General features: G+C 62.2%; 52 protein-coding genes (1 of these 52 running past the window's edge). 31 read left to right on the top strand and 21 right to left on the bottom strand.

What is annotated here, in order from left to right; all coding sequences use genetic code 11:
- The 5 genes from AB4O05_RS21540 to AB4O05_RS21520 form a co-directional block, all read left to right on the top strand.
- Window positions 1-765, top strand: partial view of a translocation/assembly module TamB domain-containing protein gene (locus AB4O05_RS21540; RefSeq protein WP_460164798.1) — the final stretch only. The gene continues 2,907 nt to the left of window position 1, outside the view; 765 of the gene's 3,672 nt are visible here — the last part of the coding sequence; its start codon lies off the left edge, out of view; it ends in the stop codon at window positions 763-765.
- Between the two features lie 175 nt (window positions 766-940).
- Entirely contained in the window at window positions 941-1,414 is a 474-nt protein-coding gene (locus AB4O05_RS21535; protein ID WP_460135398.1) for a MarR family winged helix-turn-helix transcriptional regulator, read from the top strand.
- Window positions 1,411-2,862, top strand: a complete 1,452-nt coding sequence (locus AB4O05_RS21530; RefSeq protein ID WP_460135399.1) for an efflux transporter outer membrane subunit — start codon at window positions 1,411-1,413, stop codon at window positions 2,860-2,862. The genes AB4O05_RS21535 and AB4O05_RS21530 overlap by 4 nt, the downstream gene beginning before the upstream one ends.
- 15 nt (window positions 2,863-2,877) lie before the next feature.
- Window positions 2,878-4,074, top strand: coding sequence for an HlyD family secretion protein (locus tag AB4O05_RS21525; RefSeq protein WP_460135400.1), 1,197 nt, complete (start codon window positions 2,878-2,880; stop codon window positions 4,072-4,074).
- Window positions 4,074-5,603, top strand: a complete 1,530-nt coding sequence (locus AB4O05_RS21520; protein WP_460135401.1) for a DHA2 family efflux MFS transporter permease subunit — start codon at window positions 4,074-4,076, stop codon at window positions 5,601-5,603. Before AB4O05_RS21525 ends, AB4O05_RS21520 begins: the two co-directional genes overlap by 1 nt.
- 153 nt (window positions 5,604-5,756) lie before the next feature.
- On the opposite strand, the gene lpxH is transcribed toward AB4O05_RS21520, so the two are convergent.
- Window positions 5,757-6,506, bottom strand: a complete 750-nt coding sequence (gene lpxH, locus AB4O05_RS21515; RefSeq protein WP_460135402.1) for a UDP-2,3-diacylglucosamine diphosphatase — start codon at window positions 6,504-6,506, stop codon at window positions 5,757-5,759.
- Window positions 6,503-7,009, bottom strand: a complete 507-nt coding sequence (locus AB4O05_RS21510) for a peptidylprolyl isomerase (RefSeq protein WP_460135403.1) — start codon at window positions 7,007-7,009, stop codon at window positions 6,503-6,505. Before AB4O05_RS21510 ends, lpxH begins: the two co-directional genes overlap by 4 nt.
- Window positions 7,010-7,270: 261 nt before the next feature.
- Between AB4O05_RS21510 and AB4O05_RS21505 the strand changes: the two genes are divergently transcribed.
- From AB4O05_RS21505 to AB4O05_RS21490, 4 genes are all read left to right on the top strand, one after another.
- Complete coding sequence (locus tag AB4O05_RS21505) at window positions 7,271-8,971, top strand: glutamine--tRNA ligase/YqeY domain fusion protein (RefSeq protein ID WP_460135404.1); 1,701 nt, start codon at window positions 7,271-7,273, stop codon at window positions 8,969-8,971.
- 15 nt (window positions 8,972-8,986) lie between these two features.
- Window positions 8,987-10,369: a cysteine--tRNA ligase gene (gene cysS, locus AB4O05_RS21500; protein WP_460135405.1), complete on the top strand. Its 1,383-nt coding sequence runs from the start codon at window positions 8,987-8,989 to the stop codon at window positions 10,367-10,369.
- Between the two features lie 459 nt (window positions 10,370-10,828).
- A complete protein-coding gene (locus AB4O05_RS21495) occupies window positions 10,829-11,155 on the top strand; it encodes a nuclear transport factor 2 family protein (protein WP_460135407.1) in 327 nt (108 codons plus the stop codon).
- A complete protein-coding gene (locus AB4O05_RS21490; RefSeq protein ID WP_460135409.1) occupies window positions 11,152-11,940 on the top strand; it encodes an SDR family oxidoreductase in 789 nt (262 codons plus the stop codon). Before AB4O05_RS21495 ends, AB4O05_RS21490 begins: the two co-directional genes overlap by 4 nt.
- On the opposite strand, the gene AB4O05_RS21485 is transcribed toward AB4O05_RS21490, so the two are convergent.
- The 7 genes from AB4O05_RS21485 to AB4O05_RS21455 form a co-directional block, all read right to left on the bottom strand.
- On the bottom strand, window positions 11,937-12,266 hold the full coding sequence (locus AB4O05_RS21485) for a winged helix-turn-helix transcriptional regulator (protein ID WP_065940100.1): 330 nt from the start codon (window positions 12,264-12,266) through the stop codon (window positions 11,937-11,939). The genes AB4O05_RS21490 and AB4O05_RS21485 overlap by 4 nt on opposite strands.
- Before the next feature lie 76 nt (window positions 12,267-12,342).
- Window positions 12,343-12,681 (bottom strand): Na+/H+ antiporter subunit G, encoded by a 339-nt coding sequence (locus AB4O05_RS21480; RefSeq protein WP_460135411.1) that lies wholly within the window; start codon window positions 12,679-12,681, stop codon window positions 12,343-12,345.
- Window positions 12,678-12,956, bottom strand: coding sequence for a K+/H+ antiporter subunit F (locus AB4O05_RS21475; RefSeq protein WP_038846025.1), 279 nt, complete (start codon window positions 12,954-12,956; stop codon window positions 12,678-12,680). Before AB4O05_RS21475 ends, AB4O05_RS21480 begins: the two co-directional genes overlap by 4 nt.
- Window positions 12,953-13,441, bottom strand: a complete 489-nt coding sequence (locus AB4O05_RS21470) for a Na+/H+ antiporter subunit E (protein ID WP_460135413.1) — start codon at window positions 13,439-13,441, stop codon at window positions 12,953-12,955. Before AB4O05_RS21470 ends, AB4O05_RS21475 begins: the two co-directional genes overlap by 4 nt.
- Window positions 13,438-15,120: a monovalent cation/H+ antiporter subunit D gene (locus AB4O05_RS21465; protein WP_460135414.1), complete on the bottom strand. Its 1,683-nt coding sequence runs from the start codon at window positions 15,118-15,120 to the stop codon at window positions 13,438-13,440. Before AB4O05_RS21465 ends, AB4O05_RS21470 begins: the two co-directional genes overlap by 4 nt.
- Window positions 15,117-15,461, bottom strand: a complete 345-nt coding sequence (locus tag AB4O05_RS21460) for a Na+/H+ antiporter subunit C (RefSeq protein WP_003192163.1) — start codon at window positions 15,459-15,461, stop codon at window positions 15,117-15,119. Before AB4O05_RS21460 ends, AB4O05_RS21465 begins: the two co-directional genes overlap by 4 nt.
- Window positions 15,461-18,382, bottom strand: a complete 2,922-nt coding sequence (locus AB4O05_RS21455) for a monovalent cation/H+ antiporter subunit A (protein ID WP_460135415.1) — start codon at window positions 18,380-18,382, stop codon at window positions 15,461-15,463. Before AB4O05_RS21455 ends, AB4O05_RS21460 begins: the two co-directional genes overlap by 1 nt.
- A 236-nt stretch (window positions 18,383-18,618) precedes the next feature.
- Here AB4O05_RS21455 and AB4O05_RS21450 point away from each other — a divergent pair, with 236 nt between their 5' ends.
- Entirely contained in the window at window positions 18,619-20,196 is a 1,578-nt protein-coding gene (locus AB4O05_RS21450) for an ABC-F family ATP-binding cassette domain-containing protein (RefSeq protein ID WP_460135417.1), read from the top strand.
- A gap of 7 nt (window positions 20,197-20,203) precedes the next feature.
- Here AB4O05_RS21450 and AB4O05_RS21445 read toward each other — a convergent pair whose 3' ends face one another.
- The gene (locus tag AB4O05_RS21445) at window positions 20,204-21,133 is read right to left on the bottom strand and encodes a DMT family transporter (RefSeq protein ID WP_460135418.1); all 930 of its coding nucleotides are present in this window, start codon (window positions 21,131-21,133) and stop codon (window positions 20,204-20,206) included.
- Window positions 21,134-21,226: 93 nt separating this feature from the next.
- Between AB4O05_RS21445 and AB4O05_RS21440 the strand changes: the two genes are divergently transcribed.
- The 11 genes from AB4O05_RS21440 (at window position 21,227) to AB4O05_RS21390 (ending at window position 32,083) form a co-directional block, all read left to right on the top strand.
- Window positions 21,227-21,790 (top strand): helix-turn-helix domain-containing protein, encoded by a 564-nt coding sequence (locus AB4O05_RS21440; protein ID WP_460135419.1) that lies wholly within the window; start codon window positions 21,227-21,229, stop codon window positions 21,788-21,790.
- A gap of 154 nt (window positions 21,791-21,944) precedes the next feature.
- A complete protein-coding gene (locus AB4O05_RS21435; RefSeq protein ID WP_460135420.1) occupies window positions 21,945-23,141 on the top strand; it encodes an SfnB family sulfur acquisition oxidoreductase in 1,197 nt (398 codons plus the stop codon).
- Between the two features lie 12 nt (window positions 23,142-23,153).
- Entirely contained in the window at window positions 23,154-23,480 is a 327-nt protein-coding gene (locus AB4O05_RS21430; protein WP_460135421.1) for an acyl-CoA dehydrogenase, read from the top strand.
- Complete coding sequence (locus AB4O05_RS21425) at window positions 23,480-24,895, top strand: LLM class flavin-dependent oxidoreductase (RefSeq protein WP_460135422.1); 1,416 nt, start codon at window positions 23,480-23,482, stop codon at window positions 24,893-24,895. The genes AB4O05_RS21430 and AB4O05_RS21425 overlap by 1 nt, the downstream gene beginning before the upstream one ends.
- Before the next feature lie 95 nt (window positions 24,896-24,990).
- The gene (locus AB4O05_RS21420; protein WP_460135423.1) at window positions 24,991-25,839 is read left to right on the top strand and encodes an AMP-binding protein; all 849 of its coding nucleotides are present in this window, start codon (window positions 24,991-24,993) and stop codon (window positions 25,837-25,839) included.
- The gene (locus tag AB4O05_RS21415) at window positions 25,836-26,609 is read left to right on the top strand and encodes an ABC transporter ATP-binding protein (protein WP_460135425.1); all 774 of its coding nucleotides are present in this window, start codon (window positions 25,836-25,838) and stop codon (window positions 26,607-26,609) included. The genes AB4O05_RS21420 and AB4O05_RS21415 overlap by 4 nt, the downstream gene beginning before the upstream one ends.
- Window positions 26,606-27,487, top strand: coding sequence for a branched-chain amino acid ABC transporter permease (locus AB4O05_RS21410; RefSeq protein ID WP_460135427.1), 882 nt, complete (start codon window positions 26,606-26,608; stop codon window positions 27,485-27,487). Before AB4O05_RS21415 ends, AB4O05_RS21410 begins: the two co-directional genes overlap by 4 nt.
- 4 nt (window positions 27,488-27,491) lie before the next feature.
- A complete protein-coding gene (locus AB4O05_RS21405) occupies window positions 27,492-28,541 on the top strand; it encodes a branched-chain amino acid ABC transporter permease (protein ID WP_460135429.1) in 1,050 nt (349 codons plus the stop codon).
- A gap of 20 nt (window positions 28,542-28,561) precedes the next feature.
- The gene (locus tag AB4O05_RS21400; protein ID WP_460135431.1) at window positions 28,562-29,902 is read left to right on the top strand and encodes an ABC transporter substrate-binding protein; all 1,341 of its coding nucleotides are present in this window, start codon (window positions 28,562-28,564) and stop codon (window positions 29,900-29,902) included.
- Between the two features lie 3 nt (window positions 29,903-29,905).
- A complete protein-coding gene (locus AB4O05_RS21395; protein WP_460135433.1) occupies window positions 29,906-30,673 on the top strand; it encodes an ABC transporter ATP-binding protein in 768 nt (255 codons plus the stop codon).
- A 12-nt stretch (window positions 30,674-30,685) separates the two neighbouring features.
- Entirely contained in the window at window positions 30,686-32,083 is a 1,398-nt protein-coding gene (locus AB4O05_RS21390; RefSeq protein WP_460135434.1) for an FAD/NAD(P)-binding protein, read from the top strand.
- A 360-nt stretch (window positions 32,084-32,443) separates the two neighbouring features.
- On the opposite strand, the gene AB4O05_RS21385 is transcribed toward AB4O05_RS21390, so the two are convergent.
- Genes AB4O05_RS21385 through AB4O05_RS21370 form a run of 4 tightly spaced genes read right to left on the bottom strand, consistent with a single transcriptional unit; the run spans window position 32,444 to window position 37,052 of the window.
- Window positions 32,444-33,688, bottom strand: a complete 1,245-nt coding sequence (locus tag AB4O05_RS21385) for an efflux RND transporter periplasmic adaptor subunit (RefSeq protein WP_460135436.1) — start codon at window positions 33,686-33,688, stop codon at window positions 32,444-32,446.
- The gene (locus tag AB4O05_RS21380; RefSeq protein WP_460135438.1) at window positions 33,678-35,156 is read right to left on the bottom strand and encodes a TolC family protein; all 1,479 of its coding nucleotides are present in this window, start codon (window positions 35,154-35,156) and stop codon (window positions 33,678-33,680) included. The genes AB4O05_RS21385 and AB4O05_RS21380 overlap by 11 nt, the downstream gene beginning before the upstream one ends.
- The gene (locus AB4O05_RS21375) at window positions 35,149-36,348 is read right to left on the bottom strand and encodes an ABC transporter permease (protein ID WP_460164797.1); all 1,200 of its coding nucleotides are present in this window, start codon (window positions 36,346-36,348) and stop codon (window positions 35,149-35,151) included. Before AB4O05_RS21375 ends, AB4O05_RS21380 begins: the two co-directional genes overlap by 8 nt.
- On the bottom strand, window positions 36,345-37,052 hold the full coding sequence (locus tag AB4O05_RS21370; RefSeq protein WP_460135440.1) for an ABC transporter ATP-binding protein: 708 nt from the start codon (window positions 37,050-37,052) through the stop codon (window positions 36,345-36,347). Before AB4O05_RS21370 ends, AB4O05_RS21375 begins: the two co-directional genes overlap by 4 nt.
- A gap of 356 nt (window positions 37,053-37,408) precedes the next feature.
- Here AB4O05_RS21370 and AB4O05_RS21365 point away from each other — a divergent pair, with 356 nt between their 5' ends.
- The gene (locus AB4O05_RS21365) at window positions 37,409-38,161 is read left to right on the top strand and encodes a TetR/AcrR family transcriptional regulator (protein WP_460135442.1); all 753 of its coding nucleotides are present in this window, start codon (window positions 37,409-37,411) and stop codon (window positions 38,159-38,161) included.
- A 28-nt stretch (window positions 38,162-38,189) separates the two neighbouring features.
- Here AB4O05_RS21365 and AB4O05_RS21360 read toward each other — a convergent pair whose 3' ends face one another.
- Window positions 38,190-39,395 (bottom strand): ISL3 family transposase, encoded by a 1,206-nt coding sequence (locus tag AB4O05_RS21360; protein WP_460131522.1) that lies wholly within the window; start codon window positions 39,393-39,395, stop codon window positions 38,190-38,192.
- A 369-nt stretch (window positions 39,396-39,764) separates the two neighbouring features.
- Here AB4O05_RS21360 and AB4O05_RS21355 point away from each other — a divergent pair, with 369 nt between their 5' ends.
- Window positions 39,765-40,745, top strand: a complete 981-nt coding sequence (locus AB4O05_RS21355) for a hypothetical protein (protein WP_460164796.1) — start codon at window positions 39,765-39,767, stop codon at window positions 40,743-40,745.
- Window positions 40,746-40,873: 128 nt separating this feature from the next.
- On the top strand, window positions 40,874-43,603 hold the full coding sequence (locus tag AB4O05_RS21350; protein ID WP_460135447.1) for a hypothetical protein: 2,730 nt from the start codon (window positions 40,874-40,876) through the stop codon (window positions 43,601-43,603).
- Window positions 43,604-43,669: 66 nt separating this feature from the next.
- Here the strand turns inward: AB4O05_RS21350 and AB4O05_RS21345 are convergent, their stop codons facing one another.
- Together AB4O05_RS21345 and AB4O05_RS21340 are read right to left on the bottom strand one after the other, a co-directional pair.
- On the bottom strand, window positions 43,670-44,731 hold the full coding sequence (locus AB4O05_RS21345) for an FUSC family protein (protein ID WP_460135449.1): 1,062 nt from the start codon (window positions 44,729-44,731) through the stop codon (window positions 43,670-43,672).
- 156 nt (window positions 44,732-44,887) lie between these two features.
- Window positions 44,888-46,504 (bottom strand): NADP-dependent glyceraldehyde-3-phosphate dehydrogenase, encoded by a 1,617-nt coding sequence (locus tag AB4O05_RS21340; protein ID WP_460135451.1) that lies wholly within the window; start codon window positions 46,502-46,504, stop codon window positions 44,888-44,890.
- Between the two features lie 138 nt (window positions 46,505-46,642).
- On the opposite strand from AB4O05_RS21340, the gene AB4O05_RS21335 reads away from it, so the two are divergent.
- From AB4O05_RS21335 to AB4O05_RS21320, 4 genes are all read left to right on the top strand, one after another.
- The gene (locus AB4O05_RS21335; RefSeq protein WP_460135453.1) at window positions 46,643-47,506 is read left to right on the top strand and encodes a Dyp-type peroxidase; all 864 of its coding nucleotides are present in this window, start codon (window positions 46,643-46,645) and stop codon (window positions 47,504-47,506) included.
- Between the two features lie 120 nt (window positions 47,507-47,626).
- Entirely contained in the window at window positions 47,627-48,991 is a 1,365-nt protein-coding gene (locus tag AB4O05_RS21330; protein WP_460135455.1) for an MFS transporter, read from the top strand.
- A 70-nt stretch (window positions 48,992-49,061) separates the two neighbouring features.
- The gene (locus AB4O05_RS21325; RefSeq protein ID WP_460135456.1) at window positions 49,062-50,192 is read left to right on the top strand and encodes an MFS transporter; all 1,131 of its coding nucleotides are present in this window, start codon (window positions 49,062-49,064) and stop codon (window positions 50,190-50,192) included.
- A gap of 15 nt (window positions 50,193-50,207) precedes the next feature.
- Window positions 50,208-50,675 carry an MEKHLA domain-containing protein gene (locus tag AB4O05_RS21320; RefSeq protein WP_460135458.1) on the top strand — a complete coding sequence of 156 codons (468 nt, stop codon included), beginning with the start codon at window positions 50,208-50,210 and terminating at the stop codon, window positions 50,673-50,675.
- On the opposite strand, the gene AB4O05_RS21315 is transcribed toward AB4O05_RS21320, so the two are convergent.
- The gene (locus AB4O05_RS21315; RefSeq protein ID WP_460135460.1) at window positions 50,672-51,193 is read right to left on the bottom strand and encodes a DUF3087 domain-containing protein; all 522 of its coding nucleotides are present in this window, start codon (window positions 51,191-51,193) and stop codon (window positions 50,672-50,674) included. The genes AB4O05_RS21320 and AB4O05_RS21315 overlap by 4 nt on opposite strands.
- A gap of 151 nt (window positions 51,194-51,344) precedes the next feature.
- Here AB4O05_RS21315 and AB4O05_RS21310 point away from each other — a divergent pair, with 151 nt between their 5' ends.
- The gene (locus AB4O05_RS21310) at window positions 51,345-51,524 is read left to right on the top strand and encodes a hypothetical protein (RefSeq protein ID WP_460135461.1); all 180 of its coding nucleotides are present in this window, start codon (window positions 51,345-51,347) and stop codon (window positions 51,522-51,524) included.
- A gap of 12 nt (window positions 51,525-51,536) precedes the next feature.
- Entirely contained in the window at window positions 51,537-51,737 is a 201-nt protein-coding gene (locus AB4O05_RS21305) for a DUF6021 family protein (RefSeq protein WP_460135463.1), read from the top strand.
- Between the two features lie 30 nt (window positions 51,738-51,767).
- On the opposite strand, the gene AB4O05_RS21300 is transcribed toward AB4O05_RS21305, so the two are convergent.
- Window positions 51,768-52,004 carry a DUF6555 family protein gene (locus AB4O05_RS21300; protein WP_460135465.1) on the bottom strand — a complete coding sequence of 79 codons (237 nt, stop codon included), beginning with the start codon at window positions 52,002-52,004 and terminating at the stop codon, window positions 51,768-51,770.
- Window positions 52,005-52,124: 120 nt separating this feature from the next.
- Here AB4O05_RS21300 and AB4O05_RS21295 point away from each other — a divergent pair, with 120 nt between their 5' ends.
- Entirely contained in the window at window positions 52,125-52,955 is an 831-nt protein-coding gene (locus tag AB4O05_RS21295; protein ID WP_460135467.1) for an arylamine N-acetyltransferase family protein, read from the top strand.
- Window positions 52,956-53,062: 107 nt separating this feature from the next.
- Here AB4O05_RS21295 and nuoN read toward each other — a convergent pair whose 3' ends face one another.
- Together nuoN and nuoM are read right to left on the bottom strand one after the other, a co-directional pair.
- Entirely contained in the window at window positions 53,063-54,526 is a 1,464-nt protein-coding gene (gene nuoN, locus AB4O05_RS21290; RefSeq protein ID WP_460135469.1) for an NADH-quinone oxidoreductase subunit NuoN, read from the bottom strand.
- 7 nt (window positions 54,527-54,533) lie between these two features.
- Window positions 54,534-56,066 carry an NADH-quinone oxidoreductase subunit M gene (gene nuoM, locus AB4O05_RS21285; RefSeq protein WP_460135471.1) on the bottom strand — a complete coding sequence of 511 codons (1,533 nt, stop codon included), beginning with the start codon at window positions 56,064-56,066 and terminating at the stop codon, window positions 54,534-54,536.
- Window positions 56,067-56,092: the final 26 nt, after the last annotated feature.

The following is a 56,092-nucleotide window of genomic DNA, read 5'->3' as shown; positions in this document are numbered from 1 at the left end:
CCGCCGTCGACGGTCAAGGTCTCGGATGACACGGTGATCGTCGGCAGCCAGACCGAGGAGGGCAAGCCGCCGATGGCCATGGCCATGGATATCGACGTTGCGGTCGGCGAAGACCAGCTCAACTTCTCCGGCTTCGGCCTGACCGCCAAGGTGCAGGGCCATGTGCATATCGGCGACAACCTCGACACCCGTGGCGAGCTGTGGCTCAACGATGGCCGCTACCGCGCCTACGGCCAGAGACTCGAGGTGCGCCGCGCGCGCCTGCTGTTCGCCGGGCCGCTCGACCAGCCGTATCTGGACATCGAGGCGATCCGCAAGACCAACGATGTGGTGGCCGGCATCCGCCTCAGCGGCAGCGCCGAACAGCCAACCACGCAAATTTTCTCGGAACCGGCCATGAGCCAGGAACAGGCGCTGTCCTACCTGGTGCTGGGGCGTCCGCTGAGCACCACCGGCGAAGACAACAACATGCTCGCCCAGGCCGCCCTGGGCCTGGGCTTGATGGGCAGCGCCGGCGTCACGTCGGACATTGCCACCAAGCTGGGCATCCGTGATTTCGACCTCGACACCCAAGGCAGCGGCAATAACACCGCCGTGGTGGCCAGCGGCAAGATCACCGAAAAACTCAGCCTGCGTTACGGCGTAGGGGTGTTTGAACCGGCCAGCACCATCGCCTTGCGCTACCTGTTGAGCAAGAAGGTGTACCTGGAGGTGGCCAGTGGCGTGGCCAGTTCGTTGGATATTTTCTATAAGCGGGATTTCTGATCCTGACGCGGTAAAAAATGTGGGAGCAGGCAAGCCAGCTCCCACATTTGTATGCATTCCAGCCCATCTGTCGCGAAGTTACCAAGCAAGCTAATTATTCCATTTGACTTTCGCTGCCTAGGCAGTAATATCTCGTCATACTTTCGCTGCCTAGGCAGTAATAAGGTGACTCTCAATGCCGCACTTCACCCCTGAAAACTTCCACAAGTGCCACCTCGGCCTGTTGCTGGGGCGCGCCGCCATCCTCAAGGACCGCATCATCGACACCCATATGGAACCCCACGGCATCACCGCCGCGCAGTTCAAGGTGTTGATCATCATGGCCCAGTTCGGCGTCGACACCCCGGCGGAGCTGTGCCGCCACCTGTCCCTGGATAGCGGCTCGATGACTCGCATGCTCGATCGGCTGGAGCAAAAAGACTTGCTCGGGCGCAAGCGTTCCGAGCTGGACCGGCGCCAGGTGCAGTTGGTGCTGACCGCCGGTGGTCAGCGCCTGGCGGACATGCTGCCGCAGATCGGCGCCCAGGCGTTGAACCAGCTGGCCGGGGCCCTCGAGCCCGGCGAGCTGGAAACCCTGGAACGGATCCTCAAGAAAATTCTGATAGCTGCCGGTGATCCCATCACCCTCCAGCGGGTAGGTGATAAATGAACACACGTGCCCTTTGCCTGGTGCTCGTGGCCATGAGCATGGCCGGTTGCGCCAACTTCAGTGGCCTCGACACTCAGGGTAAGCGCCTCGACGCCAACACCCTGCAAACCGGTCGGTCCCTGAGTGGTGTGACCTTGTCCAGTGCAGCCTGGCCTAGCGCTGACTGGTGGAAAAGCCTCGGCGACCCACAGCTCGACGGCCTGATCCAGGAAGCCCTGCGCAACAGCCCCGATATGCAAGTGGCCAGCGCCCGTGCCCACCAGGCCGAGGCCGCCGCTTACGCCGCCGACGCATCGCGCATGCCGACCCTGGATGCCAGCGCCGGTATCAGCCGCTCGCGGCTGGCCAAGGACCAGGACCCGCGAGGCGAGGGCGATGCCTATTCGACCGTGCGCAAGATCGGCGCCAGTTTCAACTATAACTTCGACCTTTGGGGTGGCCAGCGCGCCGCCTGGGAAGCCGCATTGGGCCAGGCCCGCGCCGCCGAAGTCGACCAGCAGGCCGCGCGCCTGACGCTCGCCGCCGATGTGGCCAAGGCCTACAGCGACCTGGGTCAGGCCCATATCGTGCGTGACTTGGCCGCCGACGACCTCAAGCGCACCCGGCAAATGCTCGACTTGAGCAAGCGCCGCCTGAGTGCGGGTATCGACAGCCAGTACCAATACCAGCAGACCGAGAGCCTGGAAGCCAGCTCCCAGTCACAACTGATCGACGCGGATAAACAGCTGCAGAGTGCCAGGATCGCCCTGGCGGTGTTGCTCGGCAAAGGCCCGGATCGTGGCAATGAGCTGGCACGCCCCACGGTGCTCAAACCCGCTGCCGTCGCCGTACCGTCGGTGCTGCCCGCCGAACTGCTGGGCCGTCGCCCGGACCTGATCGCTGCGCGTTGGCGGGTCGAGGCCGCCAGTAAAGACATCGCGGCCAGCAAGACGCGCTTCTACCCCAACCTCAACCTGAGCGCGAGCGCAGGCGCGGAATCGTTGCTGGGAGACGCAATGTTCGGCTCGCCCAGCCGTTTCTTCAATATCGCGCCGACCATTTCCCTGCCGATCTTCGACGGCGGCCGCCTGCGCGCCGACCTCGATGCCCGCGACGCCGACTACGACCTGGCCGTGGCCCAGTACAACAAAACCCTGGTGCAAGCCTTGGGCGATATCGGCAACACGCTGTCGCAACTGCGCGAAACCGGCCGGCAAATCCAGGCTCAGCAACACGCCACGGACATTGCCCAGCAGTCCTACGACACTGTGGTTCAGCGTTACGGCTCCGGGATCGGTAACTACCTGGACGTGCTCAGCATCGAGCAGCAATTGCTGCAGGCCCAGCGTCAGCTGGCGACCTTGAATGCCGGGCAAATCGCTCTGTCGATTCAATTGATGCAGGCCCTGGGCGGCGGCTTCAACGCCGACAACGTGGCGTCGACCACCCCAGCCACACGCACGGAATAATTCGAGGTATTTGTTATGGCGACTGCCGACAGCAACAACGCAACACAAACAAACGACAGCAACCCGCGCAAACGCAAAGTCATGCTCATCGGCCTGACGCTGCTCGTCATCCTCTGCGTCGCAGGCGTATGGGGCTGGCATGAGCTCTACGGGCGCTTCAGCGAAAGCACCGACGACGCCTATGTAAACGGCAACGTGGTGGAAATCACCCCGCTGGTCACCGGCACCGTGGTCAGCATTGGCGCCGACGATGGCGACCTGGTCCACGAGGGCCAGGTGCTGATCAACTTCGACCCGAATGACGCTGCGGTCGGCCTGCAAAGTGCCCAGGCCAACCTGGCACGTACCGTGCGCCAAGTGCGCGGCTTGTACAGCAACGTCGACGGCATGAAAGCCCAGGTCAATGCGCAGAAAGCCGATGTGCAAACCGCCCAGGATAACTACAACCGTCGCAAGACCCTGGCCCAGGGCGGGGCGATTTCCCAGGAAGAACTGTCCCACGCCCGTGACAGCCTGACGGCGGCCAAGAACGCGCTGACCAATCTTGAGCAGCAACTGAAGACCAGCAACGCCCTGGTGGATGACACGGTGATTTCGTCCCACCCCGACGTGCAAGCCGCCGCCGCGCAATTGCGCCAGGCTTACCTGGCCAATGCACGCAGCACCCTGATCGCCCCGGTGACCGGCTATGTGGCCAAGCGCACCGTGCAACTGGGCCAACGTGTGCAGCCGGGCACGGCGCTGATGGCGGTGATCCCGCTGAACCAGCTGTGGATCGACGCCAACTTCAAGGAAACCCAACTGCGTGACATGCGCATCGGCCAGCCAGTGGACATCGAATCGGACATCTATGGCAGCGATGTGAAGTACAGCGGCACCGTCGACAGCCTCGGCGCCGGTACCGGCAGCGCGTTTGCCCTGCTGCCGGCGCAGAACGCTACCGGCAACTGGATCAAGATCGTGCAACGGGTACCGGTGCGTATCCATATCAATCCCGAAGAACTGGCCAAACACCCGTTGCGCGTGGGCTTGAGCACCGTGGTCAATGTCGACCTGCATGACCAGAGTGGCCCGGTACTGGCGCAACAGCCGCCGCAGAAGGCCTCGTTCACCACCAACGTGTATGACCGCCAACTGGCCGAAGCCGACGCTATGATCACTCAGTTGATCCATGACAACAGCCTCGCCGCGCCGAAGGCTGTGCAACGCTGATGAGCCAGAACGCCTCCTTCACGCCGCCCAGCCTGCTGATGGCCACCATTGGCCTGTCGCTGGCGACCTTTATGCAGGTGCTCGACACCACCATCGCCAACGTGGCGCTGCCGACCATCTCCGGCAACCTCGGCGTGAGTTCGGAGCAGGGCACCTGGGTGATCACCTCGTTTGCGGTGAGCAACGCCATTGCCTTGCCGCTCACCGGCTGGCTGAGCCGGCGCTTTGGCGAAGTGAAGCTGTTTTTATGGGCGACCCTGCTGTTTGTGCTGGCCTCGTTCCTGTGCGGTATTTCCACCTCGATGCCCGAGCTGATCGGCTTTCGGGTATTGCAAGGCCTGGTCGCGGGGCCGTTGTACCCGATGACCCAGACGCTGTTGATCGCGGTCTACCCGCCGGCGAGGCGCGGCATGGCCCTGGCGCTGCTGGCGATGGTCACGGTGGTGGCGCCGATTGCCGGGCCCATCCTGGGTGGCTGGATCACCGACAGCTACAGCTGGCCGTGGATCTTCTTTATCAACGTGCCCATCGGCATCTTTGCCGTGATGGTGGTGCGTTCGCAGCTGCGTAAACGCCCGGTAGAGACCAGCTATCAACCCATGGATTATGTGGGGCTGTTGAGCCTGATCGTCGGGGTCGGTGCATTGCAGATCATCCTCGACAAGGGCAATGACCTGGACTGGTTCGAATCCAACTTCATCATTATGGGGGCGGCGATTTCGCTGATTGCCCTGGCGGTGTTTGTGATCTGGGAAATGACCGACAAGCATCCGGTGGTCAACCTGCGCTTGTTTGCCTACCGTAACTTCCGTATTGGCACCATTGTGTTGATCGGCGGCTATGCGGGTTTCTTCGGCATCAACCTGATCCTGCCGCAGTGGCTGCAGACCCAGATGGGCTACACCGCTACCTGGGCGGGCCTGGCGGTGGCGCCGATCGGTATTCTGCCGGTGGTGATGTCGCCGTTCGTGGGCAAGTACGCGCATAAGTTTGACCTGCGCCTGCTGGCGGGGCTGTCGTTCCTGGCGATGGGCTTGAGCTGTTTCATGCGTGCGAGCTTCACCAACGAGGTGGATTTCCAGCACATCGCCCTGGTGCAGTTGTTCATGGGCATTGGCGTGGCGCTGTTCTTCATGCCGACCTTGAGCATCCTGATGTCCGACCTTCCACCGCACCAGATCGCCGACGGCGCCGGGCTCGCGACCTTCCTGCGCACGTTGGGCGGCAGCTTCGCGGCGTCGCTCACCACCTGGATCTGGATTCGCCGCGCCGACCAGCACCATGCCTACATGAGCGAGAACATGACCGTCTATGACTCGGCCACGCGCGATGCCCTGCAGGCGCTGGGTGGGGCAGGGCAGAAGGCATATACCCAACTGGACCAGATTCTCACCAGCCAGGCGTACATGATGTCCACCGTGGATTACTTCACGTTGATGGGGTGGATCTTCGCGGGGTTGATGCTGCTGGTGTGGTTGGCCAAGCCGCCGTTTGGTGCCAAGGCAGGGCCAGAAGCCTCAGGCCACTGATCAGAGGGTGTACGCGGTCAAAAAATGTGGGAGCGGGCTTGCTCGCGAAAGCGGTCGTTCAGTCGATACATAAGGTGACTGACACACCGTCTTCGCGAGCAAGCCCGCTCCCACATTGGTGTCTCCCTTACTGGGAATCGGTGGTGTGCTTGATCAGGCGCCGGGCAGCGCCAACTGCGGATTGACGAAGTCAAACGCCGCCAGTTGAAACCCTTGCTCATCCACCTGCAACGCCCAACCCTGCTTGTCCCAATCCCCCAGCACAATGCGCTTGGCCGCCTGCTCACCCATCTGCAACTTATGGATGGCCGGGCGGTGCGTGTGGCCGTGGACCAGGGTGCGCACGCCGAACTGCTGCATCACCCGCGGGACTTCCTCGGGGGTCACATCGACAATATCGTTGGCCTTCATGCGCGTCTGCGCACGGCTTTCGCTGCGCAGCTTGCGCGCCAGCTTGTGGCGGGTGCGCAAGGGCAGGTGGCGCAGGATGAACAGCACCAGCGGGTTACGCAGGATGCGCCGCAGCTTCATGTAGCCGAGGTCGCGGGTGCAGAGGCTGTCGCCGTGCATCAGCAGCACGGGCTCGCCATAGAGTTGCACGACACTCGGATCCTTGAGCAAGGTAGCGCCTGCGGCTTTGCAGAACGCCTTGCCGATCAGGAAATCGCGGTTGCCGTGCATGATGAAAATCGGGGTGCCACTGTCGCTCAGCTCGCGCAGAGCCTCGCAGATGGAACGCTGGAAGGGTGTCATCCCATCGTCGCCAATCCAGGCTTCAAAGAAGTCCCCCAGAATGTACAACGCCTGGGCGCCACGGGCGCGGCCGTGGAGCAGATCCAGAAACGCCCGGGTGATGTCCGGGCGTTCCTCTTCCAGATGCAAATCTGAAATCAGCAATATCACGCTTCGATGATCTCGGCTTTCTCGATGATCACGTCTTCTGCGGGTACGTCCTGGTGGCCGGCCTTGCTGGTGGTGGAGACACCTTTGATCTTGTCGACAATCTCAGTGCCTGCGGTGACTTTACCGAACACTGCGTAGCCCCAACCCTGCACGTTCTTGCCGCTGTGGTTCAGGAAGGTGTTGTCGGCCACGTTGATGAAGAACTGCGCGGAGGCCGAATGCGGTTCCATGGTGCGGGCCATGGCGACGGTGTACTTGTCGTTGGAAAGACCGTTGTCGGCTTCGTTCTGGATGCTTGGACGCTTGTCTTTCTTTTCTTTCATGCCAGGCTCGAAACCGCCGCCCTGGATCATGAAGTTGCCGATGACACGGTGGAAAACAGTGTTTTCGTAGTGGCCGGCTTTCACGTATTCGATGAAGTTGGCGACGGTGATCGGCGCTTTCTCGGCGTTCAGCTCGATGACGATCTCGCCGTGGTTGGTGGTCAGTTTGACTTGAGTCATGTTCATTACTCTTTTCAGGGAATTCGTGGGTGTGAGCGCCTGGGGCGCCTTACCGGTTTGGCTAAAGTGCGGCCAAGGCGCGCAGTTTAGCCTGCCTTGCAGGAATTTCGAGGTGGTTTTTTACCGCGCTTGTCATTAAAGCAGCAATTAAAGCAGCAGTTTTTGGCCGTGCTCTGTCAGGTGGTTGACAGCATCGGCTATGATAAGCCCTTTGTTTTATCTGGCCTGACCCGGCCACGTACTCGTCTGTTCAAGGATCCTATGAGCAAGCCCACTGTCGACCCTACCTCGAATTCCAAGGCCGGACCTGCCGTCCCGGTCAACTTCCTGCGCCCGATCATCCAGGCGGACCTGGAATCGGGCAAGCATACGCAGATCGTCACCCGCTTCCCGCCAGAGCCCAATGGCTACCTGCACATCGGTCACGCCAAGTCGATCTGTGTGAACTTCGGCCTGGCCCAGGAGTTCGGTGGCGTCACGCACCTGCGTTTCGACGACACCAACCCGGCCAAGGAAGACCAGGAATACATCGACGCCATCGAAAGCGACGTGAAGTGGCTGGGTTTCGAGTGGTCCGGTGAAGTGCGCTATGCCTCGCACTACTTCGACCAGTTGCACGACTGGGCCGTGGAGCTGATCAAGGCCGGCAAGGCCTACGTCGACGACCTGAGCCCGGAGCAGGCCAAGGAATACCGCGGCACGCTGACCGAGCCTGGCAAGAACAGCCCGTTCCGCGACCGTTCGGTAGAAGAGAACCTCGACTGGTTCGCGCGCATGCGCGCCGGCGAGTTCCCCGACGGCGCCCGCGTCCTGCGCGCCAAGATCGACATGGCCTCGCCGAACATGAACCTGCGCGACCCGATCATGTACCGCATCCGCCATGCCCACCACCACCAGACCGGCGACAAGTGGTGCATCTACCCCAACTACGACTTCACCCACGGGCAGTCGGACGCCATCGAAGGCATCACCCACTCCATCTGCACCCTGGAGTTCGAAAGCCATCGCCCGCTGTACGAATGGTTCCTGGACAACCTGCCGGTGCCTGCGCATCCGCGTCAGTACGAGTTCAGCCGCCTGAACCTGAACTACACCATCACCAGCAAGCGCAAGCTCAAGCAACTGGTGGATGAAAAGCACGTGCATGGCTGGGACGACCCACGCATGTCGACGCTGTCGGGCTTCCGCCGCCGTGGCTACACCCCGACGTCGATCCGCAACTTCTGCGAGATGGTCGGCACCAACCGCTCCGACGGCGTGGTCGACTACGGCATGCTCGAGTTCAGCATCCGCCAGGACCTCGACGCGAACGCCCCGCGCGCCATGTGCGTGCTGCGCCCGTTGAAAGTCGTGATCACCAACTACCCGGAAGGCCAGGTCGAAAACCTCGAACTGCCGCGTCATCCGCAGAAAGAAGAGCTCGGCGTGCGCAAGCTGCCATTCGCCCGTGAAATCTACATCGATCGCGATGACTTCATGGAAGAACCGCCAAAAGGTTACAAGCGCCTGGAGCCGAACGGCGAAGTGCGCCTGCGTGGCAGCTACGTGATCCGCGCCGATGAAGCGATCAAGGACGCCGATGGCAACATCGTCGAACTGCGCTGCTCCTACGACCCGGACACCCTGGGCAAGAACCCTGAAGGCCGCAAGGTCAAGGGCGTGGTCCACTGGGTGCCGGCCGCTGCCAGCATCGAGTGCGAAGTGCGCCTGTACGATCGTCTGTTCCGCTCGCCCAACCCCGAGAAGGCCGAAGACAGCGCGAGCTTCCTCGACAACATCAACCCTGACTCCCTGCAAGTTCTCACGGGTTGTCGTGCCGAGCCATCGCTTGGCGACGCACAGCCGGAAGACCGTTTCCAGTTCGAGCGCGAAGGTTACTTCTGCGCGGATATCAAGGACTCCAAACCTGGTGCTCCGGTATTCAACCGTACCGTGACCTTGCGTGATTCGTGGGGTCAGTGATTTAAGGGAGTTGTCGTGTTAACGATCTACAACACACTCAGCAAGACCAAAGAAGTCTTCAAGCCGCTCGATGGCAACAAAGTGCGCATGTACGTGTGCGGCATGACCGTGTACGACTACTGCCACATCGGCCACGGCCGCAGCATGGTCGCCTTCGACCTGGTGACCCGCTGGCTGCGTTTCAGCGGCTATGACTTGACCTATGTGCGCAACATCACCGACATCGACGACAAGATCATCAACCGCGCCAATGAAAACGGCGAGGCGTTCGACGCGCTGACCGAGCGCATGATCGCCGCGATGCATGAGGATGAGGCGCGCCTCAATATCCTCAAGCCGGACATGGAACCGCGTGCCACGGATCACATTCCCGGCATGCACACGATGATCCAGACCCTGATCGACAAGGGCTATGCCTACGCCCCGGGCAACGGTGACGTGTACTACCGCGTCGCCAAGTTCATGGGCTACGGCAAGCTGTCGCGCAAGAAGATCGAAGACCTGCGCATCGGTGCGCGCATTGAAGTCGACGAAGCCAAACAGGACCCGCTCGACTTCGTGCTGTGGAAAGGCACCAAGCCCGGCGAGCCGAGCTGGGAGTCGCCGTGGGGCCCAGGCCGTCCAGGCTGGCACATTGAGTGCTCGGTGATGTCCACCTGCTGCCTGGGCGAGACCTTCGACATACATGGCGGCGGCAGCGACCTGGAGTTCCCGCACCACGAAAACGAAATCGCCCAGAGCGAAGCCGCCACTGGCAAGACCTACGCCAACGCCTGGATGCATTGCGGCATGATCCGCATCAATGGCGAGAAGATGTCCAAGTCCTTGAACAACTTCTTCACCATCCGCGACGTGCTGGAAAAGTACCACCCGGAAGTGGTGCGTTACCTGCTGGTGTCGAGCCACTACCGCAGCGCCATCAACTACTCGGAAGACAACCTCAAGGACGCCAAGGGCGCCCTGGAGCGTTTCTACCACGCATTGAAAGGCCTGCCCGTGGTGGCGCCGGCCGGCGGCGAAGCCTTCGTTGCACGCTTTACCGAAGTCATGAACGACGACTTCGGCACCCCGGAAGCCTGCGCGGTGCTGTTCGAAATGGTGCGCGAGATCAACCGCCTGCGTGAGAGCGACCTCGACGCGGCGGCTGGTTTGGCGGCACGCCTGAAAGAACTGGCGAGCGTGCTGGGCGTGCTGCAGATGGAAGCCGACGACTTCCTGCAAGCCGGCGCCGAAGGCCGGGTGGACGCGGCTGAGGTGGATGCGCTGATCCAGGCGCGTCTGGCTGCTCGTACCAATAAAGACTGGGCGGAATCCGACCGTATCCGCGACCAACTGACCGCAATGGGTGTGGTGTTGGAAGACGGGAAGGGTGGGACGACGTGGCGGTTGGCTGACTGACGGTTGGTTGCTGCTCGCTGGAAAAAAAACGCCCCGACTGGTTTGGGGCGTTTTTTTGGGGCACGTTTTAGCCGCTCACTTGATCCAGTGTGGGAGCGGGCTCGCGAATGCGCTATGTCATTCAACATATTCATTGGCTGATACACCGCATTCGCGAGCAAGCCCGCTCCCACATTTTTACCGTGCCCACTCTGCGCACTCTTCTGTTTCAGATTTATCGCTGAGCTGCGTTGTCATTCAGGTTGAGTGTTTTCTCCACTGACAACTGAATCCCCTCCAGCATCCGGCAGATTCCCAGGGCCAAGCTCCTAGAGTATTGGAGCCACCACCCCACTTCCTTGCAGCCCCCTGAAACCCCACCCTTACTTTTCTGTTAGCCCATTACCTTTACGTGCGTTCTTGTGGCTTGTTTCGACTGTTTCTATCTTGAGGGTCTCTCGATTCTCAGGAGTACCTTCCATGACCCTTGCGCTTCCCACTGCCATCGCCCGTTACTTTGCCGCCGACGCCGCCAAGGCAGGCGATTTCAGCGAATGTTTCACCGCCGACGCCGTGGTGAAAGACGAAGGCCACACCTATGTCGGCTTGTCGGCTATCCAGGCCTGGAAGGCCGGTACTGTCAGCAAGTACACCTACACCAGCGAGCCTTTCGCCTGTGAAGAGCAGGGCGGTAAAACCGTCGTGACCAGCCATCTGGTGGGTAATTTCCCTGGAAGCCCACTGGATCTGCGGTATTGCTTCAGTCTGGAAGGTGCCAAGATTGCTGCACTGGAGATCGGGGTATGAGTTTCGATCTGGGCCTCAAAGGCCTCCGCGCGCTGGTCACCGGCGGCACCAAAGGGATCGGCGCCGCCGTGGTCGCCGTGCTGCATGAACAAGGCGCCCAAGTGGTGTCGGTCGCGCGTGCGGCGGGGGATTCGACACCTGAAGGCGTGCACTTCATCGCCGCCGACCTGGGCACTGCCGCCGGTTGTACGAGCGCTACCGAGGCAGTGAAAGAGCGGTTTGGCGGCGTCGATATCATCGTCAATGTACTCGGCGGCTCCAGCGCGCCAGGCGGTGGTTTTGCGGCGCTGGATGATGAGCAGTGGTCGAGCGCGCTGGGCCGGAACCTGATGGCGGCGGTGCGGGTGGATCGGGCGCTGTTGCCGGGGATGATCGAGCGTGGGGCAGGGGTGATTATTCATGTCACGTCGATCCAGCGTGAGTTGCCGTTGCCGGAGTCGACCACGGCGTATGCCGCTGCGAAGGCGGCGTTGGCGACGTACAGCAAGAGCCTGTCCAAGGAAGTCACCCCCAAGGGCGTGCGGGTGGTGCGGGTGTCGCCGGGCTGGGTGGAGACGGATGCGGCGGTGGCGCTGGCGCTGGCGGAGCGTTTGGCGGACGAGGCCGGGACCGATTATGAGGGCGGCAAGCAGATCATCATGCAAGCGCTGGGTGGCATTCCGCTTGGGCGGCCGGCCAAGCCCCAGGAAGTGGCCGACTTGATCGCCTTTCTAGTCTCGCCCCGCGCCGCTTCGATCAGCGGCACCGAGTATGTGATCGACGGTGGTACCGTCCCCACGGTTTAAGTCGTCGGCTTGGCGGCCTGCCACTTGAGCAGGCCGTCCAGCACCGGGCACAGGCTCTGGCCCCACTCGGTCATGCGGTATTCCACCTTGGGTGGCACCACCGGGTAGACCGTGCGCTGCACCAGGCCGTCGGCTTCGAGCTGGCGCAATTGCTGGGCGAGCATCTTCTGCGAGATATCCGGGATCAGCCGCTCAAGGTCTGAATAACGCTGCACCTGGCCGCCGAAGAGGTGGAACAGGATGATCAGCTTCCAGCGCCCGCCGAGCCAGGCGAGGGTGGTTTCGACGTCGGCTGCGGCGGTGGCGGGGGTGTAGGTTTTGCTCATTGTGCGGTTCCTGGGCGTTGGCTGTGCAAGCCCGATTTTTTGCCTGGCATCAATCTTACTGCGTTCGCCTGATGAATCAGCGGCGGCTGCTGACTTCGGCCGGTACGTCATCGCCGGCCATACGCTTGCGGAACAGCGCCGTTCGCGCCAGCAGCAGCGTTGTGACCGGCACGGTGATCGCCAACAAAATCGGAATCAACCAGCCGTGCAGCACCGGCCCGGACTTGAGCACCGAAAAATAGATGATCGAGGCCAGCGCCACGCACCACGCGCCCAACGTCGAGGCCAGTGCCGGTGGGTGCATGCGCTGGAAGAAGTCTTTCATACGCAGCAAGCCAATCGCGCCAATCAACGCAAACACGCTGCTCAGCACCAGCAGCACCGCGACGACGATTTCTATCCATAACGGCATCATTCAATCACCTCCCCACGCAGCAGGAATTTGGCCAGGGCAAACGAGCCGACGAAGCCGAACAGCGCGATCAGCAGCGCTGCTTCGAAGTAGGTATCACTGGCATACCGAATGCCGAGCACCAGCATCATCAGCATGGCCAGGATGTACAGGTAGTCCAGCGCCAGCACCCGGTCTTGCGCGGACGGGCCTTTGAACAGGCGCACCAGGGTCAGCACCATCGCCAGGGAGAACAGGAACAGGCTGAGCAGGATCGCATTGGAGAGCAGGGCGCTCATTCGAAGATCTCCATCAGGGGCCGTTCGTAGGTGGTTTTGAAGTGTTCGATAAATGCCGCTTCATCGTCCAGGTCGAACACGTGCAGCAGCAGGACGCTGCGGTCCAGCGCCAGTTCCGACCAGATGGTGCCGGGGATCACCGTGGTGATCATCGACAGCGCGGCGAGGCCGTTGGGGCTGCACAGGTCCATGGGGATCTTGACGAAGCGAGCACGCGGCGGGCGCGAGCCGCACATCAGCACGCCCCAGGCCACTTGCAGGTTGGAGACGATCACGTCGCGGCCCACCAGCAGGACCAGGCGCAGGATCACGCCGGGACGGCGCAGGCTAATGGGTTGCGGGCGCAGCGGCGCCATCAGCAGTGGGGCGAGAACGCCCAGCAAGGCGCCGAGCAGCAGGTTGCCGGGGCTCACGGACAGGTTCAGTACCAGCCACAGCATCCACAATGCCAGCGACAGCCACGGGGCAGGGAGCAGGCGCTTCATGGTTGCACCTCCAGTGCGGCGGTCTTGGCTTCAGGGCTTGGCACCGGGCGCGTGGCCATCACCGCCATTACATAGTGTTCCGGGTTGTTCAGGCTCTGGGCGGTGGCCTGGGTGTAGCGCATCAGCGGCTCGGCCTTGAAGGTCAGCAGGATACTCAGGCCCAGCAGGAAGAAGATGGGTATGCACTCATAGCGACGCAGCAGCGGCGATGGGCGCTCTTCCGGGGTCCAGAAGCGCTGGATGCCCAAGCGTGCGAAGGCGATCAGCGAGGCCAGGCCGGATAGGATCAGCAATGCCATCAGGCCCCATGCGGCAGGGCGGATCGGGCCTTCCAGGCCGCTGCCCAGGCCCAGGGGATTAACCAGCGCACTCAACAAACTCAGCTTGCCGATAAACCCGGACAGCGGCGGCATGCCGATGATCAGCAGGGCGCAGGCGACGAAGCTCAGGCCGAGGAAAGCCATGGTCCAGGGAATCACCTGGCCGACCACGGCTTTCTGCTCGTCGTCGAGGTTGACGCCAGGGCGCGGATGCAATGACTCCATGGCCTTGGGCAGTGCATCGATCTCTTCATCCAACGGCAGGTCGTTGGCCGAGCGCGAACGTTCGATTAACTCGGCCAGCAGGAACAGCGCACTCAGCGCCAATGTCGAGCTGACCAGGTAGAACAACGCCCCCGCCGTCAGGCTCGGCTGGGCAAAGCCCACCGCCGACAGCAGGATGCCGGCCGAGACCAGGATGCTCAGGCTCGCCATGCGCTCCAGGCGTTGCGCCGCGAGCATTGCCAGCGCCGCGCAGATGATGGTTGCCATGCCGCCGTACACCAGCCAGTCGCCACCAAACAACGCCGATGCGCCGGCCTGCCCGGAGAACAGCAGCGTCCACAAACGGAGCACGGTGTACACGCCGACCTTGGTCATGATGGCAAACATCGCCGCCACCGGCGCACTCGCCGAGGAGTAGGCCGGCGCCAGCCAGAAGTTCAATGGCCACATGCCGGCCTTGGCCAGGAACGCCGTAGCGAGGATCGCCGCGCCGGCATGCAACAGGCCGCGATCGGCCTCTGGCACCAGCGGGATTTTCAGTGCCAGGTCGGCGAAATTCAGCGTGCCGGTGACGCCGTAGATCATCGCCGCGCCAATCAGGAACAACGAGGACGCCAGCAGGTTGATCGAAATGTAATGCAGCCCCGACGACACCCGCGCCCGCCCGGAACCGTGCAGCATCAAACCATAGGAGGCCGCCAGCAGCACCTCGAAGAACACGAACAGGTTGAACAGGTCGGCCGTGAGAAAGGCGCCGTACAGGCCCATCATCTGGATCTGGAACAGCGCGTGGAAACTGGTGCCGGCACGGTCCCAGCGGGCCATGGCGAACAGCAAGGCGCTGACGCCGATGATCCCGGTGAGCACCAGCATCAGCGCCGACAGTTGGTCCACCACCAGCACGATGCCGAACGGCACCTGCCAGTTACCCGGCAGGTACACGCCGATGGAGCCGGGGCCGCCTTTTTGCGTCCAGTACAGCAGCAATACCGCGATGCCCAGGCCGATCACGCTGGAGAACAGGTTGATCTTGGCCTTGAGTGGGCGGCGCTTCTCGCCGAGCATCAGCATCAGCGCGGCGGTCAGCAACGGCAGCAGAATCGGCGCGACGATCAGTTGATTGACCCAGTTCATTCCTTGGGCTCCCGGCCGTCCACATGGTCGGTGCCGGTCAGGCCCCGTGACGCCAGCAGCACCACCAGAAACAACGCGGTCATCGCGAAGCTGATCACGATGGCCGTGAGCACCAGGGCCTGGGGCAGGGGGTCGGTGTAGTTGAGCAGGTCTTGCGGCACGCCGTCCTTGATGATCGGCTCCTTACCGATAAACAGGCTGCCCATACTGAAAATGAACAGGTTGACGCCATACGACAACAGGCACAGGCCCATCACCACCTGGAATGTCCGTGGGCGCAGGATCAACCACACGCCGGAGGCCGCCAGGACCCCAATGGCAATTGCGATGACTTCTTCCATCAGGCGGCTCCTTCTGTTGCGGCAACGGCTTTGGGCTGGTTGCTCGGTTTGTGCGCGCGCACCGACTGGTGGCCGAGGGCGGTGAGCATCAGCAGCGTCGAGCCGACCACCATGGCGTACACGCCAACGTCGAAGAACAGCGCACTGGCGACATGCAGATCGCCCAGCAGCGGCAGGCTGAAATGCCAGGTGTGGGTGGTGAGGAACGGGTAGCCGACAAACAGCGCGCCGAGCCCGGTGAGGGTCGCCGACAGCAGGCCGAAGCCCATCCAGCGCATCGGCCGCAGGCTCATCTGCGCCTCGACCCACTGGGTACCGGCCACCATGTATTGCAGGATAAACGCCACCGACATCACCAGCCCGGCGACAAACCCGCCGCCCGGCTGGTTATGGCCGCGCATGAACAGGTAGAACGACACCACCAGCGCAATCGGCAACAGCAGGCGCACCAGCACCGCCGGCACCATCATGAAGCCCAGGGCGGTGTCGCTGGCCTGGCGTGGGTTGACCAGGTCGGTGGCCACGTCTGGCGCCAGCTGGCGCTGTTGGGCGGGCAGTTGCATGCTTTCCTTGGAGGGGCGGAAGCGGCGCAGCAGGGCGTATACCGTGAGCGCGACGGCGCCGAGCACGGTGATTTCGCCGAGGGTATCGAAGCCACGGAAGTCCACCAGCATCACGTTCACCACATTGCTGCCGCCGCCTTCGGGCAGGGCGCGGCTCAAGTAGAACGAAGAGATGTCGTTGGGCGTCTGGCGCGTGAGCATCGCGTAGGACAGCAGCGCCATGCCGCCACCTACCACCGTGGACAACAGGAAGTCACGCACGCGTCGAATGCGCGCCTTGCGCAGCGAACCGGGCAGTGGCGAGACCTCTTCGATCCGCCGTGGCAGCCAGCGCAGGCCGAGCAGGATCAGCACGGTGGTGACCACTTCGACCACCAATTGCGTCAGCGCCAGGTCCGGCGCCGAGAACCACACGAAGGTGACACAGGTCATCAGCCCGCACACGCTGACCATGGTCAGGGCCGCCAGCCGGTGGTACTTGGCTTGCCAGGCGGCGCCCAGGGCACAGGCAATCGCCAGCAGCCACAGGGTGACGAACACGATGGAACCGGGGATCTTCGGCCGGTCGCCCCAGGTCAGGCCACTGTTGATCATCGGGATCATGGCGCCGATCACCGCGACGATCACCAGCAGGAACAGCTGGGTCTGCAGGCGCTTGGTGCTGATGCGTTTCTCGATCTTGCGCACCCCGCGCATCATCACCACCAGGCTGCGCTCGAACATGCGCTTGCCGTTGAAGTAACTGATCACTGGCGGGTACTTGAAGCGGCCACGTTTGAGCTGTTTGCGCAGCAGCAGGTACAGCACCACGCCACCGCTCATGGCCACCAGGCTCATGATCATCGGCGCGTTCCAGCCGTGCCAGATCGCGAGGCTGTACTGCGGCAGCACGCCGCCCACCACCGGCAACGCGGCGGCGGCGAGGATCGAGCCCACCACCTGGGCCGGGAAGATCCCCACCAGCAGGCAGGTAAACACCAGCAGTTCCACCGGCGCGCGCATCCAGCGCGGCGGTTCGTGGGGCGTGTGGGGCAGGTCGGTGGCGGGCGGGCCGAAGAACACATCCACGGTAAAGCGCAGGGCATAGGCCACGCTGAAGGTGCCGGCGATGGTCGCGATCACCGGCAGGGCGAATTCCACCCACTGTGTCGCCGAGATAAACACCGTTTCGGCGAAGAACATTTCTTTGGACAGGAAGCCATTGAGCAACGGCACGCCGGCCATGGAGGCACTGGCCACCATCGCCAGGGTCGCAGTGAACGGAATCAGCTTTACCAGGCCGCTGAGCTTGCGGATATCACGCGTGCCGCTTTCGTGATCGATGATCCCCGCCGCCATGAACAGCGAGGCCTTGAAGGTGGCGTGGTTGAGGATATGAAACACTGCCGCGACGGCGGCCAGCGGGCTGTTGAGGCCCAGCAGCAAGGTGATCAGCCCGAGGTGGCTGATGGTGGAGTAGGCCAGCAGGCCCTTGAGGTCATTCTGGAACATGGCGCAGTAGGCGCCGAGGAGGAGGGTAAGAGCGCCGGCACCGCCGACGATCCAGAACCATTCTTCGCTGCCCGACAGCGATGGCCACAGGCGGGCCAGCAGGAACACGCCGGCCTTCACCATCGTCGCCGAATGCAGATAGGCCGAAACCGGCGTCGGTGCCGCCATGGCGTGGGGCAGCCAGAAGTGGAACGGGAACTGCGCGCTTTTGCTCAGCGCGCCGATCAGCACCAGCGCCAGCATCACCGGGTACAGCGAGTGCGCACGAATCTGCTCGCCCGCCGCCAGCACCTGGTCCAGGTCATAGCTGCCGACGATATGCCCCAGCAACATCACCCCGGCCAGCAGGCACAAGCCGCCCGCGCCGGTGACCATCAACGCCATATAGGCACCGCGCCGCGCGTCGGCGCGGTGGTGCCAATAGCCGATCAACAGGAACGAGAACAGGCTGGTCAGTTCCCAGAAGAATACGATCTGCACCAGATTGCCGGAGATCACCAGCCCGAGCATGGCGCCCATGAACGCCAGGAAAAACGCAAAGAAACGCGGCACCGGATCATCCGGCGACATGTAGTAACGCGCATACAGCGACACCAGCGCGCCGATGCCCAGCACCAGCATCGAAAACAACCAGGCAAAGCCATCCATGCGCAACACGAAATTCAGGCCGAGGCTGGGCAACCACATGAATTCTTCGCGGATCACGCCACCGTAGGCGATTTGAGGGTAGAGCAGGGCGACTTGAACGGTGCCGACCAGGGCCACAAGGCCGGCCAGCAGGGATTCGGTGTTACGTGCATTATGCGGCAGCAAGGCCGCCAGACAGCTGCCGATGAACGGCAGAAGCAGTAGAACTATCAGGGACATAGGCTTCTAATCTGCGGGAGTTTGGGATGCATCATACGTGCCGCTTTCGTGATCACCAAACGGCAAGATGTGGCAGGATCCTACAAGGTAGGTCGAAAATTCCCATTTGGTAGCGCTGCCAACAATTTTACCCTGATCGTCGCGCTGTCTTTGTGACGAGCAGACCCCAGCTCGTCGTCGCCCGTCCGGCGCAGGCCTCCTCGAATCCTGTCCGGACCGTTTCATAAGGAAGTGTCATGACCCAACGACTGCTGCATCTCGATCATGTTTCATACAGCCTGCCGGATGGGCGCGTGCTGTTCGAACAGCTCAATCATGCGTTCAGCGCCCGGTCGACCGGTATCGTGGGCGCCAATGGCTGCGGCAAATCGATCTTGGGCCGCCTGCTGGCCGGTACATTGCAACCCACCCAGGGTCATGTGCGTCGCGAAGGCCGGGTGCGCGCGGTGGCGCAATTGCTGGAGCCGCAGCAGTTTCCCACGGTCGCCGCGCTGGCGGGTGTTGACCATGTGCTCGCGGCGCTGGAGCGCATCACGCAGGGCAGCCTCGACGGCAACGACCACGCCCTGGCGGTGGATCAATGGGACTGTGCTCCAAGGCTTGCGGCAGCTCTGGAGCAGATCGGCCTGGGGCATTTGAATGCAGATTCACCCACCGCCGCCTTGAGCGGCGGCGAACGGCAGCGGGTCGCGCTGCTGGGCGCCTGGTTGTCCCGTGCCGACTGGCTGATCCTCGATGAGCCGAGCAATCACCTGGATATCGATCAGCAGCAAGCGCTCGCCGAGCAGATTGAACGATGGAACGGCGGGCTGGTGCTGATCAGTCATGACCGTGGTCTGCTTGAGCACATGGATGAAATCGTCGAGTTGTCGCCCTTGGGGCTGGCCGTCTACGGCGGTAATTACACTCACTATGCCGCCACCCGTGAGCACGAGCAGCAGACGTTTCAGGCGACGTTGCAGGGACATCGCGCCCAGGCCAGGCGCGAGCAACGTGAAGCGGTGGCGCAGATGGAACGTCAGCAGCGCCGTAATGCGCGCGGCGACCGTCAGGCGCGGGAAGGCAACCAGACCCGACTGATCACCAATGCCCAGAAAGAGCGCAGCGAAAACAGCCAGGGGCGCCTGCGCCTCAATCAGCAACAGGCTCGTGAGCAGCAACAGCAGCGCATTGCGGATGCGCGTGCGCGTTGCGCGCCGGAGCTGGTGCGCATGATGCTCTCGCCGGAGAGCACCGTACCCCAGGGCAAGTTGATCCTGCAGTTGACGGACGTCCGGTTGCCCTTTGGCAGCCCGTTGCCCATCAACCTCACAGTGTCCGGCCCCCTGCGCCTGGCCATCCTGGGTGCCAATGGCAGCGGTAAGTCAACCTTGCTACGGGTTATCAGTGGCCAGTTGTCGGCGGCGGCCGGTGAAGTGGTGCGCAGTGCTAACATCGGCTGGCTGGATCAACACGCGGGCCTGGAGCACCCTGAGCGCACGGCGGTGCAATGGCTGCATGAAAGCAACCCCTTGTTGCCTGAAAGCGAGGCGCGCACGCGGCTTGCGCAGATGGGCATCGATGCCGACCGGGCCATGCTGGAGACGGGACAACTGAGTGGTGGCGAACGCCTGAAAATTGCCTTGGCCGCGCAGTTGTACGCTCAGAGCCCACCGCAATTGCTGGTCCTTGACGAGCCGGACAATCACCTGGACCTGCCCAGCCGCATCGCCCTGGAACAAATGCTCAATCAATATCAGGGCGCGTTGATTGTGGTGTCCCATGACACGGCATTCCTGGAGGCTATTCATCTGGACAGCGAGCTGCGCCTCTGAGCGCCGTTCAGGCCTGATGCTCCTGCTCCAGCGTGGCCTGACGTTCGGTACGCCGTTGCTGGCGGGTTTTGAGTTCGCTCACAATCACCGCCACCACAATCAGCACCGCCCCCAGCATTGCTATCGGCGGGAAGCGCTCGCCGGCAATCCGCCCGATTACCCCGGCCCATACCGGCTCGCCGGCGTAAATCAACGTCGCCCGTGTCGGCGAAACGCTCTGCTGCGCCCAGTTCATCGCCACCTGGATCACCGCACTGGTCAAGCCCAGGCCCACGGCGCTGAACAGCAGCAACCACGAGAATCCCGGCAACGCCTCGCCCATCGGCACTACCATCAGAAACGATAACAGCGACGCCGTGGCCAGTTGCACCACGGTGACGCGGCGCACATCCACCTGCCCGGCATAGGCGCTGATCAGGATGATTTCGGCCGCTACCGCCATTGCGCAGATCAGCGTGGCGATTTCACCGGGGCTGAAATTGAAAGAAGCGCCGGCCGGCCCGGTTAACAGCATCAACCCGGTAAACGCCAGCATGATGCCAATACTCGGCAGCAGCGCCGGGCGCCGCCCCAGCACCAGCCACTGCAACAGCGGCACGAACGGCACATACAAAGCCGTGATAAACGCCGACTGGCTGCTAGGAATGCTCTGCAGGCCGATGGTCTGCAAGCCGTAGCCAAACATGATCGCCACGCCAATAAACACCCCGGCCCTCAACTCGAACAGGGTCAGGTCGCGCAGCGTACGCAATGAGAAGAAGCCCACTACAACCGCGGCTGCTGCAAAGCGCAGGCCGACGAAAAACATCGGCCCGCTGACAGTCATGGCATGCTGCACCAGCAAAAACGTACCGCCCCAGATCATGGTGATGAACACCAGGATGCATTCGGCTTTGCTGAAGCGGTTGAAACGCGAAGGGGAGGTTGGGGCTGTCATGGCGGCTCTGGTCTTGCATGGGAAAGGCACGGACCGCACAATGCGCCGCACGCTGGGCAGTATACTGCGCACACCCACCCATTGAGCAATATAGTGCACAAAGAAAATCCACACCGGGCCTCGGTCCTGCAGCACGTCAGCCAGAACGTCCGTCGCCTGCGCCACGCCGCCGACCTCAGCCAGGCCGCGCTTTCGGAAAAGTCCGGGGTGAGCCGGCGCATGCTGGTGGCCATCGAGGCCGGCGAGAAGAACGTCAGCCTGTCCACCCTCGACCGCGTGGCCGAAGCGCTGGATGTGGCCTTCAGCGATCTGATCCAGGCGCCGGATGCGCCCGATCACAGCCGTATCAACGAGCTGGCCTGGGCCGGGGATATCCCCGGCAGTAAAGCCGTGTTGCTGGCCCGCGCCAACGCCCGGCGCGAAGTCGAATTGTGGGAAATGCGCCTGGAACCGGGAGATCGCTACAGCCCAGAGCCGGACCCGGAAGGCTGGAGCGTGCAGTTGTTTGTGTTCGAAGGTTGCCTGACCCTGCTGGTGGGCGATGAACAGAAGCAGGTGGCTGCCGGTGAGTTCTTCATGTTCGCCAGCCGCCACGCCCACAGCTATCGCAACGACGGTGAGGTGGCCGTGCGCTTTGTGCGCAACGTGGTGATCTGACTGTTGGCCAGGCAACAGTGGATGCACACTTTGCTGGTTTGAGCCATGCGCTGTGGCGCTGATTTTCCAGCAAGCTGCTGATTTTATTGAAGATTGAATTCAGGCACGACTCCTGCAATCCCTCCGGTATTCCCTCGGAGCCTGGAGTCGGCCCATGTCAGCCCACCCTCAACACCCTGCCCATATCATCCGCTCGGACGCGGAGGCCATCGAAGTCGCCACGCGCCTGGCCGAACGCTTTGCCGTCGAAGCCAGCGCGCGCGACCGTGAGCGGCGCCTGCCGGTGGCCGAACTCGACGAATTTTCCGCCAGCGGCCTGTGGGGGATTACCGTGCCCAAGGCGTACGGCGGTGCCGGGGTGTCCTATGTGACCGTGGCCGAGGTGATCAAGTTGATCTCCGCTGCCGACCCGTCTTTGGGACAAATCCCGCAGAATCACTTGGGTGTGGTGGACCTCCTGCTGCAAACCGCCACCGAAGATCAAAAGCGCTATTACTTCGCCAAGGTGCTGGCGGGTTATCGCTTCGGCAATGCGTTCTCCGAGGCCAAGAGCAAAAACGCCGGAACCTTCGACACGCAGATCCGTTTCAACGGTGACACCGCGCACATCGACGGTGAAAAGTTCTACTGCACCGGCGCGCTGTTCGCCCATATCGTGCCCACCGTGGGCAATAACGAACAGGGCCAGGCGTTCATCGGCTTCGTCGAGCGCGACGCGCCCGGCCTGAGCGTGATCGACAACTGGGATGGCTTTGGCCAGCGCACCACCGCCAGCGGCGGTGTGACCCTGGACGGCGTGACCGTACCGTTGAGCGCGGTGATTCCTGCCCACCTGGCATTTGATCAACCCACGGCGGACGGGCCGATTTCGCAGATCATCCAGGCCGCCGTCGACACCGGCATCGCCGTTGGAGCGCTGGAGCACGCCAAGGTCCATGCCCGCCAGGCACGGCCATGGATCGACAGCCAGCAGGATCATGGCTGGCAAGACCCATTCACCATCGCCGCCATCGGTGACCTCCAATGGCGCGTGCACGGCACCGAGGCCATCCTCGCCAAGGCCGGCATCGCGGTCGATCAGGCCCTGGCCGAGCCGAATGAAGACACCGTGGCCAACGCTTCGCTGGTCGTGGCCCAGGCCAAAGTACTGTCGGCCGAAACCGCCTTGCTCGCCAGCAGCAAGCTCTTCGAACTGGCCGGTACCCGCTCGGTCAGCGCCAGGCACAACCTCGACCGTTTCTGGCGCAACGCGCGCACCCACACCCTGCACGACCCGGCCCGCTGGAAATACCACCTGATCGGCAACTTCGTGCTCAACGGCGTGAAACCTGCGCGCCACGCCTGGAACTGAGGAGCCTGACCCATGACCGCACTGACGCTCGCCCGCCAACTGCTGGACAGCACCCGCCACCATGTCGAACACAGTGACGACCCCTACGTGATCAGCCGTTTCGGCGACTTGCAGATCCGCGTGGATGTCGCCGCCGCCTTGCTTGAGCGCGCAGACACCCACCCCAGCCCTGTGGCTGCCACCGAAGCGCAGATCGCCGCCGCCGAGGCCCTCATCGCCGCCAGTAACGCTGAATTCGAACTGACCGGCCAACGCACCGCGCTGCCGCCGACCCTGGATGACCCGTTGCGCTGGAAATACCCGGTTGTCGGCAACTACCACCTCAACGGAGTGCTTTGATGGCCCGTGAAATTCGTTTGAATGCCTTCGACATGAACTGCGTCGGCCACCAATCCCCCGGCCTGTGGGCGCATCCGCGTGACCGTTCATGGCAGTACAAGGACCTGGACTACTGGACCGACCTGGCGAAAATCCTCGAGCGCGGCAAGTTCGACGGCCTGTTTATCGCTGACGTGCTCGGCATCTACGACGTGTACCACGGCAACGGCGACGCGGCGATTCGTCAGGCCACCCAGGTGCCGGTCAATGACCCGCTGTCGTTGATCGCGCCAATGGCGCTGGTCACTGAACACCTGGGCTTTGGCCTCACCGCGTCGCTGTCGTTCGAGCACCCGTATCCGTTCGCCCGCCGTCTATCGACCCTGGATCACCTGACCAAGGGCCGTATCGGCTGGAACATCGTCACCTCCTACCTGGAAAGCGGCGCCAAGAACCTCGGCCAGAAGGCCCAGACCGAACACGATGCGCGCTACGACTATGCCGAGGAATACCTGCAGGTTTGCTACAAACTCTGGGAAGGCAGTTGGGAAGAGGGCGCGGTGCTGCGCGATCGCGAGCGGCGGGTTTTCAGCGACCCGAGCAAAATCCATGAGATCCGCCATGTCGGCAAACACTTCCAGGTGCCCGGCATTCACCTGTGCGAACCGTCGCCCCAGCGCACGCCGGTGCTGTACCAGGCTGGCGCTTCCAGCCGTGGCAAACAGTTCGCCGCCGAGCAGGCCGAGTGCGTGTTCGTTGCGGCGCCATCCAAGGTGCTGCTGAAAAACACCGTGGCCGATATTCGCCGCCGTGCCGCTGAAGCGGGGCGCGATCCGAAGAAAATCCTGATCTTCAACTTGCAGACCGTGATCGTCGACGAGACCGACGCCAAGGCCAAAGCCAAGTTCGACGAATACAAGTCCTACGTCAGCTACGAAGGTGCGATGGCGCTGATTTCTGGCTGGACCGGCATCGACTTCAGCCAGTTCAAGCCGGATGAGCCGCTCAAGCATGTGCACACCAATGCGATTCAATCGGCGGTGGAAGCCTTCTCCACGGCCGACCCGAACAAGATCTGGACGCCGAATGAGCTGGCCGATTGGGTCGGCATCGGCGGCTTCGGCCCCCTGTTCGTCGGCGGCCCGGACACCGTCGCCGACCTGCTGCAGGAATGGGTGGAAGACACCGATGTGGACGGCTTCAACCTGGCCTATGCGCTGACTCACGAGACCTTTACCGACGCCGTGGAATGGCTGGTGCCGGAGTTGCAAAAGCGCGGTGTGTACAAGACCGAATACGCCCAGGGCACCTTGCGCGAGAAGCTGTTGGGTGATGGTGCGCGGTTGGGGGCGAGCCATCCCGGCGCCAGCTACCGCGACCTGTCAGGTTCACACAAAACCCATGTGGGAGCGGGCTTGCTCGCGAATGCGGACTGACATTCACCATCAATGCTGGCTGATCCAACGCTTTCGCGAGCAAGCCCGCTCTCACACTTGACCTGTGTCGTTTTTAACATTCAGGAGCACCCCCTATGAGCGTGCACGAACCAAAGGCTCTGCTGGAACACCTGCACCATTGGGCACAACTCACGCCATTGCACATCGCCCTGCGGCACAAGCGCCAGGGCCAGTGGTACATCTGGCGCTGGGTTGATGCGTTGCGCGATGTCGAACGCCTGGCCGATGGTTTGCGCCAGCAAGGTTTCAGCGAACAGTCACGGTTGGTGCTCAGCGGCGCTTTTGAGCCGAACCTGTTGTTGCTGGCGTTGGCGGCCGAGGCCGTCGGCGCACAGGTGCTGACGTTGCCCGACGACCTGGAGCCGCAGGCCTTGCAGCAACAGCTGTGGCGTATTCGTCCCAGCCACGCCTACGTTCAAGGTCGCCAGCCCGATTGGGCGTTCACCCAGCGCTTGGATTTTGCTCAATTACTCGGTCCGGTAGACCCGGCCCTGTACCTGCACCGCTGGTGGCAACCGTCGGGCGAAACCGCGCTGTGGAGCGAGGAGGGCACTCACTGGCAAGACGGCCTGACGGTATTGCTGGCGCAATGGCTGAACAGCGGCCACGGCCTGGCCTTCCCGGAAACCTTGGCCTCAGCGCGGCGTGATCGCACTGAAGTGGCCCCCACCGGCCTGCTGCTGTCGCCCGCACGGTTGCAGCACCTGGCCGAGGACATCGAAAGCCGCCTGGCGCCGCAAGGCACCTGGCGTCGCCGCCTGTGTGACTGGGCCATCGTCCACCCGCAAAGCGGCCTGCGTCGGCTGCTGAAACACCGCGTGCGCAGACTCTTGGGTTTCCAGCGCCTGGCCTTTATCTGGCAGCCCCTCAAAACCACCGCCGAGCCGACGTGGCTGGCCGAATTCAAACGGGACATCGCATGAGCCAGGCCATTCTTCAGGTGCGCGATATTTCGCTGTCGTTCAAAGGTGTCAAGGCGATCAATGCGCTGTCGTTCGAGGTGCAGCGCGGTGAGATCTGCGCGCTGATCGGCCCTAACGGTGCCGGCAAAAGCTCGCTGCTCAATGTGCTCAACGGTGTGTATCGCTTCGATGCCGGCGAGATCGTCTTCGATCAACAGCACTTGCAGCGCATCGACCCACTGGGCGCGGCGCATCGCGGCATTGGGCGTACCTTCCAGAACAACGCGCTGTTCAAGAAGATGAGCGTGCTCGACAACCTTCTCACCGGCCTGTCGCGGCATATGCGCAGCACCGTTATCGAACAGGCCCTGGGGTTGCCCCGCGCACGTCGCGAAGCCGCGGCGTTTCGCCTGCGCGCCCAGGGCATCCTCGAGTTTCTGGAACTGCAGGCCCACCGCGATGTGCCGGTGGGCAACCTGTCCTATGGCCTGCAAAAGCGCGTGGAACTGGGCCGGGCACTGATAGCCGGGCCCAGCCTGTTATTGCTCGATGAGCCCATGGCCGGCATGAACGCCGAAGAAAAACAGGACATGGCGCGCTTTGTCGCCGATGTGAACCACGACCTCGGCACCACCGTAGTGTTGATCGAACACGATATGGGCGTGGTGATGGAGCTGTCCGACCATGTGGTGGTGCTCGATTACGGGCGCAAGGTCGGCGATGGTTCGCCGGCTGAGGTACAGGCCAACCCCGATGTGATTGCGGCTTACCTGGGAGTGGCACACGCATGACATTCTTCTTTGAAACCCTGCTCGGCGGCCTGCTCGCCGGCACCCTGTACTCGCTGGTCGCCATCGGTTTCGTGCTGATCTATAAGGCCAGCGGCGTGTTCAATTTCGCCCAGGGTTCGATGCTGCTGTTTGCCGCGCTGACCTTCGTCAGCCTGCATGAACAGGGTGTGCCATTTGCCTTGGCGCTGGTGTTGACCGTGATCGTGATGATCGTCGGTGCGTTGCTGATTGAACGCCTGGTGTTGCGACCCTTGGTGAACCGTTCGCCAATCACCTTGTTCATGGCCACTCTCGGCCTGTCGTTCATCATCGAGGGCCTGGCCCAGGGCCTGATGGGCTCGCAGGTGCGCGCGCTGGACCTGGGCATCGACGACGTGCCGTTGTTTGTCGGGCCGCTGATGCTCAGCCAGTTCGACTTGATCGCCGCCGTGGCGGCCGTGGTGCTGGTGACGGTGCTGGCGCTGCTGTTCAACAAGACCCGCATCGGCGTGTCGCTGCGCGCCGTGGCGGATGACACCACGGCGGCACTGTCCATCGGCATCCACCTCAACCGTATCTGGCAGATCGTCTGGGCGGTGGCCGGCATTGTCGGGCTGGTGGCCGGGCTGCTGTGGGGCGCGCGCCAGGGCGTGCAGTTCTCGCTGTCGCTGGTGGTGCTCAAAGCCTTGCCGGTGTTGATCATCGGCGGCTTTACCTCGATTGGCGGGGCGATAGTCGGCGGGCTGATCGTCGGCGCTGCGGAGAACCTCGCCGAGGTGTATATCGGCCCGCTGATCGGCGGCGGCATCACGCCGTGGTTCGCCTATGTCTTGGCGTTGGCCTTCCTGTATATCCGGCCCGCCGGCCTGTTCGGCGAGCGCGCCATCGAGCGAGTGTGAACCCATGTCGATCCCTGTTGCTCAAGACACTGCACCGTTCGTGTTGATTCAGCGGCGCGCTCCCTGGGGCCTGCTCGGCCTGCTGGCACTGGCTTTTGTCGTCGTGCCGCTGTGGGGCAATGACTATTGGCTCAATGCGATCCTGATTCCTTTCCTGGTGTTGTCCCTGGCCGGGCTGGGCCTGAATTTACTGACCGGCTACACCGGGCAAACCTCGGTGGGCGCGGCAGGCTTCATGGCGGTGGGGGCGTTCGCCACCTACGGTTTCCTGCTGCGCTTGCCCGAGTTGGGCTTACCGGTGGCGCTGCTGGGCGGCGGGATGATCAGTGCGCTGGTGGGGCTGCTGTTCGGCCTGCCCAGTTCGCGGATCAAGGGCTTCTACCTGATGGTCACCACCCTGGCCGCGCAGTTCTTCCTGGAGTGGCTGTTCGTCAAATTCCCCTGGTTCTACAACTACGGTTCGTCCGGCACCATTTCGGCGCCCAGGCTTGCGCTGTTCGGTCATGACCTCAATACGCCGTTGGGCCGTTACTGGCTGACCCTGGTCACGGTGCTGCTGTTGACCTGGACCGCCGTGAACCTGGTGCGCAGCCAGGTGGGGCGCAACTGGATGGCGATCCGCGACATGGACACCGCCGCCGCCGTGGTGGGCATCCCGGTGGCGCGCTACAAGCGCCTGGCGTTTGCGGTCAGCTCGTTCTATCTCGGCATCGCCGGCGCGTTGTGGGCCTTCGCTTACCTGGGTACGGCCAGCGCCAGCAGTTTCGATATCAATCGTTCGTTCCAGATCCTGTTCATCATCATTATCGGCGGCATGGGCAGTATTGCCGGCAACTTTGTCGGCGCGGCCTTCATCAGCTTGCTGCCGATCTTGCTCAGCCACGCCGGGCAAGCGCTGTTTGGCGGTTCGGTGGATGCGGGGCAGTTGCAGAACCTGCAGAAAATCATCTTTGGCGTATTGATCATCGTGTTCCTGATCAAGGAACCCGAGGGCTTGATTCGCCTGTTGCACAACCTGCGTGATCGGCTGCGGCACTGGCCGCTGCGTTTCTAACCTGACTAAAGAGACTGTCTATGCGTGCATCCTTCAAACGTTCCCTGGTTGGCGCCGCTTTTGCCTTGGCTGCATCGGCCGCTGCCGTGCCCCAGGCCCTGGCGTCGCCCGACCAGCAATTCTTTCCCCTGGCCACCTACCGCGTGGGCGCCTACGCCTCCAGCGGCGTGCAGGTGTGGGCCGGGATGATCGACTACCTGCGCTATATCAATGAGGTCGAAGGCGGCATCAACGGCGTGAAGCTGGTGTGGCAGGAGTGCGAGACCGAATGGACGGCCGAGAAGGGCATCGAGTGCTACGAGCGCTTCAAGCATGGCCTGGATGGCGCGCCGGTCGCGGTGTACCAACCCAACGGTGCGCCGGCGGCGTATGCCCTGAGCGAGCGTGCGGAAGTGGACAAGATCCCGCTGATCACCCTCGGTTATGGCCGCACCGAAGCCACCGACGGCACGGTGTTCCCCTACAACTTCCCGGTGATGCTGACCTTCTACAGCGAGGCCTCGAGCCTGGTGAACTACATCGCCCAGCGCGAAGGCGGGTTCGACAAGCTTAAGGGTAAGAAGATCGCCACGGTCTACCACGACTCTGCCTACGGCCGCGAAACCCTGGGCCCGCTGAAATTGCTCGCCGACAAGTACGGCTTTGAGAATATCCAGATTCCGGTGGCCGATCCGGGCAATGAGCAATCGGCGCAATGGCGCCAGGTACGCCAGGCCAACCCGGACTGGGTGTTCCTGCGCACCTGGGGTGTGTCCACGCCGGTGGCGGTCAAGACCGCCGCGCGCTTCGGCTTCCCGGTGGACCACATCATCGGCGATATCTGGGCCAGTTCCAGCGAAGACGTGTTGCCCGCGGGCGCTGCCGCCAAGGGTTACCTGGCACTCACCCCATACCCGGCCGGGGCCGATTTCGAGATCCACCGACGCCTTAAGCAGTACGTCCTCGATAAGGGCCACAGCGACCTCAAGGACCTGAAAAACTTCGGCAGCGTCTACTACAACTCTGGCCTGGTGAATGCCGCCGTGGCCGTAGAGGCGATTCGCACCGCCCAGGCCAGGTTCGGCAAGCGTCCGCTCAATGGCGAAGAAGGCCGCTGGGGCCTGGAACACCTGAATATCGACGACGCGCGCCTTAACGACATGGGCTACCTGGGCCTGATGCAGAACCTCAAACTGTCGTGCCGCGATCATGAAGGCGGCGGCTCGGTGCGGGTGCAGCAGTGGGACGGTGCCCAATGGACGCTGGTCAGCGACTGGATCGCCGCCGACCGTGCGCTGTTGCGCCCGTTGATCGATGAAAAGTCCGCCGCGTTCGCCAAGGAAAAAGGCCTGACGCCACGCACCTGCACCGGGGATGAATAAACCATGAGCCAGCCTGCCACCGAGTCCACCCGCTCGGCGCTGTTGACGGTCGACGATATTGAAGTGATTTACGACGGTGCGATCCTGGCGGTGGCCGGGGTATCGCTGAGCGTGCCCAAGGGCGCCATCGTCGCCTTGCTCGGGGCCAATGGCGCCGGCAAGAGCACCACCCTCAAGGCGATCTCCGGGCTGGTGCGTGCCGAGCGGGCCGAGGTCAGCCGTGGCGTGATCGCATACGGCGGCCGCAACCTGGCCGGTATCGACCCCAACCAGCGTGTGCGCGAGGGCATGGTGCACGTGCTCGAAGGGCGCCATGTGTTCGGCCAACTCAGTGTGGAAGACAACCTGCGCAGCGGCGGCTTTGTCCGGCGCTTGAGCCGCAAGGCGATGGCACACGACCTGGAGCGTCTCTACACCTGGTTCCCGAGGCTCAAGACCAAACGCCATACCCGCGCCGGGCTCACCTCCGGCGGCGAGCAACAGATGGTCGCCATCGGCCGGGCGTTGATGACCCGTCCTACTTTGGTACTGCTCGACGAGCCGTCCATGGGTTTGGCGCCTATGATCGTGCAGGAGATCTTCGAGATCATCGCGCAGCTCAATCGCGAGCAGCAGGTGAGTTTCCTGATCGCCGAGCAGAATATCAACGTCGCGCTCACCTATGCGTCCCAGGGCTACGTGCTGGATACTGGGCGCGTGGCCTTGAGTGGCAGCGCTGCCGAGCTGCGGGCGCGGGGTGACTTGCAGGATATTTATCTGGGCAAACAGTAAGGGCGAACGTGCATGAGTGAATCCATCCGCAACGCTGATGTACTGATCGTCGGCGGCGGCCTGAGCGGCACGATGCTGGCCGTGCAGCTGCTGCGTCTAACGGGTGTCCGGCGCCGCATCCTGGTGATCGAGCCGCGCGCCGAACTCGGCCGGGGTGAGGCCTACAGCGCGGTTGAACTGGGGCATACCCTCAACGGCAACGCCGCGCGCATGAGCGTCGACCCGGACAATGCCGACGACTTGACCCAATGGCTCACCGCCTATATAGGCGCCGGCGGTTGGCCGGAGTCGGACCAGCAGCACGTGCCCATCAGCGAGCTGTTTCCGCCACGCGGGCTGTTTGGGTTGTATGCGCAGCAGCGGCTGGCCGAGGCCAGGGCGCTGTCGGCGGCCACGGTGGAGCATGTAAGGGCCGAAGTGGTCGACTTGCAGGTGGATGCGGATTCAACTCTGCTGACCCTCGATAACGGCGAGCAATTGCGCGGTGCCTTTGCGGTGTTGGCTACCGGCATGTTTCCGGCGGCGCGCACGCCGCAGACCGAATCCAGCGGCTTGAATGCCGCAGCGCTCGACCCTTGGGACGTGCAGGCCATGACCCGGCTTGAGCCGCACTCGACGGTGCTGATCATTGGCTCCGGGCTGACCATGGTCGATGCCGTGGTGTCCCTGGAACAGGCCGGTCACCGTGGGCCCATCGAGGTTTTTTCACGCCATGGTCTGCTGCCCCATGTGCGCCGCCAACCGCCGAGCTGGGTGGATTTTCTCGGCGAAGACCCGAGCCTGCGCAGCCCTCGGCAGTTGCTGCGTGAAGTGCGTCGCCAATGCCGGATGGCGCTGGAACAGGGCATTGATTGGCAGGCGCCGTTGGACACGGTACGCGCGCATATCGGCCGCTTGTGGAGCCAGGCCAGCGAGCGTGAAAAGCGCCAGTTCGTGCGGCATGTACGGCCATGGTGGGAAAGCCATCACCACCGTTCGCCGCCGTTGAGCGCGCAATTGGTGGCGCGCCTGCATGAGCAGGGGCGGTTGCGGATTCGCGCGGCGTCGTTCAAAGGGCTGCTGCCTGCGGATGATGGCGTGAGGATTCGCCTGCGTTATCGAGGGGAGCCCACCGTCAGCGAAATCTCCGGTGCAGCGTTGATCAACTCCAGCGGTATCGAATACGACTGGCGCCGCGTGGCCCGGCCATTGCCCCAGCAATTGCTCAAGCGTGGTCTGATCCAGCCTGGGCCGCTGGCGTTGGGGATCGCGGCGGATGTGTGCGGTGCGGTGCTGGATGCCCAGGGGCACGTCAGCCAACGACTGTTTGCCATGGGCCCGCCGTTGCGGGGCATGTGGTGGGAGAGCACGGCGGTGACGGATGTGGCACTTCAGGCCAAGGCGCTGGCTGCCAGGCTCAGCGAAATCTAAGGTGGGGCTGTGCGCCCATGTACCCCTGTAGGAGCGAGCTTGCTCGCGAAGACCGTCAACGATAACGCGAAAAACCTGACCCCCCGCGGCGTGCTCAGGTTTTTCGCGAGCAAGAACCAGGCGTCCCCCTCGCTCCTACAAAAGTGACCGGCCAGGGCCCATGCCGAGCGGGGCACCCAGGCTCCACTGTAGGAGCGAGCTTGCTCGCGAAGAACGTCAACGATAACGCGGTAAACCTGATTCCCCGCGGCGTTCTCAGGCTTTTCGCGAGCAAGCTCGCGCCTACAAATAGTGACCGGCCAGGGCCCATGCCGAGCGGGGGACCGTGGGTAAGCCAGCTGCCACATGTTGATCAGTGTTTCAACGCCCCATCTTCACGAAGCCCGGCTTTAAACCGAACACCTCCACCCCTTGAGCCGTCGATTGGCCGGTGGTGACCTTCACCCGCTCCACCGGTTTATCCATCGCCTCGCGATACTCCACTGTCATGTCCGCCTGGATCGCCTGGCTCGGCACTACGATTGCCTGTGCATTGTTGTAGGTGACGACGGTCAACCGTGCACTCATGCCCAACCGCACCCGCTGCAACTGCTGCGGCGTAAGCTTGGGAATCGACAAGGTCACTGGAAATTGCGCGCTGCCCTGGCTGTCGCTGGCGACCGCCAGGCCACTGACCACGCTGACCGTACCTGTCAGCCGTTCACCCTCGAACCCGTCGCCCAGCACCTCCACCGCCTGGCCCTGATGCAGTTGGTTGATGTCCAGTTCCGAGACCTTGGCGACGATCTTCAGCCGTTCGATATTGGCCAGCCCGAACAGCACCTGGCCCTGGCTGACCTTGCTACCGGCCTGGATGGGTGCGTTGGTGTTGCTGCCATTGGCAGGGGAGTTGTTACCGGGCGCGGGTACCACGATGCCGGAGAACGGCGCCTTGACCTCGCGGCCTTCGAGCAGGGTGTTCAAGGCGTCGTACTTGACTGTGGCGTTGGTCAGTTCCATGTCGGCGATCTGGCGGTATTCGCCCTTGCCCTGTTCCAGTGCCTGTTGCAGTTCGCTGCGGGCGGAGGCGAGGTCCAGTTGTTGTTGCTGGGCCTGTTGCTTGAGGTCGTCCAGCTCATTGCGTGGGATGATGCCGCGCTTGAACAGGTTTTCGCTTTCGGTGAGTTTGCGCTGGGTGTTGCCGGCGGTCATTTCGGCGGTGCGCAGGCTGCGGCGGGCGCGGCTGACCACGGGGCTGCTGTCCCAGTCCTGCATCTCCTGCACGGTGCGCCGGGCCTTGAGTTGGGCGGAGAGGGCATCGCGCAGTTGCACTTCGAGGGTGGCCGGGTCCATGCGCAGCAGCACTTGGCCGGCTTCGACCCGCTGGCCTTGTTCCACCAGATTGGCCAGCACGTTGCCGTCGAATGGCGCCGTGAGGGTGAGGGTGGTGTCGGGCTCGATCTTGCCCACCAGGCCGATCTGGTGCACCAGCGCGTCGGGTCGCACCGCCAGCCATTGCTCGGCGATGTCGGCCGGGCCTTCTGCGACGCTGCGCAGGCCCCACCCCGCAGCGGCCAACAGAGTGATCAACACAGCGCCCAGCAGGCGTTTTCGATTAGTAGTCATTGAGGGCGATTTCCCAACTTTCCAGCGTCATGCCCAGGGTTAGGTCGAGCTGGGTCTGGGCGTTCAAATAAGCGATCAGTGCATTGAGCTGCGCGTTTTCGGCGTTGCGCAGGTCAGTCTCGAAACTCAGCACCTGGAAGTTGGTGGAGCGCCCGGCGCTGAGTTTTTCCCGTTCGATCTCGATTTTTCGCCGTGACAACTCTACGGCGCGCTGGGCGATTTCATACTGGCGCCAGCGCGTGCCGAGGTCGCGCACCACATCGTTGACACTGCGTTCCAACGCCTGGCGTGCATCGGTGATGCGGATCTGCTGGTCTTCTACATTGACCCGCGCGCGCACTTCGGCCTGGCGCGTGCCGATGTCGCCGATGGGGATCTGCACTTGTACGCCGGCATAGCTGTCCCAGGTGCGGTTGTTGCTGTTGCCGGTGTCGTTATTGTAGGCATCGCGTATCTGGTTCGCGCCGGCCACCAGGTCCACTTGCCAGCGCCCGGAGTCCTTGGCGATCACCAGGTTGAGGTCAGCCTGTTGGCTGCCGAGCAGGGCGGCGAGGTATTCCGGTTGCTGGGTCTGCGCCAGGTTGAAGGCCTGGCGCTTGTCGATCTGCATGGGCTTGGCCTCCAGGGCTTCGGTGGCGCGAATTGGCGTGGACAGGTCCAGGGCCAGCAGGCGCAGCAGGGCCAGGCGGTTGGTGTCCAGTTGGTTCTGCGCTTCTTCCACTCCCAGTTGCTGGGTGGCGATGTCGGCTTCGGTCTGCACGATCTCGAACTCGGCCATGCGCCCGGCACTGATCAGCGCCTTGTTCACCTCCAGCAAGGTGCCCGAGCGCTTGAGGGCTTCCTGCACGATCAGCAATTGTTCCTGGGCGCGCAGCAGCTCGCGGTAGGTGGCAATGATCTGGCTGATGGTCTGTGCCACGGTGGCCTTGAGGTTCAGGCGGTTGGCCTGTTCCGCCAGGCGGGACAGGCGCAACGGCGCGGTGGTCGCATCCCAGCCGGCGCCGCGCATCAGCGGCTGGATGATCGCCAGGTCGAGGCCGTCGCTGCGGTAGCGGCCGGCGCGGTCGGCATTGTTCAACTGCTGGGTCCAGGCCATGCTCAGGCGGGTACCGTACTCGCCGAGCAGGCTGGTGGACGGCGCCAGGTTGGCGTTGCGTGCGCTGTCCTGTGAGCCACGTGTGCTGCGGTAGTAACTGTTGAGGGTGAGCTTGGGGTTGAACACGTCTTCGGCCACGCGCAGGTCGAACTTCTGCGCTACGCGCTGCAGGTAGGCGCTGCGGATCGCCGGATTGTTGCGCAGGCCCAGGTATACCGCGTCGCCGAGGGTGAGGGTGGTGACCTGGGCGTTCAGCGAGACGCTGCGCTCATAGCCGCTGCGGGTCGTGCTGGGCGCCGACGGTTTGACGACGATGTCCGCCGCCATGCCGGGCAGGCTGGTCAGCACGAGCAACCCTAGCCATTTATTCATCGCGCAGGGCCTCCACCGGCTGTAACCGTGAGGCCGAGACCGCCGGGTAAATGCCAAAGAACAAGCCCACCAGCAACGTACTGCCCACCCCCAGGGGCAGGGCGGTGGCGGCCAAGGCAAACGCCCAGCCTGATAACCATGCGTAGAGCCAGGCGGCGGTCATGCCCAGGACCGCGCCGCACAGCGCGCCGACGGCGGTGAGGGTTACGGCTTCGAGCAGGAACAGGTTGCGGATGTCGCGCTGGCGTGCGCCCAGGGCCATGCGAATACCGATCTCGCGGCGCCGCTCGGAGACGTTCATCAGCATCACATTCATCACTCCCACACCGCCGCCCACCAGGGAAATGGCGCCGAGGGCCAGCAGCAGGTAGGCGAACGTGCGACTTTGCCGAGTCATGCCGTCGATCATTTGCTGGGGCACCTGGATGTCCACATCGTGGTCGGTAAGTTGGCGTTGCAAGGCTGTGGCTGCGTCCTTGGCGATGCGTTCCATATCCTGGCCGGGCGCGGCGCGGATGATGACGTTGTTGATTTGCGGCGTGGCATAGATGCGGCGCATGCCCTCGGCCGGGACGAACAACGACTCGTTGGCCTGCACGGGCATCAGCATCGCGCGGCTCTGTTGTTGCAGGATGCCCACCACCAGGAACAGGTAGTCGTTGATACGCACGCGGTCGCCCACCTGCAGCGGCTCACCGGGTGCGCCCAGCGCCTGGGCCAACTGGTGACCGATGACACCATAGGTTTCGTTGGCATCGAAGCTCGACAGAAAGCGCCCCTGGCGCAGTACCAGGCGCATGGCCGGGGGGATGTCCGCCGTGCTGCCGACGAAGTTGGCGTTGACGGTGCGGCCATGGAACACGATGGGCCCGCTGAACAGCGTGAGGGCGCCGATATACGCGATGCCCGGCACCGCTTCGCGCACGGCTTGCAGGTCGAGTTGGGTGCGCATTGGCACATTGCTGCTGCCCTTGGACGGGAACTGCACCACCAGGGTGTCGGTGCCCATGTCCTTGAAAATCATCGCGGCATCCACCGCTGCGTTATGCCCGATATTGATCAACGCCACCACCGACGAACTGCCGATGACGATGCCCAGCAGCGCCAGGATCGAACGCTTGCCCAGGGTGCGCAGGCTGACGAACGCTTCGTGCAGCAGTTGGCTGAGGTTCTGTTCGACCCGCGGGCTCATAGGCCGTCGACCTCGTGCACCACGCCATTGCGCACCAGGATCTTGCGCTCCAGGCGTTCGGCGATATGCGGGTCGTGAGTGACGATGATCAGCGTGACCTGCTGCTCGCGGTTCAGGGCCAGCAGCAGGTCCATGATGTCCTGAGCGGTGGTGCTGTCGAGGTTGCCGGTGGGTTCGTCGGCGAGGATCACCGAGGGTGTGCCCACCAGGGCCCGCGCAATCGCCACGCGCTGGCGCTGGCCGCCGGAGAGGTCGGCGGGGCGGTGGTGGGCGCGTTCGGCCAGGCCCACTTGCTCAAGCATGCGCAGCGCCTGTTGCACCGAATCATGGCGCGACACACCGCGATAACTCAGGGGCAGCGCGACGTTGTCCAGGGCGCTGAGGCGCCGCAGCAGGTTGAAGCTCTGGAACACAAAACCGATCTGCTGGTTGCGGATAGCGGCCAGTTCGTCCGGGGTGGCGCTGAAAATATCGTGCCCGGCAAAGTGGTACTGGCCGCAGTTGGGCACATCCAGCAGGCCGAGGATATTGAGCAGGGTGCTTTTGCCGGAGCCGGACGCGCCAAGAATGCCGCAGCTGTCGCCACGGGCGATGGACAGGCACACGTCATTGAGAATGGTGAGTTCTTGCCCGGCGAGCTGATAGCGCTTGCCGATGTCTTGCAGGGAGATCAAGCCTGGGTGCGTGGGGGTCTCTGTCATCATGACTACGCCTGCAGTCAGGACGCTGCCGTCATGCTCCCGTAAAGCCTTGTAACAAGTTCGGGAGCTGCCTGGACGCGTCACGGACTGTTTTTATTTCTTGTTTTTAAAATATTGTTTGAATACTAACCGTGTTCCCTGCGCTTCGCCAGCCATGGATGTAGAGCGGTTTTACCTTTTGAAACGAGTTTTCGATGGTGGCTGCAAGGCTGGCGGAAACACCCGAGACCGGCCTCCAGCGGCCCGGCTATATGGGCTTTTAGTAGTATGTCGGAGTGTCACTACTTGCTTTCGCGGGGCCGCCCCGGTATAAAAAATCAAATTATTTTTTAAAACAATATTTCCGCCGTGGAACCCTTATGGCCGCGAAGAAACTCAGCGCTCCAAACGTTACCAAGACTCGACTGCTGGATGCGACAGAGGCGCTCTTTATCAAATACGGTTATGACGCTGTGTTGCTGCGCCAGATTACCGAACGCGCCCAGGTCAACCTGGCCGCCGTGAACTACCACTTCGGGGACAAGGACTCCCTGATGAAAACCCTGCTGATGCAGCGCCTGGAGCCGCTCAACGAGCAGCGCCTGGAACTGCTGGCGCGCTGTGAAGCCGAATCCGACGGTCCGCTCGATTGCGACACCCTGCTCGGCGTGCTCTTCGCCCCGGCCATGGGCCTGGAGCGCAGCGACCCGGCAAGCGGGGAAGGGCGTTCGTTCATCCGTTTCCTGGGCCGGGTGTACAGCGACACCTCGCCGTTTATCCAGGAATACCTCAAGGTGCATTACCAGCCGGTGTTTCAGCGTTTCTTCGAAGCCTTCGCCCTGGCCCTGCCGGATTTGCCGCGCAATGAACTGGGAGTGCGTCTGCAATTTGCCCTCAAGGCGATTTCCGGGGTGATGGCCGGCACCGAACTGCGCCTGCTGATGAACTCCATGAGCCTGGGCAGGCCCGCGACGGATGCCGAAGTGATGGCCAAGCTGATCACGCTGGTGTCGGCGGCGATCCGCGTGCCCCAGCAAAGCCCCGAAGCGCAAACCGCGTTGGCCAAGGTGCTGGATACCCAGCGCGCCATCCGCGAACACGCCGCTGCCCCCGCCGCCAAGACCTCCCGCTAGCTCGAATCCAAGGCAAAAAAAAGGTTCTTCACGGATTGCCGGGAAAGACGCTCTTGATCTTCATGAAAAAGAATTCGCTGTCCCGGTAACCGTACGCCATTCGTTTGATGACCTTTATTCGATTGTTTATTCCTTCCAACTGACCAGTGTGCATTGGCCAGCGTACCCGGCTCACGATGCCCCGCCAGTAGCCCTTTAGTCGCTTTGCGAACTGGATCAGTGCGGGTATTTCGCTTTCTTGAGCGTGACGCAGCCACTGCTTCCAGGCTGATCTCCAGTCCCAGGCATCGCTCGGCGCCCAGAGCATTTTGAGCTCGGCCTTCATCAAGTAGACCGTCATTAACGATTGGTTAGCGGCCAGCAGATCCTGTAAATGAACCTGCTGTTCCGGCTTTTTCAGGTTCTCCGGGTTACGCAATAGCAACCATCGCGCTTGCTTTATGACCTTTCGAGCGGGCTTGTCATGGCGCAGTCGGTTCGCCTCGTCAACGCGAACACGATCAATCACTTCTCGGCCATATTTGGCGACCACATGGAAAAGGTCATAAATCACCCGTGCTTTTGGGCAGTGTTGGCGAACCTCCAGGTCATAAGCCGTGTTCATGTCCATCGCTACCGCTTCAATTCGGGCGCACCCTTCTGGCCCCAGCTCTTCGAAAAACGGTCTGACTGCCGCTCGGCTACGGCCTTCGCCGATCCAAAGCACTCGCCGAGTATCAGCGTCCAACACCACGCTGGCGTAGCGATGACCTTTGAATAACGCGAACTCGTCCATTATCAAGCGCCGTGGCTGGGCCTTGGGTAAGGCACTCAACGCCGCTTGCAGAGCGCGCCGCTCCAGCAACCGAACGGTGTCCCAGTGCAGCCCGAACATTTGCGCAACATGCAGTGTAGGAAGGCGTTCGCAGGCTTGAATAACGGCCTCTGCCAGCCGGCGCGTCATGCGGGCATAGCGATCCAGCCAACTGACGACCTCCATGCGCTTGCCACAATCACGGCAGCCAACACGCCTGAGTTGCACGTTGAGGCGGACTGCGCGACCGAGAATCGGCAAGTCACGCACGACTCGATCGCAGTATTCATGAGTTGTTGGACAGAGCTTTTGGCAGCCACCACAGGTGGGAAATCGCGTGGCCTGGGGGATCAGGTCGATTTGAAGGGCATCGCCGTCAGGTTTGATCGCGACGACAGAAAAGCCCTCCCAAAAGGGAAGGAAAGTATTAATATCGCGCATAAGAACGCCGGTTTTTTAGATGTGTTTGCTCGCACGAACATCATCCATCAAATCGGCGTTCTTGTTTCTGTGTTTCCCGGGATTCCGTGAAGAACCAAAAAAAAGCCCGCTGGGGCGGCGGGCTTGATATGCAACGTTTGTAACGGATGAGGCTTCACATTACGTTTGCGGATGTGAATAAAGCGTGAAAAAAATGTAGGAAAGAGCTCTGATTTGCAGACTTTGGTGTGAGGCGAACTTTACCCATCCATTTTCGGAAAGACCTCCTGTCGGAACTGTCAATTCTGACAGGTAGACGTCGCTGCTCGTCAGTTGTTTGATCGGCTTGGCGCTTGCCTACCCGCATGCGATTGAATCTGGAGCTCGATCATGCCAATCAAATCAACAATTGCCGCAGAAAAGTCTACTCCTCCCATTTCAGACAGACCAACCCCTGTAAAAAGGCCGCCTCCTCAACCCAAGGAGTCGCCTACTCGTCCGGGCGTCATGATTATTGAAGACCTCGATTCCCCCTACACCTCCCCGCTACAGGTCGTGCCCGTACAAGGCGCGGCTTACGGCCTGGGCATCCGTCATTTAGAAGAAGGTGTGGATTTCGTTTTCGAGAGTTGGTTTAACCTCTCGGCAGGCGACGAGTATCGAATGTGGATGAACGGCGTCATCGTTGCCTCAGACACCGTAGGCCCGCAGGAGGTGGGAAACCCGCGCTTTTTTCTGAATGTGCCTAGAACCCATGTGACCTTGGGTTTTGTACCGGATGTGTACGGTGAAGTTATAAGGGCTGGTTCCGGTACCTCCAGTACTTCCATTCCCCAGGTCGTGTTTATCAAGGACACCCGCCCGGGCGGTGCCGATGACCGCCCTGACCAGAACTGGCACTCCAAACTGATTTTGACGTTGTCGGACACGACTATTGACGCTGTGGTTGCTGAGAATGGCGTCGTCGCAACGATCAAGGCCTGGGAGAATATGCGGGTCAATGACCTGGTGATGTTTTATTGGGGGGCTGAGCGGTTTGACGTGCCACCCATTATGGAAGATCAGGTGGGGCACGACCTGCAGATTCTGATTGACTCGCAATTTCTGGAGCTGGTGGGCAGCGGTCATTTTGTCGTGCAGTTCTACCTGTATGACGAGGTGCTCAATCGTTCCGGAGAACTGCAGCCCTGGTGTAAACCGGTGCCCGTGACGGTGAACCTGGAGCTGGAGCTGCTGCGCGAACCGCTCGTGCTTCAATATGATGACATCACGCTGGTGGTGGACGCTGACGTTCTCAATACATTCCCTGTGGTTGCGGAGGTGGAAGCACCGCGTGGGGGGCTTTCAAAAAGGGGGACACTATTTTTCTGACGGTACAGGGCACCACGGTTGATGGAGTAGTGGTCAGTGAGTCGTTGAGTATGAAAGTAGAGGGCGTCCCTTCTTACAATATATTCCCCATCAGGAACGAGACGGTCAGGTCGCTTATCCAGAGCACCATGACGGTTTCGTATGTGCGGCAAAGAGACAATGTGGAGGATTTACCTTCGAGAAAGACGATTGTCACGGTTGGCGGGACGCGCTATGAACTGCCCCGTCCGGCAGTGTTGGAGGCCGAGGGGCCGTTTATTCCGCCGGATCTTCCACGCATCACGGTGGCTATGCCTGATTACCAGCCGCCCGGCACCGCAGGCGACCAGTTGGAAGTCATTATCCTGGGCAAACACTTGGACAACTCGTCCGAGGAGGTGTCGTCGATACGGCTCGCGGGTACCCACCCACGTACCCGCGATTTTTTGAATGCCGAGTACATGCGTTTTGAAGGGCTGCGCGAGACGAATGTTCACTACCTCGTCACTGGCGCGACCGGGATTCGAGAATCTGAACGTCGCTGGGTGCAAATCGGGCGTCCACCCAGAAGCCTGCTGGCACCCATTATCGTTGAGGCCGTCAATGGCAACGTCGATCCCGTGACTGTTGGCAGCGTCGGCACCCTTGAACTGCGTGCGCAGTTCAAGGCCGGTGACTGGGTCACCGTCACGTACACTGGTTCGAACAGCGGCGATTGGGAGATCCGGTACGATTTGTTTTTGGGCTCCGAACTGCTGATCCTGGACATCCCCAGGAGCCTGTTCACCGACAATCTGGACGGTACGCTGCGCGTCAGTTACCAGATTGACCGCTTCAACGTCATTCAATATTCCGAAGAGCTGCTGGTGACCGTGGGGGCAGCATTGGGTGAGCTGTTTCTACCGCAAGTTATACAAGCCTCCACCGAACCTGATGAGCTTGATCCGGCACTGGTCTGGCCAAATGGCGCGACCGTTCGGGTCAGGTATGAGCACATAAAACCGGGTGACCAGGTCGCGGTGTGCTGGGCCGGGTTGCCAGGCCAAGGCACTCACTTTGAAGTCAAGGAAGGCCTGAGTGGAGACTATGTCGACTTCACGATTCCCGCGCAGGTGATTGGTTTTAATATTCGCCCCGCCGGGCGCGTTATCCAGGTGTCTTTCCGGGTCTTTCGCAACGGTTATCCAACCGCTTCGCCCGTGCTGACCTTGCGCCTGCTGACGCTGCACCACCTTGCAGGGCCATTGATCGACAGCATTGGCGACAGCGCCGTGTTGGAAATTCCCCTGCTTCAGGACTTGGACAGAACCCGCGTGCAGCCCTGGATATATGCGCACGAGGGGCAACGCATGTGGTTGAGTTATGAAGGGACCTTCGTCGACGACACCCCCTATGGGGAAGAAGATTTTCGCGCGCGTATGGTGAGTGCGACAGAGGCGATCAATGGTGTCGCGAGCTTTTCTCCAGTGTCGCGCCTGCGCAACCTCAAGGACTGGTCGGCGTTGACGATCCGTTTCTGGGTGACGTTCAACCAGAGCAACAGCCTCAGCGACGCTGTGCTGTTTGACGTCAGGCACCATATGGTCCAGAAAGAAGTTAATATCTTTCCGCATCCTTCAATCAGCCATTCCACGCCTGCAACAGGCCCCAACGTTTCGATTGACCCGATTGTGTCGGAGAACAAATGCCAGGTGCGGGTGAGCTATCCGAACATGAACCAGGGTGGCGTAGACCGGATCACCTTGCATTGGATCTACGCGGACGGAACCATCCCGTATCTGTCGACCCAGGATGGTCTGGATGGCGGTACGGTCACCTTTAATATCAGCAACGATATTCTCGGCACCAGTGTTGGCAAAGTCATCAGCCTGCGTTACACGGTCGTGCTGGGGCGCGGTGGTCGAGGGGATTCCGATGTGCAGGAAGTGCAAGTTAAAAACATCCTGCCAGCCAACTTGCCCAGAGTGTTGATCAATAATGTCGGCCACGGTGGCAGCTTCAATCCGCCAACGCTGTCCACCGATGCCATGGCGGCATCGCCGAAGTGGCGCCTGAGTGTCAAGGGGCAACGCGTATGGTTAAGCGTTACCACTTCCGCTGCTGGGATTGCGCCTCTGGTGTTGCTGGCGGGTCATCCGATCACACCGATACAGCAAGCCAACGGTTTGTCGAATATTCCCGTGAGGCGCGCGTGGTTACTGGAGCAGCCCAACAATGCGCGTATTACCGTGCATATGAAGGTGACGTTCGACGGCAGTGAAGATGGCTCTCAGGCGACGGTGTTCCCCAGCACCGAATACACCATTTCACTGACCAAGCCGCTGGTCTTTGATGGAAGCACCGTTTACCTGAGATCACGTACTTATCTGATCCCGGGCAACCCGAACGTTTTGCCGGCATTTCACAGTGGCAACTCTGTCCGGCGGACTGCGACCGGCGGCACACCTAACTATTTCTACACGTCAAGCAACCCCGGTGTAGCCGTCGTGGAAGCGACGACGGGTTATGTCACGGTGCGCAGTAACGGTTCGACGACGATTACGGTGCGCGATTCTTCTTCACCGGCGCAAACGCGCAGTTACGTCGTGTTTGTCAGTGGCGTGGTGTTGTGTTATGGCTTGGGCTCGGGCACCAAGACTGACATTGATGCACGGGCGAGGAGCCAAGGTCTGCGCGTGGCTTCTTTGGATGAGCTGCGCGAGTTGAGCACTGCTTATGGGAGTCGTTGGCCAATGGGCAACGCCGCGTACTGGTCCAGTACCTGGTCCCATAAGTCCTTTCTCTTCGATTATTGGTGGGGGAAAAACATCAACACGGGTGGGGAGGCTACCTACAAGCAGTGGGTCGGTAGCCAGCTCTTGGGAGTAGGGCTGCGCTAGCAGGACCGGCGAGTCATTAACGGGGCAGCTTACTTAAGTCGGTTGCCCCGTTTTTTTGCCTGCATTTTAAATCCTCCAGGCCCCGGCGGTTTTAACCAACCGCTGGCGCATGCCGTCAATGTTGCCCGCCAACTGCAGCGTCAGCAGTTGATAACCATCCGAAGCGTTCTCTATAGGGGCCTTCAACCCCGGTGCCACCGACGGTACCGCGCCGGGCCGCTCAAGACGCTCCGTCACCCCCGACTTCAACGCCCGCGCCATCCCCACCAACTGCACCCGGATCTGCCGATGCTCGGCCTTCAACATCAGTTGCATGCGCGCGGTGGCCTGTTGGTCGCGTGGGTCCGGCCGGGTGTTGCCGAGAATCTCCAGGGTGCTGATGCACAGGCGCAGGTGCCGCTGGATCGTGTCCAGCTCGGTCATGGAGATGCGCACTTCCTTGGACACCGACGGCATCAGCGAACGCAGTTGCAGCATCGCCGCGTTCAGACGGTTGAGCAGCCTGAGGTGTTCGTCATCGGTGACCGATTGGCCGCCGATGATGCGGCTGTAGATCTGTGCGCAGTCACGCAACGCACTGGCCAGGTTGTAGCGCCACGAATACACCGCGTACAGCGGCAGGGCGAACGAGAATGCCAGTGCCAACACGATGCCGATCAGGATGTCGACGGTGCGCCACAACCCGTCCGACAACGGGTTGTCGCCATGACCGGCGACGATGAACACGGTGATCGCCGACAGCAAGGCGATATAACCGCCCTTGCCGATGGCGTGGTAGGAAAAGAACCCGCACACCACCGACATCAGCAGATAGGTCAGCAACGGCAGGCCGAAGTAGGCCTGTTGCACCACCAACAGCAAGCCGACGCTGGCGCCGATCAAGGTGCCGTAGGCACGCTCCACGGCTTTCTTGCCGATATTGCCATGGTGCTGCAGCCCGCCGATCACGATCAGCATGGTCACCGACGCCCACTCACCGTGGGGCAGGTTGATGCCAGTGGTCAGCAGGATCGTCGCCAGCAAGCCGATGGACACGCGCACGGCGTGGATCAGCTTGGCATGGCGGTAGCGGCGGTACGGGTCGAGCAGCGGGCGCAACAGGCGCCGGGCGAATACTGGCAGGTTCATCAATCTATTACGGTCTCAAGGGGGGCAGCCGGTTTGTGTAGGCGCTGGCTTGCCTGCGATGGCATCACCTCGGTCAGGCTGAAAGACCCCAGCGCCTGCATCGCAGGCAAGCCAGCTCCTACATGAACCGAGTTCCACATGGCTGTCGCGACGTGCTCAGAAAATGTAGTCGGTGGTCAGGAAGCTCGAATCACGGTTACGCAGGATCTCGCTGACCAGCGCCTTGTTGCTCTCCTGGAACTTGGTCGCCACCAGCGTGCGGATCGAAAACACGCGCAGCGCGTCATGTACCGACAGCGTGCCCTCGGCGGAGTTCTTGCGCCCATTGAAGGGGAATGTGTCTGGCCCACGTTGGCACTGGGCGTTGATATTGATACGACCGACCTGGTTGGCAAAAATGTCCACCAGGTGCCCGACCTGTTCCGGGTTGGTGCCGAACAGACTCAATTGCTGGCCGAAATCCGACTCCAGTACGTAGTCGATCACGGTCGCCAGGTCGCGGTAGGGCACGATGGGCACCACCGGGCCGAACTGTTCCTCGTGGTACACCCGCATGTGCGGGTTCACCGGGTAGAGCACCGCCGGGTAGAAGAATGAACCACGGCAGGTGCCGCCATTGGCATTCACCACCTGGGCGCCGTGTTGTTGGGCGTCGGTCACCAACTCGGTGAGGTAATCCACCTTGCCCACTTCGGGCAGTGGCGTCAGCGCCACGCCGTCTTCCCACGGCATGCCAGGCTTGAGGGTCGCCAGTCTGGCGTTGAATTTCTCGATAAAGCCGGCGACCACATCCTCATGCACAAACAGGATTTTCAACGCGGTGCAGCGCTGCCCATTGAAGGACAGCGAGCCGGTGAGCGCTTCGCTGACGGCATTGTCCAGGTCCACCTCGGGCAACACGATGCCGGGGTTTTTCGCGTCCAGCCCCAGGGCGGCGCGCAAGCGGTGCGGTTTGGGATGGAGTTTCTTCAAGTCGCTGGCGGCTTTGTTGGTGCCGATAAACGCAAAGATATCGATCTTGCCGCTGGCCATCAGCGCGCTGACGGTTTCGCGGCCGCTGCCGTAGATCACGTTGATCACCCCGGCCGGGAAGCTGTCGCGGAACGCCTCCAGCAACGGGCGGATCAACAGCACGCCGAGCTTGGCCGGCTTGAACACCACGGTGTTGCCCATGATCAGTGCCGGAATCAACGTGGTGAAGGTTTCATTGAGCGGGTAGTTGTAGGGGCCCATGCACAGCGCCACGCCCAGCGGCACGCGGCGGATTTGCCCGAGGGTGTCCTGTTCCAGTTCGAAGCGGCTGCTGCGCCGATCCAGCTCCTTGAGGGCATTGATGGTGTCGGTAATGTAGTCGCAGGTGCGGTCGAACTCTTTCTGTGAGTCCTTGAGGTTCTTGCCGATTTCCCACATCAGCAGCTTGACCACTGCGTCGCGCTGTTCGCGCATACGGCGCAAGAAGGTTTCCACGTGCTGGATACGCTCGACCACGCGCATCGTCGGCCACTCGCCCTGGCCGCGGTCATAGGCGCGCACGGCGGCATCGAGGGCGGTGAGGGCGGTCGCGGCGTCCAGCAACGGTGTGCTGCCGATCACCACGCGACGGTCGCCCAATTGCACCGGGCTCTGCACCTGGGCCAACGGGCCGTTCCAGACCTGCAACTGGCCATCCACCAGGTAGTCACGCTGTTCGATGGGGGCCGCCAGGCGGTATTGCTCGGGAATATCGGCGGCGTCGGTGGGAAACAGCTGGGCGAGCAGGTTACTGGTGGTCATGTCGCTACCCCTGGAATAGTTGCAAAACATGACTAGAGAGTCACCCAACAACGGGCTCCATGGCAAGGCTTGTGCGCTTTGCTCTACGCACGGCGGCGGGCGCCGGTTAAACTGCGCGCCTTTTTTGAAGGAGTTCACATGAGTCAGTACCAGCCGGGCATTCTTGCCGCACCAGTGCCTTTGCAGGCACGTCATCTGTTTTTTGCCGTGGATACGCTGGCGGCCGTGCCCGCTGCGCTGGACGCGCTGGTGCAACTGACAGATTCGATGGCCGTGGTCGGTTTCGGTGAGCCGCTGGTCAACGCGCTGGGCGCCCGGATCGACGGCCTGCGCCCATTTCCGACCGTCAGCGCGCCGGGCGCGCACAACCCCTCGACCCAGCAAGCACTGTGGGTGTGGCTGCATGGCGTGGATCGCGGTGAATTGCTGTTGCGCAGTCGCGTATTCGAGAAGGCCCTGGCCCCGGCATTTCACCTCGTGCAGTCGACCGAAGGGTTCCGCTACAAGACCGGCTTCGACCTCACCGACTACGAAGACGGCACCGAAAACCCCCACGACGACGCCGCCGTTGAAGCCGCCATGACCGACAGCGGCGCCAGCTTCGCCGCGATCCAGCAATGGCAGCACGACCTCGATGGATTCGCCGCGCTACCCGCCCAGGAGCGCGACCACATCATCGGCCGTCGCCATGGCGATAACGAAGAGCTGGAAGATGCCCCGGCATCGGCCCACACCAAACGCACCGCCCAGGAAAGCTTCAGCCCCGAAGCCTTCGTGGTGCGCCGCTCGATGCCGTGGGCCGAGAATGGCAAGGCGGGGTTGATGTTCCTCGCCTTCGGGCATTCCTTCGATGCGTTCGAAGCCCAGTTGCGCCGCATGAGTGGCCTGGAAGACGGGATTGTCGATGGCCTGTACCGCATCAGCACGCCGTTGACCGGTGGTTACTACTGGTGCCCACCCCTCAAGGACGGGCGTCTGGACCTCGGCGCGCTGGCCGGCTGATCGCCGCCACTGGGCAATCATGGCTGAACATGAACATTCGGACAGCCACGCCATCGGTCGCTGAAATAAATCGCCGCTGCCCGTAATCTAGAAGCCTTTGCCACCCTGTATGGAGCGTTCATGTCTTCTGTTGTCGATGGGCTGCCCCTCAACAAACGCCTGCCGGCGGTGATCGCGATTTCCCTGGGGATCGGCATGGCGACCCTGGACACCGCCATCGTCAACACCGCATTGCCGACCTTGGCCGAAGGGATTGGCACCGATTCGGCCTCGGTGATCTGGGTGGTCAACGCCTACCAGTTGGCGATTATCGCCACGGTGCTGCCGTTTGCATCGTTGAGCGACGTGCTGGGGCACCGTCGGGTGTACCTCGGCGGGTTGCTGTTGTTTATCGTCTCGTCATTGGTTTGCGGGCTGGCCGGTTCGCTCGTCACCCTCACCGCCGCGAGGGTGGTGCAGGGCCTGGGCGCGGCGGCGATCATGAGCGTGAACACGGCGTTGCTGCGGCATATCTACCCCTCGAAGATGCTGGGCCGGGGCCTGGGCTACAACTCGCTGGTGGTGGGGCTGGCGTTTACCCTGGGGCCGACCGCCGCGTCGGCGATTCTGTCGGTGGCGACCTGGCACTGGCTGTACCTGGTCAACGTACCGCTGGGGCTGTTGGCGCTGGGGTTGGGTTTGCGTGCATTGCCGACTCTGCCGATGACCGGGCATGCGTTCGACCGTTTTGCGGCGTTGTTGTGTGCCGGGTTGTTTGCCTTGCTGGTGCTGGGCCTGGGCACGGCGGTGCATGGCGCCCAGGGCGCGCTGACCCTGGGCCTGGTGGCATTGGCACTGGTGTGCGGCGGGTTGTTGCTGCGGCGTCAGGCCGGCCACCCGGCACCGATGCTGGCCCTGGACCTGTTCAGGCGCCCGGTGTTTGCCCTGTCTTCCCTTACCGCAATCTGCGCCTTCAGCGCCCAGGGCCTGGCCTTTGTGTCGCTGCCCTTCCTGCTGCAGGCGGTGCTTGGCCATAGCCAGGTGCAAACCGGCTTCCTGATGACGCCGTGGCCGGCCGTGGTGGCGGTGATGGCGCTGGTCGCCGGGCGTTTGGCCGACCGTGTGTCGCTGGGCGTGTTGTGCGGTATCGGCCTGTTGATGTTGAGCGCGGGCATGGCCGCGTTGGCGACCTTGGGCAATGACGCCAGCGCCTTTGATATTGGCTGGCGCATGGCATTGTGTGGCGCCGGTTTCGGCTTCTTCCAGTCGCCCAATCTCAAGGCCTTGATGACCAGTGCACCGTTGGCGCGCAGTGGCGGCGCCAGTGGCATCGTGGCCATTTCGCGTTTGTTGGGGCAGACATTGGGAGCTTCGTTGGTGGCACTGTGTTTCCACTTGTTCTCGGCCAGCGGCCCGCAATATGCACTGTGGCTGGGCTGTGTATTTGCCTTGGTGGGCAGTGTGGCCAGTGGCTTGCGTTTATTGCCTTATGAGAAAAAGGCGTGACGGACCGTTGTCAAAACGCGCCGCGTGAGGCTACCTTGGCCGCCTGAATATTTCGGTATGTTTCAGTTTTATGTCCAGCCAGGTCCAACCCACTGCCGATCGTACCTCCCGCCGCGCGGCCTTGACCCTGGCGCTATGCTTGCCCAGCGACGTGTTGCTCTACCTGTTGCTGCCCATGGAGTCCCAGGCCTTTGGCATCACCTTGGCCCAGGCCGGGGTGTTGCTGGCGGCTAACCGCCTGGTACGGATTTTCGGCTACCGGCATGTGCTGAGTTTCTATGCGCGCCACGGCGATCGCCTGACCTGCATGATCGCCGCCGGCGCCGCGACGTTGTGCGCGCTGGGCAATTCGCTGCTGTCGGGTTTCGCCGCGTTGTTGGGGCTGCGGCTGGTGTGGGGCCTGTGTTTTGCCGCGTTGAACCTGTCGACCCAAGTGCTGGCGACCTCCGAGCCGCTCGGCGCCGCGCGCCGGGCCGGGCGTTCGCGGGCGTTGATTGCCCTGGGGCCGATGCTGGCGCTGCCGCTTGGTGGCTGGCTGACATTATGGGCCGGGCCGCGTCCGATCTTTCTGATTCTGGCCGGGTGCTGCCTGGCGGGGGTATGGGCGGCGCGCGGCTTGCCCAGCGCCGGCCATGATTTGCACAGCACGCCGGGGCGCCGCTTCAAGTGGCCCGACAGTGTGGCACTGTGGTCGTTTATCGAAGGCGTGGCCCTGGACGGCTTGTTTATCTTTGGCCTGTCGATTCAAGCGCAAAAGATCATGGGCGGCGACGCGGTGTTGATCGCCGGCGGCCTGATGGCTCTGCGCTACCTGTCGGAGTTGCTCCTGAGCTCCTTGGGCGGTCTTGCGGTCCAGCGGTTTGGCGCCACGTCGATGCTGTTGGTGTTTTCGTTCTTGAGCGCCATGGCCCTGACGGCGTTCGGCAGTGAGTGGGTGATTATCGGCGCGGCTGCGGTGCTGGTGTTGCGCGCGTTGCAACTGCCGTTGGTGACCACCCTGGTGGCCGAGCGCAACCCCGGTGCCATGCGGGTTTCGGCCCTGGCCTCCAATGCGGTGTGGCGTGATATCGGCGCGGGCCTCGGGCCGCTGCTGGCGGGCCTGTTGTTACCGGTGGCCGCGGCGCCCCTGGTGTTTGGCCTGGCGGGGGCGGCGATTGCGGTGAGTGCGTTATTCTGCTGGCGGGCCAAGATTTCCGACTGACGAGGTGAGGTGTGCATGCCCCTTGAAGAAGACTGTGTACGGGTACTGGATAACGCTTATCGACACTGGACCGGCCAGGGCCTGCCGGCTCTCGAGAACCTGGACCCGCAACAGCGCCTGGCATGGTTGCACAGCAAGGCGCCCTACAGCCTGCTGGCCCACGATGGCGCGAGCGACCCGCGATTTACCTATGCAAATGACTGCGCCTTGGCGTGTTTCAAGTACCCGCGCGAGACCTTTATCGGCATGCCCTCGCGTTTCAGCGCTTCGGAACTTGATCGCGCCGCGCGTCAGGTGCTGCTCGAGCACGTCACCGCCCATGGGATTGCCGACGGCTACAGCGGCTGGCGCGTGGATGCGCATAATCAGTCGTTCATGATCCACGCGGGGGTGGTGTGGACACTGCTCGATGACGCGGGTAACCCCTGCGGTCAGGCGGCGCTGTTCTGGCCGGATGAGCAGCGCATCGGGGTGCTGGTTTAAGCGCTTCTGACACGTTCCAGCCAGGCAGGGTCCAAGCGCGTTTGCTCGATCTCGATCCCCAGCGCCAACATCCGGGCTTCATGCGCCTGCATTTCGCCGACCAGTTGCGCCTGGGCGCTGGAGTTGGCGTCCAACGCATGCATCTGCGTCAGCCCCAGGTGATAGAACCGCAGCACCTTCAGGGCCGTCGGGTCATTGGCCTGCACGCCCTGCGTGACCTTGTGCATCACATTGGTCACGCGCATCAGGTTGCGCTTGAGCTGCCAGCCATACACCGCCGGGGCCAGCCACGGCTGGGTCCAGAAGGGGCCGCGCACCAGGGCGAGGGTGATCAGTACCCCGGCGAATACTCCCCCGACATTGAAGCGAAAGTTGTCAGCGCCGGGCGCACCGAACAGCATCACCGCCAGGCTTGAGAGCAGCATGGCCAAGGCCACGAACAGCACGGCCACGATCAGCGTGCTGCGGCGGGTCTGTTGGCGGTAGGTGACGGGGTCGCAGGGTTTGAGCTCGAACATCCGGGGGCAATCTCCTTGGGCTATGTAGGGGGATAGGGCAGGGCGGCATCTTCTCATGCGCGGGCCGCCGTGCGGCAATCAAGTTGAACGATGGCGCATGGGGCTTTCTCTAAACCTGTGCAGGCCACCAACCCCCGAGAGGTGAACCATCATGCCCGAGTACAAGCAGCCCCCGCCCGGTACTCCCGACCCGCATCGCACACCCGGTGAAGAAGAGCGCGACAACGATGCGCTGCGCCCTAACGACCCGAAAGAGCGGGGCCCGGAAGACGACGTGGAACGTGTCGAAGAAGACCTGGAAAACCTCCACGACAAAGCTCGCCCGCTTTAACAGGAGACCGTGATGAACACACGCACCGATGGCCCCCCTTCCAACGAACATGCCAGCGGCAAGGATGAGCTGGGCTTCGACCCGGACTCGCCGGACCTCGCCGACCCGCAGGTCGATCCAGTCGGCCCTGCCATCGCGCCGTTGGATAAAAAGGACAAGGATGAGGCGAAAAAAAAGCCGCCCTACGATCCGTTGGGCGACTTGAAAAAGTAGTCAGGGCCCCGCCATCGAGCGGGGCTTTTTTTATTTGGGCGGTGTCCATTTGACGTCGGTGATGCCGTACTTCTCGGCCCATGGTCGAGTAGTCTTTTTCACCTGTTCATGGCCCACCCGGCCGATACGGCTGACGTGCGCAATGTCGGCATCAACGGCCGCCCAATGCCACGCTTCGGCGTTGTTCATCACTTCGGCACGGACGACAAACGATTTCGGCTTGCCATGCAGTTGATAGTGGATGGTGTAGATTTTTGCGGTACTCATGTTGCCTCCCTGTCTTGTTATAAATGGAGGCAAAAGCATTCAAAAAGGTTCATTCAAAATGACAACCTGCACACGGCGGCGGCATAGTGACGCCTTGACCCGGTGCCCAAGGAACGCGCCATGCCCCAGTTGACCCATAGCCGCCTGTACCTGCAACGCCTGGGCTACGACTCGCCGCCGCCACCCACGTTGCAGGCCTTGCAAGACCTGCAACTGCGCCATGTATGCACCTTTGCCTTTGAAAACCTGTCGACGCTGCTGCGGTTGCCGGTGCCGATTGACTTGCCCAGCGTCGAGCAAAAAGTGTTGTTCGAGGGGCGCGGAGGGTATTGCTATGAGTTGAACCAGCTGTTCCTCGCGTTGTTGCTGGAGCTGGGGTTCGAGGCCCGTGGTATCACCGGCCGAGTGGTGATGGGTGGACCGCCGGATGCCCGCACGGCCCGTACCCATCGCCTGAGCCTGGTGACCCTGGACGGTGTGCGCTACATCACCGACGTCGGTTTTGGCGGCATGGTGCCCAGCAGTCCGTTGCAGTTGGACACGCAAGGGGTGCAGGCCACCGCCCATGAACCCTACCGCCTGAGCTTCGATGAGCAGGAACGCAGCTACACCTTGTGGGCTGAGGTGGCGGGCGAGTGGCGGGGGTTGTATGTGTTCGACCTGCAAGTGCAGGCAGACATCGACTATGAAATCGGGAATTGGTATGTGTCGACTCACCCGGCTTCGCCGTTCCTCGGCCAGTTGAAAGTGGCACGGTTGGCAACGGGTAAGCGTCATACCTTGAATAACGCAAGCTACGCGATCCACTACCTTGACCGTCCGAGTGACAAGCGTGCGATCGAGAGCGCTGACGAACTGCAGGAGGTGCTTGGCAACGTCTTCGGGATTCGGTTGCCGGCGCATCCGCAGCTTCGCGCCGAGCTTGACCGCCTGATACGGGCTAATGCGTAGGGAGCTTGTTTCCTCGCCACAGGGGTGTCGTCAGCTGAAACCTTGTTCCCCAGAACGCAAAAACGGCGCCCGAAGGCGCCGTTCTGTTTACTGCATCGACTCAGCGATCAAACGCCCAGTACCGCGTGCTGCACCAGGGTGAGCAACGGTTGTGGGTACACGCCCAGGAAGAAGGCGAGCAGGGCGATGGCCAGCAGCATCACGCCACCGGCTTTCTGTTCCCAGTGCAGCTCGGCATCCACACGGCGCAGGTTCGGCTCGATCAGGTACAGGGTGACCATTACGCGCAGGTAGTAGAACACGCCGATGGCGCTGCCCAGTACCAACGAAGCAACCAGCCACCATTCGTGGGCTTCGACACCGGTCGCGACGATGTAGAACTTGCCGATAAAGCCCGCGGTCAGCGGAATGCCAGCCAGGGACAACATCATCACGGTCAGTACGGCAGTCAGGTACGGACGGCGCCAGAACAAGCCACGGTATTCGTACAGGGCATCGGCATCGCGGCCTTTGTACGGCGAGGACATCAGGGTGATCACACCGAACGCGCCGAGGCTGGTGATCACGTAGGTGACCAGGTACACGCCGATGGCTTCCACGGCCAGGCCTTTGCTCGCCACCAGGGCGATCAGCAGGTAGCCGAAGTGGGCGATGGACGAGTAACCCAGCAGACGCTTGAGGTTGTTCTGGGTCAGGGCCAGCAGGTTACCGAACAGGATCGACGCAATGGCGATCACGGTCAGCACATGGCTCAGCACGCCGGTATTGGCAGCAGGGGAGATCTGGAACAGACGCACCATCACCGCAAACACGGCCACTTTCGACGCGGTAGCCAGGAACGCGGCCACGGGTGCCGGGGCGCCTTCGTACACGTCCGGGGTCCACAGGTGGAACGGCACCAGCGACAGCTTGAACGCCAGGCCGATCAGCATCATCGCCAGGCCCAATTGGGCAATCGGCGCGGGGCTGTTGGTGGTGGCCAGGGCGTGACCGATACCGGTGAAGCTCAGGCTGCCGGCTTCGGCGTAGAGCAGGGCCATACCGAACAACAGGAACGCGGAACCGGCGGCGGACAGCACCATGTACTTGATGCCGGCTTCCAGGGAGCGCTTGTTGAAGAAGGCATAGGCCACCAGGCCGTAGGTCGGGATCGACAGCAGTTCCAGGCCGATGAACAGGCCCGCCAGGTGCTGCGCGCTGACCAGCACGATACCGCCGGCCGCAGCCAGCAGGATCAGCAGGTACAGCTCTTCGCGGTTGCCGGGGTAGCCCGTGCCGCCTTCGCCGAGGTAGGCGTGGGCGAGGGTGACGCAGGCCAGGGTCGCGACGAGGATCAGCGCGATATACAGCAGCGCGAAGTCATCGACCATCATCAGCGGGGTCACCGCCAGGGGCGCGACCTTGAGGGCCGGGATGATCGACAGCAGGGCCAGGTTCAGACCGGCGCAGGACAGCAGGAACGTTTGCGAGTGATTGCGGCGCCAGGCGATCGCCAGCATCACCACCACGATGGTGAGGCTGGTGATCAGCAGCGGCGCAAGCGCGATAAAGTGTTGGATCGTGAATTCCATAGCGCTCTTACCGGGCCGAAGCGAGTTGAGAGAAGGCGGTGCCGAACCACTGCTGCACGCCATGCATCGTTGCGGCAGAAGTGTCCAGGAACGGTTGCGGGTACACGCCGATGTAGATCAGCAGTACCGCCAGGCCGAGCACCATGATCAGTTCGCGGGCATCCATCCCGTGCAGGACGGTGTCCGACTTGGCCGGGCCGAAATACGCGCGGTGGATCATGATCAGCGAGTAGACCGAACCGAACACCAGGCCGGATGTGGCGATGGCGCTGATCCACGGCGTTTGCACGAAGGCACCCATCAGGATCAGGAACTCGCCGATGAAGTTACCGGTACCCGGCAAGCCCAGGGACGCGGCGGCGAAGAACAGGCTGATCGCCGGCAGATACGCAATGCGCGACCACACGCCACCCATTTCACGCATGTCACGGGTATGCAGGCGCTCGTACAGCTGGCCGCTGAGGATAAACAGCGCCGCCGCCGACACACCGTGGGCCAGCATCTGGATCACCGCGCCCTGCAACGCCAGCTGACTGCCGGAGTAGATGCCGATCAGTACGAAACCCATGTGGGAAACGGACGAGAAGGCAATCAGACGCTTGATATCGGTTTGAGCGAAGGCCAGGAACGCCCCGTAGAAGATCCCGATCAGGCCGAGGGTCATGGCGATCGGCGCGAACTCGGCCGAAGCGTTCGGGAACAGCGGCAACGCGAAACGCAGCAGGCCATAAGCCGCCGTTTTCAGCAGGATACCGGCCAGGTCCACGGAACCGGCGGTCGGTGCCTGGGCGTGGGCATCCGGCAGCCAGGAGTGGAACGGCACCACCGGCAGCTTCACCGCGAAGGCGATGAAGAAACCCAGCATCAGGATGTACTCGGTGGTCAGGGACATCTTGGTTTTCAACAGGTCGGCGTAGTTGAAGGTGATCACGCCGGTGTTGTTGAAGTTGACCAGTACCAGCCCCAGGATCGCCACCAACATGATCAGGCCGGAAGCCTGGGTGAAGATGAAGAACTTGGTCGCTGCGTAGATCCGGGTTTTCTTGCCGTCCGAAGAGCTGTGACCCCAGAGCGCGATGAGGAAGTACATCGGCACCAGCATCATTTCCCAGAAGAAGAAGAACATGAACAGGTCGAGGGCGAGGAACACGCCGACAACGCCGCCCAGGATCCACATCAGGTTCAGGTGGAAGAAGCCCACGTGACGCTGGATCTCTTTCCAGGAGCAGAGTACCGAGAGGATACCCAGCAGGCCGGTCAGCAGGATCATCAACAGCGACAGGCCGTCGAGGGCCAGGTGCACGTTAATGCCGAAGCGCTGGATCCACACGTGCTTGAATTCAAGCGCGAAGGTGGGATCGACACCCGGTGCCGGAGCAAATGAATAGTCACCATGGGCCCACAGCCAGAGGCCGAGCGCGAGTTCCAGGGACATGGTCAGCAACGCAATCCAGCGGGGGAGGGTGGCGCCGAAGCGTTCACCCATCCAGCAGAGCAGGCCGCCGATAAAGGGGATCAGGATTAGCCAGGGCAGAATCATGACGGGCTCGTTTCCTTTCGCAAGTT

This window comes from Pseudomonas sp. S1_G07 (genome assembly GCF_054668565.1).
The sequence above is the reverse complement of the archived record's forward strand: the minus strand, read 5'-3'. Positions and strand labels throughout refer to the sequence as shown.

What these genes read in the sequence shown, in the direction of transcription:
- AB4O05_RS21510 (WP_460135403.1), bottom strand. Translation starts at nt 7,009, where the DNA reads ATGACTCAAGTCAAACTGACCACCAACCACGGCGAGATCGTCATCGAG.
- AB4O05_RS21360 (WP_460131522.1), bottom strand. Translation starts at nt 39,395, where the DNA reads ATGCGCGATATTAATACTTTCCTTCCCTTTTGGGAGGGCTTTTCTGTC.
- AB4O05_RS21475 (WP_038846025.1), bottom strand. Translation starts at nt 12,956, where the DNA reads ATGAGCGCCCTGCTCTCCAATGCGATCCTGCTCAGCCTGTTCCTGTTC.
- AB4O05_RS21395 (WP_460135433.1), top strand. Translation starts at nt 29,906, where the DNA reads ATGAGCCAGCCTGCCACCGAGTCCACCCGCTCGGCGCTGTTGACGGTC.
- AB4O05_RS21380 (WP_460135438.1), bottom strand. Translation starts at nt 35,156, where the DNA reads ATGAATAAATGGCTAGGGTTGCTCGTGCTGACCAGCCTGCCCGGCATG.
- AB4O05_RS21355 (WP_460164796.1), top strand. Translation starts at nt 39,765, where the DNA reads ATGCCAATCAAATCAACAATTGCCGCAGAAAAGTCTACTCCTCCCATT.
- AB4O05_RS21325 (WP_460135456.1), top strand. Translation starts at nt 49,062, where the DNA reads ATGTCCAGCCAGGTCCAACCCACTGCCGATCGTACCTCCCGCCGCGCG.
- AB4O05_RS21460 (WP_003192163.1), bottom strand. Translation starts at nt 15,461, where the DNA reads ATGGAAGAAGTCATCGCAATTGCCATTGGGGTCCTGGCGGCCTCCGGC.
- AB4O05_RS21470 (WP_460135413.1), bottom strand. Translation starts at nt 13,441, where the DNA reads ATGAAGCGCCTGCTCCCTGCCCCGTGGCTGTCGCTGGCATTGTGGATG.
- AB4O05_RS21485 (WP_065940100.1), bottom strand. Translation starts at nt 12,266, where the DNA reads ATGAGCAAAACCTACACCCCCGCCACCGCCGCAGCCGACGTCGAAACC.
- AB4O05_RS21340 (WP_460135451.1), bottom strand. Translation starts at nt 46,504, where the DNA reads ATGACCACCAGTAACCTGCTCGCCCAGCTGTTTCCCACCGACGCCGCC.
- AB4O05_RS21480 (WP_460135411.1), bottom strand. Translation starts at nt 12,681, where the DNA reads ATGATGCCGTTATGGATAGAAATCGTCGTCGCGGTGCTGCTGGTGCTG.
- AB4O05_RS21505 (WP_460135404.1), top strand. Translation starts at nt 7,271, where the DNA reads ATGAGCAAGCCCACTGTCGACCCTACCTCGAATTCCAAGGCCGGACCT.
- AB4O05_RS21490 (WP_460135409.1), top strand. Translation starts at nt 11,152, where the DNA reads ATGAGTTTCGATCTGGGCCTCAAAGGCCTCCGCGCGCTGGTCACCGGC.
- AB4O05_RS21305 (WP_460135463.1), top strand. Translation starts at nt 51,537, where the DNA reads ATGAACACACGCACCGATGGCCCCCCTTCCAACGAACATGCCAGCGGC.
- AB4O05_RS21335 (WP_460135453.1), top strand. Translation starts at nt 46,643, where the DNA reads ATGAGTCAGTACCAGCCGGGCATTCTTGCCGCACCAGTGCCTTTGCAG.
- AB4O05_RS21345 (WP_460135449.1), bottom strand. Translation starts at nt 44,731, where the DNA reads ATGAACCTGCCAGTATTCGCCCGGCGCCTGTTGCGCCCGCTGCTCGAC.
- AB4O05_RS21420 (WP_460135423.1), top strand. Translation starts at nt 24,991, where the DNA reads ATGAGCGTGCACGAACCAAAGGCTCTGCTGGAACACCTGCACCATTGG.
- AB4O05_RS21320 (WP_460135458.1), top strand. Translation starts at nt 50,208, where the DNA reads ATGCCCCTTGAAGAAGACTGTGTACGGGTACTGGATAACGCTTATCGA.
- AB4O05_RS21455 (WP_460135415.1), bottom strand. Translation starts at nt 18,382, where the DNA reads ATGTCCCTGATAGTTCTACTGCTTCTGCCGTTCATCGGCAGCTGTCTG.
- AB4O05_RS21295 (WP_460135467.1), top strand. Translation starts at nt 52,125, where the DNA reads ATGCCCCAGTTGACCCATAGCCGCCTGTACCTGCAACGCCTGGGCTAC.
- AB4O05_RS21415 (WP_460135425.1), top strand. Translation starts at nt 25,836, where the DNA reads ATGAGCCAGGCCATTCTTCAGGTGCGCGATATTTCGCTGTCGTTCAAA.
- AB4O05_RS21400 (WP_460135431.1), top strand. Translation starts at nt 28,562, where the DNA reads ATGCGTGCATCCTTCAAACGTTCCCTGGTTGGCGCCGCTTTTGCCTTG.
- AB4O05_RS21430 (WP_460135421.1), top strand. Translation starts at nt 23,154, where the DNA reads ATGACCGCACTGACGCTCGCCCGCCAACTGCTGGACAGCACCCGCCAC.
- AB4O05_RS21390 (WP_460135434.1), top strand. Translation starts at nt 30,686, where the DNA reads ATGAGTGAATCCATCCGCAACGCTGATGTACTGATCGTCGGCGGCGGC.
- nuoN (WP_460135469.1), bottom strand. Translation starts at nt 54,526, where the DNA reads ATGGAATTCACGATCCAACACTTTATCGCGCTTGCGCCGCTGCTGATC.
- AB4O05_RS21435 (WP_460135420.1), top strand. Translation starts at nt 21,945, where the DNA reads ATGTCAGCCCACCCTCAACACCCTGCCCATATCATCCGCTCGGACGCG.
- AB4O05_RS21405 (WP_460135429.1), top strand. Translation starts at nt 27,492, where the DNA reads ATGTCGATCCCTGTTGCTCAAGACACTGCACCGTTCGTGTTGATTCAG.
- AB4O05_RS21385 (WP_460135436.1), bottom strand. Translation starts at nt 33,688, where the DNA reads ATGACTACTAATCGAAAACGCCTGCTGGGCGCTGTGTTGATCACTCTG.
- AB4O05_RS21370 (WP_460135440.1), bottom strand. Translation starts at nt 37,052, where the DNA reads ATGATGACAGAGACCCCCACGCACCCAGGCTTGATCTCCCTGCAAGAC.
- AB4O05_RS21375 (WP_460164797.1), bottom strand. Translation starts at nt 36,348, where the DNA reads ATGAGCCCGCGGGTCGAACAGAACCTCAGCCAACTGCTGCACGAAGCG.
- AB4O05_RS21450 (WP_460135417.1), top strand. Translation starts at nt 18,619, where the DNA reads ATGACCCAACGACTGCTGCATCTCGATCATGTTTCATACAGCCTGCCG.
- AB4O05_RS21425 (WP_460135422.1), top strand. Translation starts at nt 23,480, where the DNA reads ATGGCCCGTGAAATTCGTTTGAATGCCTTCGACATGAACTGCGTCGGC.
- AB4O05_RS21350 (WP_460135447.1), top strand. Translation starts at nt 40,874, where the DNA reads ATGACGGTTTCGTATGTGCGGCAAAGAGACAATGTGGAGGATTTACCT.
- AB4O05_RS21315 (WP_460135460.1), bottom strand. Translation starts at nt 51,193, where the DNA reads ATGTTCGAGCTCAAACCCTGCGACCCCGTCACCTACCGCCAACAGACC.
- AB4O05_RS21410 (WP_460135427.1), top strand. Translation starts at nt 26,606, where the DNA reads ATGACATTCTTCTTTGAAACCCTGCTCGGCGGCCTGCTCGCCGGCACC.
- AB4O05_RS21330 (WP_460135455.1), top strand. Translation starts at nt 47,627, where the DNA reads ATGTCTTCTGTTGTCGATGGGCTGCCCCTCAACAAACGCCTGCCGGCG.
- AB4O05_RS21495 (WP_460135407.1), top strand. Translation starts at nt 10,829, where the DNA reads ATGACCCTTGCGCTTCCCACTGCCATCGCCCGTTACTTTGCCGCCGAC.
- AB4O05_RS21465 (WP_460135414.1), bottom strand. Translation starts at nt 15,120, where the DNA reads ATGAACTGGGTCAATCAACTGATCGTCGCGCCGATTCTGCTGCCGTTG.
- AB4O05_RS21445 (WP_460135418.1), bottom strand. Translation starts at nt 21,133, where the DNA reads ATGACAGCCCCAACCTCCCCTTCGCGTTTCAACCGCTTCAGCAAAGCC.
- nuoM (WP_460135471.1), bottom strand. Translation starts at nt 56,066, where the DNA reads ATGATTCTGCCCTGGCTAATCCTGATCCCCTTTATCGGCGGCCTGCTC.
- AB4O05_RS21365 (WP_460135442.1), top strand. Translation starts at nt 37,409, where the DNA reads ATGGCCGCGAAGAAACTCAGCGCTCCAAACGTTACCAAGACTCGACTG.
- AB4O05_RS21530 (WP_460135399.1), top strand. Translation starts at nt 1,411, where the DNA reads ATGAACACACGTGCCCTTTGCCTGGTGCTCGTGGCCATGAGCATGGCC.
- AB4O05_RS21310 (WP_460135461.1), top strand. Translation starts at nt 51,345, where the DNA reads ATGCCCGAGTACAAGCAGCCCCCGCCCGGTACTCCCGACCCGCATCGC.
- AB4O05_RS21520 (WP_460135401.1), top strand. Translation starts at nt 4,074, where the DNA reads ATGAGCCAGAACGCCTCCTTCACGCCGCCCAGCCTGCTGATGGCCACC.
- AB4O05_RS21300 (WP_460135465.1), bottom strand. Translation starts at nt 52,004, where the DNA reads ATGAGTACCGCAAAAATCTACACCATCCACTATCAACTGCATGGCAAG.
- AB4O05_RS21535 (WP_460135398.1), top strand. Translation starts at nt 941, where the DNA reads ATGCCGCACTTCACCCCTGAAAACTTCCACAAGTGCCACCTCGGCCTG.
- AB4O05_RS21525 (WP_460135400.1), top strand. Translation starts at nt 2,878, where the DNA reads ATGGCGACTGCCGACAGCAACAACGCAACACAAACAAACGACAGCAAC.